Annotated in this window: 33 protein-coding genes; 18 read left to right on the top strand and 15 right to left on the bottom strand. The window is 46.6% G+C overall.

Features of this window, described 5'->3' with window-relative positions; translation table 11 throughout:
* The first annotated feature begins 150 nt into the window (after nt 1-150).
* A complete protein-coding gene (locus IXB50_RS16830; RefSeq protein ID WP_215610143.1) occupies nt 151-735 on the top strand; it encodes a methylated-DNA--[protein]-cysteine S-methyltransferase in 585 nt (194 codons plus the stop codon).
* 318 nt (nt 736-1053) lie between these two features.
* Here IXB50_RS16830 and IXB50_RS16825 read toward each other — a convergent pair whose 3' ends face one another.
* Together IXB50_RS16825 and IXB50_RS16820 are read right to left on the bottom strand one after the other, a co-directional pair.
* The gene (locus IXB50_RS16825; protein ID WP_215610142.1) at nt 1054-1353 is read right to left on the bottom strand and encodes a DM13 domain-containing protein; all 300 of its coding nucleotides are present in this window, start codon (nt 1351-1353) and stop codon (nt 1054-1056) included.
* A 100-nt stretch (nt 1354-1453) separates the two neighbouring features.
* Complete coding sequence (locus IXB50_RS16820) at nt 1454-3946, bottom strand: GH116 family glycosyl hydrolase (protein WP_215610141.1); 2493 nt, start codon at nt 3944-3946, stop codon at nt 1454-1456.
* Between the two features lie 166 nt (nt 3947-4112).
* Between IXB50_RS16820 and IXB50_RS16815 the strand changes: the two genes are divergently transcribed.
* Nucleotides 4113-4973, top strand: coding sequence for a hypothetical protein (locus IXB50_RS16815; RefSeq protein ID WP_215610140.1), 861 nt, complete (start codon nt 4113-4115; stop codon nt 4971-4973).
* Nucleotides 4974-5256: 283 nt separating this feature from the next.
* Nucleotides 5257-5787 carry a GIY-YIG nuclease family protein gene (locus IXB50_RS16810; protein ID WP_215610139.1) on the top strand — a complete coding sequence of 177 codons (531 nt, stop codon included), beginning with the start codon at nt 5257-5259 and terminating at the stop codon, nt 5785-5787.
* A 154-nt stretch (nt 5788-5941) separates the two neighbouring features.
* Here the strand turns inward: IXB50_RS16810 and IXB50_RS16805 are convergent, their stop codons facing one another.
* Nucleotides 5942-6427, bottom strand: a complete 486-nt coding sequence (locus IXB50_RS16805; protein WP_215610138.1) for a DUF4079 domain-containing protein — start codon at nt 6425-6427, stop codon at nt 5942-5944.
* 221 nt (nt 6428-6648) lie between these two features.
* On the opposite strand from IXB50_RS16805, the gene IXB50_RS16800 reads away from it, so the two are divergent.
* Nucleotides 6649-8454, top strand: a complete 1806-nt coding sequence (locus IXB50_RS16800; RefSeq protein ID WP_215610137.1) for a M48 family metallopeptidase — start codon at nt 6649-6651, stop codon at nt 8452-8454.
* Between the two features lie 299 nt (nt 8455-8753).
* Nucleotides 8754-9842, top strand: coding sequence for a magnesium-protoporphyrin IX monomethyl ester (oxidative) cyclase (gene acsF / locus IXB50_RS16795; RefSeq protein WP_215610136.1), 1089 nt, complete (start codon nt 8754-8756; stop codon nt 9840-9842).
* 64 nt (nt 9843-9906) lie between these two features.
* Here acsF and IXB50_RS16790 read toward each other — a convergent pair whose 3' ends face one another.
* Both IXB50_RS16790 and IXB50_RS16785 read right to left on the bottom strand, forming a co-directional pair.
* Nucleotides 9907-10482 (bottom strand): hypothetical protein, encoded by a 576-nt coding sequence (locus tag IXB50_RS16790; RefSeq protein WP_215610135.1) that lies wholly within the window; start codon nt 10480-10482, stop codon nt 9907-9909.
* A 69-nt stretch (nt 10483-10551) separates the two neighbouring features.
* Nucleotides 10552-10770 carry a hypothetical protein gene (locus IXB50_RS16785; protein ID WP_215610134.1) on the bottom strand — a complete coding sequence of 73 codons (219 nt, stop codon included), beginning with the start codon at nt 10768-10770 and terminating at the stop codon, nt 10552-10554.
* 216 nt (nt 10771-10986) lie between these two features.
* Here IXB50_RS16785 and IXB50_RS16780 point away from each other — a divergent pair, with 216 nt between their 5' ends.
* From IXB50_RS16780 to IXB50_RS16760, 5 genes are all read left to right on the top strand, one after another.
* The gene (locus tag IXB50_RS16780; RefSeq protein ID WP_215610133.1) at nt 10987-12072 is read left to right on the top strand and encodes a radical SAM/SPASM domain-containing protein; all 1086 of its coding nucleotides are present in this window, start codon (nt 10987-10989) and stop codon (nt 12070-12072) included.
* Nucleotides 12073-12217: 145 nt separating this feature from the next.
* Complete coding sequence (locus IXB50_RS16775) at nt 12218-13132, top strand: cold shock domain-containing protein (RefSeq protein WP_215610132.1); 915 nt, start codon at nt 12218-12220, stop codon at nt 13130-13132.
* A gap of 185 nt (nt 13133-13317) precedes the next feature.
* Nucleotides 13318-13893: a flavodoxin family protein gene (locus IXB50_RS16770; RefSeq protein ID WP_215610151.1), complete on the top strand. Its 576-nt coding sequence runs from the start codon at nt 13318-13320 to the stop codon at nt 13891-13893.
* A 202-nt stretch (nt 13894-14095) separates the two neighbouring features.
* The gene (bioB, locus tag IXB50_RS16765) at nt 14096-15121 is read left to right on the top strand and encodes a biotin synthase BioB (RefSeq protein WP_215610131.1); all 1026 of its coding nucleotides are present in this window, start codon (nt 14096-14098) and stop codon (nt 15119-15121) included.
* Between the two features lie 438 nt (nt 15122-15559).
* Entirely contained in the window at nt 15560-16309 is a 750-nt protein-coding gene (locus IXB50_RS16760; protein WP_215610130.1) for a metallophosphoesterase, read from the top strand.
* 92 nt (nt 16310-16401) lie between these two features.
* On the opposite strand, the gene IXB50_RS16755 is transcribed toward IXB50_RS16760, so the two are convergent.
* The 5 genes from IXB50_RS16755 to IXB50_RS16735 form a co-directional block, all read right to left on the bottom strand.
* Nucleotides 16402-19080: a CHASE2 domain-containing protein gene (locus tag IXB50_RS16755; RefSeq protein ID WP_215610129.1), complete on the bottom strand. Its 2679-nt coding sequence runs from the start codon at nt 19078-19080 to the stop codon at nt 16402-16404.
* Entirely contained in the window at nt 19061-19924 is an 864-nt protein-coding gene (locus IXB50_RS16750) for a FecR family protein (RefSeq protein WP_215610128.1), read from the bottom strand. The genes IXB50_RS16755 and IXB50_RS16750 overlap by 20 nt, the downstream gene beginning before the upstream one ends.
* A gap of 217 nt (nt 19925-20141) precedes the next feature.
* Complete coding sequence (locus IXB50_RS16745) at nt 20142-20561, bottom strand: hypothetical protein (protein WP_215610127.1); 420 nt, start codon at nt 20559-20561, stop codon at nt 20142-20144.
* Between the two features lie 316 nt (nt 20562-20877).
* Complete coding sequence (locus tag IXB50_RS16740) at nt 20878-21906, bottom strand: ABC transporter permease (RefSeq protein ID WP_215610126.1); 1029 nt, start codon at nt 21904-21906, stop codon at nt 20878-20880.
* A gap of 81 nt (nt 21907-21987) precedes the next feature.
* On the bottom strand, nt 21988-23637 hold the full coding sequence (locus tag IXB50_RS16735) for an ABC transporter substrate-binding protein (protein ID WP_215610125.1): 1650 nt from the start codon (nt 23635-23637) through the stop codon (nt 21988-21990).
* A gap of 449 nt (nt 23638-24086) precedes the next feature.
* On the opposite strand from IXB50_RS16735, the gene IXB50_RS16730 reads away from it, so the two are divergent.
* The 7 genes from IXB50_RS16730 (at nt 24087) to dnaB (ending at nt 34264) form a co-directional block, all read left to right on the top strand.
* The gene (locus IXB50_RS16730) at nt 24087-24929 is read left to right on the top strand and encodes a zf-TFIIB domain-containing protein (protein ID WP_215610124.1); all 843 of its coding nucleotides are present in this window, start codon (nt 24087-24089) and stop codon (nt 24927-24929) included.
* Between the two features lie 86 nt (nt 24930-25015).
* Nucleotides 25016-25483: a nucleoside 2-deoxyribosyltransferase domain-containing protein gene (locus tag IXB50_RS16725; RefSeq protein WP_215610123.1), complete on the top strand. Its 468-nt coding sequence runs from the start codon at nt 25016-25018 to the stop codon at nt 25481-25483.
* A gap of 530 nt (nt 25484-26013) precedes the next feature.
* Nucleotides 26014-26358 (top strand): hypothetical protein, encoded by a 345-nt coding sequence (locus IXB50_RS16720; protein ID WP_215610122.1) that lies wholly within the window; start codon nt 26014-26016, stop codon nt 26356-26358.
* A 293-nt stretch (nt 26359-26651) separates the two neighbouring features.
* Complete coding sequence (locus IXB50_RS16715; RefSeq protein WP_215610121.1) at nt 26652-27830, top strand: pyridoxal phosphate-dependent aminotransferase; 1179 nt, start codon at nt 26652-26654, stop codon at nt 27828-27830.
* Nucleotides 27831-28021: 191 nt separating this feature from the next.
* Nucleotides 28022-28786 carry a hydroxyacylglutathione hydrolase gene (gene gloB, locus IXB50_RS16710; protein ID WP_215610120.1) on the top strand — a complete coding sequence of 255 codons (765 nt, stop codon included), beginning with the start codon at nt 28022-28024 and terminating at the stop codon, nt 28784-28786.
* A 379-nt stretch (nt 28787-29165) separates the two neighbouring features.
* Complete coding sequence (rplI, locus tag IXB50_RS16705; protein ID WP_215610119.1) at nt 29166-29618, top strand: 50S ribosomal protein L9; 453 nt, start codon at nt 29166-29168, stop codon at nt 29616-29618.
* 539 nt (nt 29619-30157) lie between these two features.
* A complete protein-coding gene (gene dnaB / locus IXB50_RS16700; protein ID WP_215610118.1) occupies nt 30158-34264 on the top strand; it encodes a replicative DNA helicase in 4107 nt (1368 codons plus the stop codon).
* Between the two features lie 31 nt (nt 34265-34295).
* Here dnaB and IXB50_RS16695 read toward each other — a convergent pair whose 3' ends face one another.
* From IXB50_RS16695 to IXB50_RS16675, 5 genes are all read right to left on the bottom strand, one after another.
* Nucleotides 34296-34895, bottom strand: a complete 600-nt coding sequence (locus IXB50_RS16695) for a hypothetical protein (protein WP_215610117.1) — start codon at nt 34893-34895, stop codon at nt 34296-34298.
* Between the two features lie 9 nt (nt 34896-34904).
* The gene (locus tag IXB50_RS16690; protein WP_215610116.1) at nt 34905-35201 is read right to left on the bottom strand and encodes a hypothetical protein; all 297 of its coding nucleotides are present in this window, start codon (nt 35199-35201) and stop codon (nt 34905-34907) included.
* A 2-nt stretch (nt 35202-35203) separates the two neighbouring features.
* On the bottom strand, nt 35204-35479 hold the full coding sequence (locus IXB50_RS16685; protein ID WP_215610115.1) for a WXG100 family type VII secretion target: 276 nt from the start codon (nt 35477-35479) through the stop codon (nt 35204-35206).
* Nucleotides 35480-35490: 11 nt separating this feature from the next.
* The gene (locus IXB50_RS16680) at nt 35491-38649 is read right to left on the bottom strand and encodes an FtsK/SpoIIIE domain-containing protein (RefSeq protein WP_215610114.1); all 3159 of its coding nucleotides are present in this window, start codon (nt 38647-38649) and stop codon (nt 35491-35493) included.
* A gap of 416 nt (nt 38650-39065) precedes the next feature.
* The gene (locus IXB50_RS16675; RefSeq protein WP_215610113.1) at nt 39066-39803 is read right to left on the bottom strand and encodes a hypothetical protein; all 738 of its coding nucleotides are present in this window, start codon (nt 39801-39803) and stop codon (nt 39066-39068) included.
* A 188-nt stretch (nt 39804-39991) separates the two neighbouring features.
* Between IXB50_RS16675 and IXB50_RS16670 the strand changes: the two genes are divergently transcribed.
* Nucleotides 39992-40631, top strand: a 640-nt coding sequence (locus IXB50_RS16670; RefSeq protein WP_215610112.1) for a hypothetical protein, incomplete at its 3' end; no start/stop codon positions are given.

Here is a 40631-nt window from a genome sequence, read left to right as displayed (position 1 = left end):
TTTCTCAGAAATTGGGCTATTTTGGTTAATCTATATGTACTACTGTCTCATTTGAGACGGGTGCAAGATCTGAGATTATACGATTTCTCATCATAGCGATCGCATCGCGCTGACGTGTCAGCACACTGACCTATCAGTGCATTCAATACCATGGCAAAAACACCGCAGTCATTAAGCCTGACCAACGTGACATCGCCCATCGGCAACATTTTGCTCGTCACCGATGGCGAGGTTCTAGTCTCACTAGACTATGAAGGCTATGAGCATCGCATGATGCGCCTGCTGGCCAAACGCTATGGTCCCTTTGATTTGGTTGAAGCCCATGGAGAAAGTCAAACCAGTACACTGCAGCCACTGATCCATCAAATCCAGGCATACCTCGCAGGCGATCTCACAGCCATTGACCATATCCCTGTCAATCCTGGTGGTACAGCCTTTCAAGCAAACGTCTGGCAGGCCTTACGCTCGATTCCGCCTGGCACCGTCATGTCCTATGGTGAACTCGCGCGCCGGTTAGGAAACCCAGCCGCTGTTAGGGCGGTGGGCACCACCAATAGCCTGAACCCAATTTCCATCGTCTTACCCTGCCACCGAGTGATCGGGGCCAATGGCAGTTTGACTGGCTACGCCGGCGGGCTAGACCGTAAGCGCTGGCTCCTAGAACATGAAGGAGTAGAACTGGGGCAGCTACAACAACCACGCCATGAACAACAACTATCCTTTTTCGACAAGTAAACCATGACCAAGGGGCAACCTATCATTTTCTCTACTAAAAGACTCTAGTTCTGATCATAAACAAACGCGAGTAACAACTTTCCTCCTGCACTAGGCCAAAAATGTATGACGCACTCTATCACTGGAGGAATATACTACACTTTATACGAAATCCTGGCTGGTAGCCTCCGATATCGAGGACACCCACCAGGGGATGCCCCTATGGAATTGTCCATTTTGAATCGGGGTTAAGGAATTCGGATTTGGTATGAGATTAGAGGGCTCAATCATGGAGAAAACTCATCCCTCTAACCTCTATACTCCATTGCCAGGCAATCCTTAAGGCACCCTAGCACTCCCTATGCTAGTTTCTCCCATTGCTACCACAACTGTGTCAAACAAGCTGATGTCAGTATCACCAGGAAATGAAATATTGAATGCACCTTTGGCTGCCGGTAGCCCTCCCAAATCAATGGTCTGCTTGGACAAATCGCCACCAATGGTCAAATAGACCTGCAAATCGCCATTGGCATCAGTTGAAAAATTTTGAAAGGCAAGATCGCCACCAACACCAGCAATAATTGCAACGCCAACATTACCCTTAGTCGTGTGATTATTAGCTCCTGCAAACGCGCCCATAAAGGTGCTCCTCCGAGTAGGTCAACATAGCCCATTGTAAGAATCCAACAGACCTAAATGTGACGAGTTCTGAGATTCTCAATATTCCTATGGCTGACGATTAGAGCTGAGCATACAGCCCCCAGATAGCCATAGGTCGCAGGTAATGACAGGCACGAAATGTACCCATGGCCGTAATCGCCTCAGGTGTCCGAAACTGTAAACCATAGTCGTAAATTTGCTGCACGACAGCTTCGGTAATGGCCATAGCCTGATCGCGCTTACCCATCTGAGCCAAGAACGCAGCTAGGCCAAAGTTAATGCCTGTCCACACTTCCAGCTGGTGTGTATCATCTGGATTTTCGGGCGTACCATCGGGCTTCACCCCATTGGCCGCACCAATGGCCATGCCCAGCTGAGCCGCACTAAAGAAGCCGGTTTGGGCACCTTCAAATTTTTGGTTCTGCGGTGCCGCATGCTGGGCGGCATACTGATTGAATTTCACGAAACAGGCATCGTAAATTGTGTCGAGGGCGATATCGATATATTCCTCATCCACAATGTCCGGCAGTCCCATTAGGCGAGCACAAAACTGACCGCACAGCTGATCCGCCATCACCACATCAGAGTTGCTTTCAGCGTCTAAGCGATAGAAACTGCCCGTCCACAGCTTGTTTTGATAAACGATTTTGCCCTGCTTGATCCAGCGCTGATACTGGGATTTCACAATGGCAAAACTACTAGAGATTTGCTGGTGCTGCTGCAAAATGTCGCCCATCTTGATGGCAGCCTCCAACGCAGCTAGCCATAGACCACCACAGTAGGCACTCAATCCCTTCAGCTGCCAATCATCAAAGGTTTGGTCCGGGGCACCACCATTTTCGGGCACACCATCGCCATCCAAATCAAATAGCTTCAGATACTGAATCGTTTCGGTCACCGCAGGCCAGCACTCTGCCAGAAACTCAATGTCATCACCGCCAGTCAACACAAAGGCTCGATACACTTGCAGCACAAAGTCACTGGGCAAATCTTTCCACTGATTGCAGTCCTGATAGCTGGTGTAGTTCGTGGCCATCCATGGATTCTCATTGGGTGCGCCCAGATCGTGGGGGGTGGCACCTTTGATCTTTCTCGGAGCCAGATGTTCACCCTCACCGACGGTGTAGTAGTAGCCAATGATGCGTTTTTTCGGATCTTCGGTGGGAATCGCGCGGGCAAAGGCACGGATAATCGATTTCTCTAACTCAGGCCAGAGCATCAGGGTGGAAAAACCGCCATATAGCCGCACATCGAGACTTTCATACCAGCGGTAGTCCAGGCATTCCAACACGCCGAACTGCCCTACCGGATCGCCATCGCTGGCGGCAGACCACAGCGTACCGCCACTGGCCATGTCGTAGAGTTCGTTGAACAGGGCCATTTTGAACCAGTCAGGCAGATCGGGGCGATCTAAAATCGGCTGCTGCCAGTCGATGATTTTTTGCTGCCAGGTTTGATAGTGGGCTAGGGCGTCTTGAGCGATTTGCCAGGCATTCCGACCGGAACGTGAGTAAACATCCGTATACCGGCGATAGGCTAGTTTTCTGGTGGCAAACTCAGTGACGGGTAAATCCCAGCTCAGGACGAAGGGGAGTTCTTTGGCTTCACCTGGAGCTAGGGTGATTTGGATTGCGATCGCACCCGCCACTTGTTCGTCTGCTAGCGCGGACGTTGTATCAGCAACATTACTTAAGAGACCGCTGATGGCGAAGTCTTCCCACAGCTCAGCCCCAGCCCCATCAGGATTCCAGCGGGTGTGATAGGTCACCCCATCGGTCTGCGGCACAGCAATACAAAACTGGCCATCGCCTTCACCAGGACTACCCGTCCAGGTCCCATCCATCAAAATGCCAGTGGCAGTCTCAGAACTTACCAGCTGGTTCAAATTACCCTCACTCTGCCGTAAGGGTGGCACATAGTCATAAAACGGGCTGCCATCCTCCCGCTGCTGAATCTCCGGTGATGCTGCCGCATTGGTAAACCACCCCACCATGTTCTGCCAGCTCAGCAAAATACTTAGAGTAATCGGCTGATCGGTAGGGTTATGGGCTGTCCACACAAATACAGCTACCGGATAGCTGCTTTCCTGGTAGTTGTCTGGCCATATGGGCGAAAATTGCTCACAGGTCAGATCGGCTTGGAAGATGTCTTGGTAGACATACCAGCTGCGGGGATATAGGGCTTGGTAGGTGCCGCCTTGGTTGTGTTCCGTCTGTTCGGGATGGTGGGCAGTGCCCACCTTACGGGGCACGGCGGGGTACCAGTGCCAGGAATCTAAACCCTTGCCTGCCGTTGCCATGGCATAGGTCTGCGACTTTCCCATTGATTCCTCATAAACCGCAAACTGACAGGCTGGAAAATGGGCAAACGTATGTTCTCCACCGTCCAAATGCCACAGGTTAAACGTCCCGTTGGGAGCACGACCAATACAACCAGCCCCTAAACCGCCCAGGGGAATACCATGCTCCGGCCCATCATCTAAATTGCTGGCATAGCGAACAATGTAGGGCGTTTCCCATTTCGCACCAATGGGCCAAGTCCAAGCAACGGTCGGAATATTGGGAGTGGGCATAGATTACCGACTAAAACAGCAATCAGCATTCTATCGAGGCAATGGGGAATGAACAATACAAAGAATCTCTATGGCGTAGCTACAATTCAGGTCGGTTACGTTAGCCTTGTTTTTAAAGCCCCATATAGGACGCAGCAAAAAATAGAGGCCAAGGAGACCTTCAGCCATGAAAAAGGCCAAACATGTCATCCGGCCTCTTACAAAACCCATTAGACACGTTAGTAATTGGTGCATCCACCTTTGGGATGGAGTCAGCGGAAAAGACCACCGCCGCGTCCACCAGCTACGACATGAGCTGGCTATTGCCCAAGAAAATGCGGCTAACCTGACTCAGCAATTAGCTCAGGCCCACACCCAGTACACCGATTTACAAAAAGCATTCAACGATCAACAACAAGAGTTAGATGCTCGACAACAAGCATTAGCCGATCACCAGCAAGAACTGGAAAACTCTCGTCAGCAATACAGTGAATTGTGGCAAGAGTTAGATGCATGGGTCACTGACAGCGATGCTCAAATTCAATTCCTCAAAAGAGAGCTGAGAAACCGGACATCAGCCCTGACGAACTGTGAGGCCAATTTAAATACAGTTCAGCAGTCTAATTTAGCTGCTATTCAAGCCAGGTCAACCGCTCCAATCACGAACGAACCAACAACACCAGTCATAACGTTGGCGGACTGGAAGATCGGCTTCGTCGGAGGGCATGAGGCCACCAGGCGTGTTGTGATTCAGACGTTGCGATCAGACTATGGCCTGGTCTATACAGCAGTTGAAATTCCGTCCCATAGAGAGGTCAGTACCTCACAAAAGCAGCTCAAACAAAAACTTGCTGACTGTGATTTGATTGTTTCTATCGTTCGCTATTCAAACCACTCCCTCACAAAATCGCTCATGCAGCTGAAAGAAAAAGGAGGACTCAAAGGCAAAATTTTGACCCCTAACAGCCGAGGTGTCAGTGGTGTTGTGCGCGATATTCTATCCTTTATTGAAACTTCCACAAGCTTAGATACAGAGGAAGCTGGATAGGTGTCTCATCTTCAAATTAAAGCCAGCCATTAGCGACCCCGACCAGCATTCCTACTCGAAATAATTGCCAACCAATAACGACAATCAGCAGCACAAATACGATCCGATTAGTCACATCTTTTGGCGTACTCATAGCAGGACCAGAAAAAGTATGTTTCTTCAATATAGTGTTTCTTTTTGAAACAGGTGGGAGGGCAATCGTTGAATTTCTTGGAAAGAATCTATCTTCGCTCAAGCGCAGTATTAGGATAGGTGACGTTCACTCAAGTTACTCACGACCACCATGGCAGATACGCTTCCCACCTTGGCCAGCTTAGACATGCAACCCTACCTCGTAGAGGGTGAACTGCCATCTGGATTAGAGGGAAAAGTCGGAATTTACGCCATTTTTGATGCCGCTGAAGCCCTGCAATATGTGGGCTATTCGCGGGATATTAGCATCGGCCTGATCCAGCATCTGGTGCGTTGCCCAGAGCAGTGCCATTGGTTCAAGTTTTATACAGTGACACGCCCTAGCCGCACCCTGCTAGATGAAATTCGTAACGCCTGGCTAGCAGAATATGGCACAGTTCCCCCTGGCAATGGTGACCAGCAACTGGCCTGGGAAAAACCCATTGATGCCAAAGTCTTTATGACCGACGAGGAGCGGGATGAGATCGCCAACGCCGAACCAGCCCAAACCAACAAGCTCCTCAAAAAGCTGGCCCGCCGTGTCGAAGCTGAGGTCAAGGCCAAAGTCGAGGCCCGAGGGGCGCAAATGCCCATTAAGTTCAATCCCAAACTCAAGGAACAGGGCGTACTAGCACTGAAATAGCTCCTAGTCCCCCACCGCCCAAAGACTCCAGTCTTCCTGCTGCTCGACTAAGGTGCCGCCGGGAATATCAGGGTGCCAGTCTTGACGGGTATGGCCTGCCCCTTGTTCACATATCCAAATCACAGGTTTAAGGGATCCGGCGCAAAATGACACCCTAAAAAACAATGCCAAACGATTTTTCTAAAATGCGCTGCATGATCTGCATACCGGTAATTGCTTGCCAGCCAAAGAGACCCACCAGCACAACATTGAGACTGATGTGCGCTAAACGAGCGGTTTCACTCCCCCGCTGCATAAAGGGAACCAAAGCAGCTGCGATCGCAATCAGCCCAGTCATCCCCAGACCGGCTAATAAGTGCGGCCCCATAAACAGCTTGGCATTATTGATATAAGTTACAGCCATCGCACCGATGGTACCCAGCACCATCAGCGCCAAAATAATCGAACCCAGCTGATGATGTTTAAGGGTGAACTTGCCCTTGATCAACGCCTTTTTTTCTTGACCGCTAGCGTAGCGAACCTTACGGCTTTGAATGCCAAGATGCATGGCATAGATCATCAGACCAAACAAGACCCACATCATGACAGGATGAATAAAGTTTAAATAAGGCTTAATTACCTCAATCGTCTCAGGGCTCATGTTGGGTGAATTAACAACGCGTCATAAAACTTAGTATATTGCGATCACTCCAATTTCGCCGTCGTAGTTGAGCGATTTTCATAGGCCAGCAAATCGCTCAATCACATCAATAAAGGTTACACAAGCGCTTTTGCTCAGGTCATATCAGGGGAGATTTGTCAGAATAATCCCATAAGGGCACCCTGATGCGGTGTCGTTCCCCCTGTTATTCCGGATCCACCATGAAGGCACACAAACGTTTTGCCCTGCTCCTAGCAGTGGGTTTCAGTATTACGCTACTCCTCAGTCCAGTCATGCCAGGTCGTACCGCAACACCTGAGCGTCCTGAGCATATTGTGCAGACTGGTAATGCCGAGGCAACGGATACCCCAGAGGCAACGGTGGAACCTTCTGCAGAAGAGGTCAACGATGATGTCACAGAAACAGATGCCACAGAAACAATAGAGGGGTCTGACACAACTGATGAGCAAGCCACAGAAGAGGTGTCTGAAGAGGCAGCAGCAGAATACGATCCAGAAGCTGCCGCTCTGGAACAGGAAACCTGGTTCCAACGGGAGCTAATCATCGAAGCAGATCGGCTTTATCTAGACGGTGATATCGCCGCTGCCGAAGAACTCTACCGCGAGGCGAAAACCTTTGGTTGGCGAGATGAGGAGGACCTGGAAGACATCCCGGCCCAGCCCTTCACTGACCCGGAGCAGCTATCGCCCGGAGGGGCAGTTTACTGGCGTGAGTCTACCCGTGGAATTGAAGCTGGGCGAGAGTCCCAAACATTAGTACCCCTTGGGTTACTGACTAAAGAGATCCCAGCCTTTATTCCTGGGCATTTACGTTATGCCGAGCGGCTACAGGCTTACGAGCGTGTCGATGATGCTGAGATGGTCTTGGAAAAGGCCCTCACCCTCTACCCCTATGACCCGGATTTGCTCAGTGCCCAGATTGAGCTGATGATGACCCAGGAAGAATGGATCGAGGCCTCTATTGCATCGCGGCAGTTTTCCTTACTCAATGCCGACCATCCTGAGGCTGAGCGATATGCTGGCCTCGCTGATGAAAATCTGGATCGGTTTAAGTCTGCGACTAATGCCCGCATTCGGAATAATGCGATCGCAAACATTTTTACTGGAGCCGCAGGCTATATCCTGACCGGTGGGCTATACGGTCCATTTACGGCCCTTAACTCCAGCATCATCCTACTTCAAGGCGAAAAATCTCTCGGAGAATCCGTCGCTAACTCAGCCCGCAAACAACTGCCCCTTTCCGAGGACGAAGAAACCCTCGCCTATGTACGCGACATCGGCAATCGACTCGCCGCCTCCGCCGGTCGAGATGATTTTGACTACACCTTTGACGTCGTCCTCGACCCAGAACTCAATGCCTTTGCCTTACCCGGTGGCAAAATCTTCGTCAATGCTGGAGCCATTCTTGACACAGACTCCGAAGCAGAATTAGCCGGTCTGCTAGGCCATGAAATATCCCATGCGGTTTTATCCCATGGGTTTCAGCTAGTGACCCGAGGCAACCTCACCGCCAGTCTGACCCAGTACTTGCCTTTACCGGGCCTAGTCACCAATGCCATTGTGTCCGGTTATTCTCGCCAGATGGAGCGGCAGGCCGATATCGTCGGCACCCAGATTTTGGCGTCTAGTGGCTATGCCGCCGATGGCATGCACGGTCTCATGCTGGCCTTAGACAATCGCTATGGCGACCGCCAAGTTATCCCCTGGCTAGCCTCCCACCCAGCCCCCCAAGACCGGGTGGATTATCTCCAAGCCATTGTCGAAAATGGTGGCTACAACCGCTATGCCTATGAAGGTGTACTGGGTCACGAAGCTATACAGAAAAGGGCAGAGGCAGAACTTGCCGCCCATGAAGCTGCCAACGGAAAACCTGATGAAGACGAGCCCGTCGCTAATGACGAAGACATCGAAGCAGCAGTCGAAGAAGTTAAAGAAGAGCAGGAAGCAGCCACCGAAAATCCAGATGAATTAATGGAAGAACCCGCTTCGACCGATGTAGATCGCTAGGCCAACAGAATGTGTGTCGCAATGGTGGCCAGTGCCCACCCTACATTTATCGCTCTCTTAAACATTGCGAAATGTAACCTATTCGTTACCTACAGGCTGCTCGAAGTGAGCAGCCTTGGTAGACTAATATCCACGTACGATGCCAGTTTTCTATCGATTGACTGGCCCGACATAAACCACGTCCAAGTTGAAACCTGTAGCTTCTTCTACGGAAAAACTCCAGTTCTGGACGTGGGCAAGGTTTAATTAATAATGCGGTTTCATAGCGCGTTGACCATAAATATCTTGATAGAGGACTCATGGTAGATTCCCTAAGGAAACCTCAGGAAAATACTCAACTTGATGAGCTGCGGCCTGGGGTTAAGGCACCTTCAAAGGACACGCTCCTCACCCCCCGCTTCTATACCACTGACTTTGACGAAATGGCCAAAATGGACATGTCCGTCAATGAGGATGAGGTACGAGCTATCATCGAAGAGTTTCGTGCAGACTATAACCGCCACCACTTCGTGCGGACTGATGTGTTTGACCAGTCTTGGGAGCACATTGATGGTAAAACCCGAGAACTGTTTATTGAGTTTTTAGAGCGTTCCTGTACTGCTGAGTTTTCTGGATTCCTGCTTTACAAAGAACTAGGTCGTCGTCTCAAGGACAAAAATCCTCTTCTAGCTGAAGGCTTTAACTTGATGTCCCGCGACGAAGCTCGCCACGCAGGCTTTTTGAACAAGGCAATGTCCGACTTCAACCTGCAGTTAGACCTGGGCTTCTTGACCAAGAGCAAGAGCTATACCTTCTTCAAGCCCAAGTTCATCTTCTACGCCACTTACCTGTCTGAGAAGATTGGCTACTGGCGCTACATCACTATTTTCCGTCACCTGGATTCCCATCCCGAGAACCGGATCTATCCCATTTTCCAGTTCTTTGAGAACTGGTGTCAGGATGAGAACCGCCACGGTGATTTCTTCTCCGCCATCATGAAGGCCCAGCCCCAGTTCCTAAACGACTGGAAAGCTAAGCTCTGGTGTCGGTTCTTCCTGCTATCCGTATTCGCCACCATGTTCCTGAATGATATTCAGCGCAGTGGCTTCTATGCCTCTCTAGGTCTAGATGCCCGTGAATATGACATTCACGTGATTAAGAAGACCAATGAGTCTGCCGCGAAGGTCTTCCCCATCATGCTCAATGTGGAGCATCCTGACTTCTTCAAGCATTTGGATACCGCATCCGATGCTAGCTTGGAAGTCTCTAAGATTGGCAAAGCTGAACAGCCTAAGCCTTTGAAGCTGCTCCGTCAGCTTCCTCACATCGCCACTATTGGTGTGAAAATGATTCAGCTGTACTTCATGAAGCCCATTGATATGGCCCCTGCTCGCGGCGTTGTTCGCTAGAAACCGGGCTGTTTGAACCAACGTTAGAAACCAGGCTTTTTTGAAAAGCCTGGTTTCTTTGCGTTTAGCCTTCTTCGCGATACCAAAGAGCTAACCCACCGCCTCGTCCACGGGCGGCAATCCCTTGTTCTGTCACCCAAAAGTATTTGAAAAACGCTTGCTCCTTAAGCGGTTGCTGATAAAACTCTTGGTTAGCTTCCTCCGGCTTAATGCGTCCCTGGTAAACGGTGAAACCACCCATGGAAACCTGCATTTGTGTAAAGTCAAACGCTAGGCACCGAGCTTTTGACCAAAATTTAACCGGTCCTGTTAACGCTAATTTCAGCGGCCCTAACCCCACGGAGTTGTGAACTACCCCCCGATCGTCACTGCTAGCCTGATACTCCAGCTGAATCTTGATCAGTTTAGGCAAGTAACGACCTGCCCCCAGGGCTACACCTGCTTTTTGACGAGTCTTTTTGGTACCCGTGATAAAGCATAGACGCCAGGTGCCCGCCAGATCGTTCAGGACATAGTTCGTTTTGGTGCTCTTTTCTGTAGCCTGTAGGGTGGTGACTAAATCTGAGGCCTTGGGAGGCATAGAAGAGCCTGTCTGCTGAGCCGTGACGGCTTGATCTAAAACAGCTGCATTCTCGTTCATTATGTTTAGCCAGGAGCGGTGATGCTAATTTTACGCCCGCTTGCCCCTGGCTAACTGGCCTGTTAAGGGTTAAAAAATGGTCAAATCCCAATCGGCATCGGTCAGACCATCGGTACCCACCATTTGAACGCGGATATTGAGGTAGCGATCGCAATAGACCTTGCACTGCTTATAACGAGGATTAGGACTCCCAAAAATAGCGTCTTGCTCAGCATAACCCTTGAGCAAATCAATCCGATCTGATTCAGAAAGAGCCTTCAAATCATCTGTCGCTGTCGATACAGTCATAACTTGCCTAAAAAAGATTCTTCCTCAGGCTAGAGCCAACTTTTGCCCCCTATCAGGACTCTCCCAAAAAGCTTAATCTCCTTACCCCAAAGCCCCTTGATCCCCGTAGCCATAGTCCAGATTCGTTTACATCCCTACAAACTTCTCAGCTAACTTTCACACACCACTGCTAAGCTGAGGCGACTTTATAATGATCCTCTAAAAATCGCCTTTGCAATGGTCAGCTATCGCCTGGAACGCATCCACCTAGAAGTAACCAACGTATGTAACTTCAAATGTGACTTTTGCCCGGATGCCATCATGGAACGTAAGCGTGGCCATATGGATCTGCAACTCTTAGAAAAAGCCCTGCATGAAATCTCTGAGCAAAATTTAGCGAAGATCGTGGCCTTTCATTTGATGGGAGAACCGCTGATCTATCCCCATATTTTCAAAGCCATTGATATGGCCTTAGAGCGGGGACTCAACCTACACCTCACCACTAATGGCAGCACGTTTCATATCCGCCCAAGCCATCGACAACAGCTCATCAGCTCAGGCATCCCGAAGGTTACTATCTCTCTACAAACCCCCGATCCCAACACATTTATTATTCGTGGGGCCCCACCCAATCTAAAACCTGAACAGTATTTTGATGGCATCACTGCATACGTCCAAGCTAACCTGGCCGATTCTCAGTCCAGTACTCGCGTGCATCTCAAGTTTTTGGACACCACGCCCCATCCATTTTTAGTCCCCCACAAGCAAATGCATGTGGTCGAAGGCAAGGCTCAAATGCAGCAAGAACTCACTGCCTGGGCAGACCGACTCCTAGAAGGGTGCAAGGAACGTCCCAGTGATGATGATCTACGTCAACGCATCGCTCGACACAAACCTGGTAGATGGCAAGTGATTGAATTAACCCCCAAGCTTGCTCTAGAAACATTTCCCCTAGACAGTTGGGGAAATGTAGAAAGCACTCAAGTGATCCCTGCTAAGTTTGGCTACTGCAACGGCACATCCGATCAAGCCGGAATTCTATACGATGGTACAGTCGTTCCCTGCTGCAAAGACTACGATGGACAGATACCCCTCGGAAACCTGAAACACCACTCCCTCTCTGAGATTTTAGATAGTCAGCAACCAGCCTGTGGTCTCCGGCAAGGATTTAATCAACTCAAAGTCACTAATCCCATTTGTCAACGCTGTATGGGAGCCGACACATCCTCCAAAGCTCTCATGCGACAGTTGGGCTCAGTTGCATATTTCAAAGTCTATAGTCCGATCATGAAACGCCTGCAACCAGGCTGGGGCGAAGTCTAAAAAACAGTAGGCAATCGCAGGCTAGCATAATACAAGTTTTCTTCTCTCTAGAGGAAAACTTAATTGCTATGCACTATATCGCAAAACATTTAGGAAACTCCATAGCAAAGGTAGAATAAGTAAATGACTTTATGGCTTAGATAGCATGGCAAAAAGACTCATACAGCGTTTTTTGCACTGGTTGAGACAGTTACTAGGTCACAGCAATGGCAGCCAACAACATCCCCATCCTCCCACACTGAGTCGGCAGTTACCGCCGTCTGAAGTCAACAATCAACGGATTCCCACCTATTCACCTCAAGAGTCTCCAACAGCTGACCAGTTAGGCAACCAAGCAGGCAACCAGCACCTACCCCAGCCTATCCCCCAGCCCAATAACAATAGTCCATCTGCTCAAACACGTCCCAGGGCTCCTCTAAATCCAGCATCTAACCGGGCAAACAATCCTTCAAGTTTTAGGGTGTTATTAAGCGACTATAAATATTCTCCTAGCCCGGCTGTTCAGAGTCTCAGCCATCAACTCTCTCATCCACACGATCAAACAGCTGCAAGCCCAACACTCTACAAAACAGAGGCCACTCTGTCACTCAAGAACAAGATCAGCCAGGAAGATAAACCTGTATCACATTCACCAAAAACCTCCCCTGATCAAGCTTTAAATCTCCTCCGTACAGACAATAGTCAGCTTCCTACAATCGATGTCAACAACATAAATCAGGGACCAATATCACCCACCAGTCCACCTGCTAGCTATCTCATAGAGAAGCAAACAACTCAAGCGTCTATCCCATCAACACCACCATCTGTCACCTCTCCCATCCCTCCTATTCAGATACCTGACTCCATCAAAAAGAACGGTGTGGTGAAATTGTTGTTTAAGCTCAAAAAAAATAACCATCACGGCTACATTGCTCCCCATGATGGTTCAAAGGATATTATTTTTCATAAAAAATATATTGGTGACGATGTATTTGTCCAACTAGAGCGAGGGATGGAAGTAGAAGTAACTGCCCATATCACCGAGGGCAAGGCTTATGCAGACCATATTCGTATCCTGTGACGCCCAAATACAGAGGATTTCGCCCATAGCCCTTGCGATTGGTTGTTACCTTTAATGAAACAAATTTGCATGCACATCTCTGAGTATCGCTTGCAAGCAAATTTATCAAGAAACCATGACATCACCATCTGTTAGTTCGAGTTTTTTGAACTTAAAATTTGGATCAGTTGTTTCTCAATCTGATTATGGTTGCGATCGCAATAGTCTATTTTTCCGGCCAAGGACACACCCATCAGATGGCCGAAGCACTGGCCAAGGGAGTGGAAACGGCTGGAGGTACGCCTCACTTACTGCGAATCACCGGCGAACAAATCGTCAATGGTCGTTGGCAAGATGACGCCATCCTTGCCACATTGAGTACAGCCGATGGCATTGCATTTGGCTCTCCCACCTATATGGGAGGCATTGCCGGTCAGTTTAAATGCTTCATTGATGCAGCTAGTGCCACCTGGTTTCAACAAGGTTGGAAAGACAAGATTGCAGGGGGCTTTACCCACTCCGGCTCTCCCAGTGGAGATAAACAGGGGACATTACTGTATATGGCTATCAATGCAGCACAGCACAGCATGATTTGGGTCGGTTCTTCAGAGATGCCCAATCCTGAAACTGGTGTCAATCGACTCGGCTCATTTATGGGAGTGATGGGCCAGAGCGATCTAGACATGAGCGGTGCTCCCGCCAAAGTGGAACCGGGTGATTTAGAGTCAGCAAATCTTTACGGTCAAAGATTAGTTGCCGTTGCTCAGCAGGTGACTGGCTAAGGGTTAGGAGCTAAGGGTTGTGAGGTCAATGGCATTTACCCACAACCACCCATCTAGCAACCTTTCTAGTCACAACCCATCACCTAATCTTCATACATCTCTAGCCCTGCAGCTCCTTTTCTCTGCTTTTCCTCGAAACGGCCATCTCGTATTACCGTAGAGGATGGCAAACGCTGTGCCCATTGTGAGAAGGAGCCTTAGAATGATTCAAGCTGTACCCACCTCAGTTGATTGGAATCTGCTTGCTGAGCAGGCCCTTGCTGGTCAAGAGCTGGACCACAAAGATGCGCTTAGGGTGCTGCAGGCTGACGATACAGAACTGTTGGCCCAGCTAGCAGCGGCCTATCGCGTCCGTCATCACTATTGGGGGAATCGGGTACGGTTACACTTCTTGCTCAATGCTCAGAGTGGCCTGTGCCCTGAAGACTGCCACTATTGCTCACAATCTAAAATTTCATCAGCCGATATTGAAAAGTATCCGTTAATGGCCCAAGACCGCATTTTGGCCGCTGCTGACCGTGCCCATCAGCTCAAGGCCGGTACTTTTTGTATGGCGATTTCAGGCCGCACACCTACACCCAATACATTTGAGAAAATTTTAGATGCGGTACGCGCAGTTAAAGCAGAGTATCCAATGCGGGTGTGCACCACCTTGGGACTATTAAATGAAGAACAGGCCCATCAGCTCAAGACGGCAGGGGTCGATCGGATTAACCACAATCTCAATACAGCTGAAACCCACCACGATGATATCTGCACCACCCATGGGTATCAGGACCGCTTAGCCACAGTCAAGGCCGTCCAAGCCGCTGGTTTAACCACCTGCTCAGGCGGCATTTTAGGTATGGGCGAATCCGATACGGACATTATTAACTTAGCTCAGTCATTACGGGAGCTCAATGTTACTAGTGTGCCGGTGAATTTTTTAATTCCCATCGATGGTACTCCGTTTAGTGGTCGTAGCGAACTAACGCCCCAGCGGTGTCTACGAATTTTGTGTCTATTTCGTTTTTTACTTCCTTCCCAAGAAATTCGGATTGCAGGTGGACGAGAAGTACATTTGCGATCGCAACAGCCCCTTGCTCTTTACCCAGCGAACTCAATTTTTGTCGGTGATTATCTGACCACAGCCGGTCAAAGTGCGGCCCAGGACTATGCCATGGTGCAGGATGCAGGTTTCATACTAGAAGCCCCGGACGGTAGACCACTAGCTGATAGCAATCAGTAATCAAGCATCTGAGTCTAAAACAGGGATACCTAAAAGAAACGTACTTATTGACAGATGACAACCCTTGAGTTCATCGCCCCCAATGAAACGCTAGTTGATGAAAATCAGTCAACGTGACTAGAATGGTTTATCCGGGATAATACTGAATACCCCTAGTAGCTTAAATGAAAGCTATCTATGAGTTAGTAATTGCCCAAGTTCCTCAAGGTACTAAATACAATTACTAAACTTATTTATTAGGTAAGTTCTATTGCTGTTGTAAACCTTACTTAAAGCATTGGAAAACCCGACCGATAAAAGTGTTGCCTCTAGGTATGGAAAAGGCATACTAAAGCAGCATGTATTAAGGTAAACGTGCAATCGCACTATTTTATTCCGTGATACCCCATCCGAGAAACTAACCCAGTCAACACTCTTCACTTCACATTCACAACTGCTATGACCCGTCGTATTTTTATTGGTGATATTCATGGCCATTATGACGGGCTCATGCGGCTAATTGAAGCAGTCAACCCCGATCTCCAAGATAAAATATACTTCGTTGGGGATTTAATAGACCGGGGCCCCCAGAGTCGACAAGTCGTTGATTATGTGCGGCAAAACCATCACCAGTGTGTCATGGGCAACCATGAGCAGCTGTTGCTTGAAGCCTTTCCCAACGGTGAAGCCCACATGCCAGCTTTTCAAGGATGGCTCTATAGCGGCGGTCAATCTACTCTCTCCAGCTATACTAGCGTCGACGATTTATTTGACCATCTCCATTGGATAAAAGATTTACCCTTCTATCTCGATTTGGGTGATATTTGGCTAGTCCATGCCGGGTTAAATCCCCAGCGCACTCTAGCTGAACAAACTAGTCATGAATACTGTTGGATTCGTGACAGTTTCCATAGCCATAAGCAGCCTTACTTTACTGACAAAATCATTATCACGGGTCATACCATAACCTTTACCCTACCCGGCATTGAACCTGGAGACATCGCCAAAGGTCCTGGGTGGCTTGATATCGACACAGGAGCTTACCACCCTAAAAGCGGCTGGTTAACAGCATTGGATATAGATAATGCGATGACATACCAATTTAATGTTTTCCATAACATGTTACGAGTCAGGTCCATGGAAGATGCAGAATCAGTCGTGGTCCAACACAAAATTAAGCAGCGCTCCAGTCAGTTGGTTAATTCCTAAAGCGCATCCTAATAAAGACATCCACAAGGAGAGTGCACCGACACGATTGTCCATTTTTAATCGGGTTGAATGAATTCGGCTGGGGTGTTGGATCAGGTTAGGGACTCAGACGGATTCTCAATATTCTGAAACATGCGAGACAAACTATCACGACGGATAGGCTTGCTGACATAGTCATTCATACCTACTTTGAGACAGCGATCGCGATCTTCTGAGCTAGCATTGGCCGTCATCGCAATAATCCACGGTTGAGGAATATTGGGACCCAGCTGACGAATACGGCGAGTGGCTTCTACCCCACTCATTTGAGGCATCCGCATATCCATCAAAACCACATCATATCCACCTTGCTCGACAGCTGCGATCGCATCACCTCCTGTGGCAACAGTATCAGCTTGGTGTCCCAGCAACTGCAACATATGCTGAGCGACCCGCTGGTTGACAGGATTATCATCAGCAATCAACACCTTCAAACTGGGAGCTGACCTTTCATCGTCGCTAATTGTATCTGGTGACAGTGTCGCCGGGCTAGGAACCGCCTGAGGATGAATATGCATCAACGCCCGATATAAAGCAGCCTGCTTGATAGGTTTCCAAACAATCGCCATATCAGATCGTTCATCTTGACTAAAATTTTCCTGGATGTCCGCCAGAACGATTAACGGCATTGTTGGTTTACCCATTGCTTGTCGCAATGATTCGATAGCGCTCATACTATCGATTTTTGTAATCGCAGCATCCAAAATCACCCCATCAAACTGCTGACCTTGCTGTACTAGTAATAATGCTTCTGCAACGCTACGGGTGAAGATAGGCTCCATATCTAAAGCCTCCAACTGCCAACCTAATCCTGTACGTCGCGTACTATTTTTATCAATTACCAACATCCGTTGATTAGCCCAGGTTTTCAGGGCTTCAGGGCGTTCTGGCTGAGCAGTAACAGGATCGACTTGGACACGAATAGTAAAGAAAAAGCTGCTACCTTGATTCAGTGTGCTTTCAACCCATAAACGCCCCCCCATAGTTTCAGCCAGGCGTTTGCTAATCGTTAATCCTAGACCTGTACCACCATATTTACGAGTCGTAGACGTACTCGCTTGACGAAACGGTTCAAAAATTTGGGCAATCCGATCTTCTGGAATACCAATCCCAGTATCTCGTACCGCAAAAAGTAACAAAATTGACTGCTCAGAAGGATGAGTCCAGCGAGTGACTGGAGTCCCAAAGTCATCGCTGGGAGCAGGTTGCACGATCACAGCAACTTCACCTTTCTCGGTGAACTTAACCGCATTACTCAATAAATTGAGCAAAATTTGTCTCAATCGGATCGGATCGCTAATAATCACTGGAGGAGTTTTTGGATCGACCATATAGACAAGATCCAACGGTTTGTTAGCTGCCCTTGTGGAAACAATATCTAAACTCTCCTCAACAGAGTTACGGAGATTAACAGGATGCTCCTCTAATACAAGTCTACCAGCTTCAATTTTAGAAAAATCAAGCACATCATTAATCAATGCCAACAAAGCCTGACTGCTATTCTGAATAGTCTCACTAAACTCTCGCTGCCTAGGATCAAGGTGAGTCTCCTGCATCATCTCAGAGACACCAATAATGGCATTGAGCGGTGTGCGTAGCTCATGGCTCATAGTACCCAAAAACTCATTACGAGCTTGAAGAATAGCGCTACTACGCAAGCGATCAGTAAAGATAATTAGCCCCTCTGTAAGACTAAGTAAGACAATCGGTGTCGCCACAGGTAATGCATAATTAAGAAAACGAGCCCCAAAGCACACCCCTAACCAAAGGCTCACGCCCACAATCCAAAGACTCATTTGACGTAAAAATGAACGCCCTTGAAGAGATAACGTAATCAAAGGTCCCATCAACAGCAGAAAAATATGAATTAGAGGCTGATTAGGAAGACGTAGCCAATTTTCTTGCAAAAGATTATGTAATACAGCAGCATAGACATACATGCCATCTACTGGGTCACTATCAAAAGGAGTACGGATGTCTCGATCGACACCTCTAGCACTAACACCCACCAGAATAATCTTATTTTGAATTCTCTCAGCAGGAATCTTATCATCTAGAATATCCACAAGACTAGCATGAGCCAGCGATTTAGAGACATCTTCAACAGGACCTGGCCAGTTTATCAACAACTCATTATTGGGTAACTTCGGAAGGGCAATAGGAGCTGCTGTTGCACTGTAGATAGCCGCAGTAGAAGCAGCTAACGAAAGACTGTTAGCAATGGAAAGTCGGTGACGACGTGTAATACCATCAAAGTCGTGACTATCGTCAATTTGTCCAATCTCCCGTGCATTTTTGCGTAAGGATAAAACCGGATCTAGCGCCTGTTCGTTCTTATCAAGAGTAGTCGCTAAAATGGTCCCACCATGTTCAGCCATCGCACCAGCTAAAAGTTCATCGCCTTGATTAGGTTCTGACATCAGAATATCAAAGGCAACGACGCGATTATCAGCCTCAATAAGTTTCTGTAATAGATCAGCGTAGTATTTTCGTGATAGTGGGTACTGCCTTAACTGTGTGACGGTAGCATCATCGATATCAATCACCAACAACTCTTCACTCCAGGGTTGAGGCCCTCTCCAGCGAGTGATGACATCAGACGCTGGATAATCGAGATATTTGAATGTACCTAGCGATGACAGAGCCACCACTACACCACTGACCAGTAAACCTGGAAACAGAGGTTCATATCGTCTTAGAACCTTACGACAACTAGCGAAAGACCACATCATAGATCTGCGTTTTGCCAAGAGGAGTAATCACTTTTACCTCAATGCTGCTTCTATCTGCAGGTAGTGGAACCTCTAATGAAAAGGTACCTATCTGCTCATCATCTTCATCAGCAATAATTTCTTGAGTGACACCTTCAATAACAAGTGAATTAACAAAAAAGGTTGCACCGTCTAGGAATACAATTTCCTCACCATCACGACGCTGACTCTCAATTCTCAGAATATTTAAGTTCGGATCTTCAGTAATCGGCATCGGCTCAGAAGGAGGCTGTCCCGGAATCGTATAATTTTGGTACCCTTCTGGTACTGTTACTGACTCACCCTGAGCAGACGATGCCACACTGCCCTCTTCCACAGCGAGTGATGAACGACCACTAGGTTGAATAGCGATACCGAAATCTGTTCCACGTACACCATTGACACCAGCTGGCGTACGAATCTCTAAACTCGAATCTGGATTAGTAAAACGTCTGACAAATAATCTGACTTGACCACGAGGTACATCGAGCTCAGTCACCTTGCCGCCTCGGGGAGTAGTATATAACTGAGTAATACTAAATGTAGTGTTTTCAGAAACGGTAACAAATCCGACTTGGGTATCTAAAGCCAGTCTAGCTAACGATCCTGCCCCCGTACGTAAGCCATCACCAACAGAGCCTAAACGTTGACCCACCTGAGCTTGACGCCATTGCCCACTTTGAAGAAAGTCAACAGTACCACTAGCATTGCGTAATTCTAGCCATCGATTTACACGAACAGAGAGAGGACGAGCACTTGTCTCAGAAGCAAGTCCCACAGTCATCACCGCACAACCAAGTAGCCAGGCAAAATGCTGCGGACGCAAAGAACGAGATAGTATGTTGCAATTTAGCCCAATCATCTTTTAAAGGCCCTTAAACACATACTGTGAACAGATTACTGACATCATCATGACATGCATTTTTCTCAACAATCTTCTTGGTCATTACAATGGCCTGGGGATTCAGGCCATTTGGCCGAAACGCTCTGATTACAAGCACATAGAGTTACTACACCTGGCTGAAGTCTCTTAGTAAGAATGGCTATCGACCTAAACGGCTATAGTGTATTAATCGAACATCAACATCGAGATAATCCTCAATCCGGTTCACTAATTCATTGGCATCGCGATAATTCCGAAAAGATGCAATATTAATGTAACGACCTAATCTTGAGGAGGTTAAAAATGCATCTGGAATGCAAGCCCGGATAGCGGGTAAATTATCTTGAATATCATGGGTTAAGAGAACAACGTAGGGACGCTCTTTAACCTGTCCAATGACAATTCTGTCATCACTGCCTTCAAAGGTGTTGAAATCTTGAGGAGATATGAAAAAGCTACAATCTGACGATTGTGCTGAAGCAACATCAATCGACAATAGCCAGAACATACTAGTAGTTGCCAAGCAACAGATCAGCTGTCGCCAGCCCTGTAAGTTTATAGCACCAAGATTAGGAAGCATCTTATATCATAACCAAGACCTCACTAATCATAGCTTTAGCAGCAAAATTTAAGCGAACTCACTGATATATTTCAGCATCATAGGAAATCGCTATCCTTGCTGACACGGTTCGCGGGTTGCTTTGGAGCCATCGGCTAATGCAGGGATGCCATGCAAACGTAACAATTCACAATCAATTTTGATAGCAGCCTACTTTAAAGATCATTGCAAAACTCAATGTTTTGAATCATACAGAGATACAAAAGCAGCATTGACAGACATCCAGCCCTGACTGAAGAGATCATGCTGGACATTGTAGTCATTGGTTGCAGGTTCCTTAGTATCGAATTCTGGGATCGACGTAGGCATTGAGAATATCAATGGCAATGCTAACTAGCGCAACAATCGTGCCAAAAAACGTCATCAATCCCTGCACTACTTCGTAATCCCGCTGTGAGATAGCTTCAAAAAAGCGGTTGGCTAAGCCAGGCCAAGAAAAAGTGACCTCTGTGAGCACCGTGCCTCCCAATAAGGAGGCAAAGGTTAGCCCCAGAATGGTGATCACTGGAATCAAAGCATTTTTGAGGGCATGGACAGTGATGATGCGAAACTCGGGAATACCTCGGGCCCTTGCAGCCTCGACATAGTCAGCCCGGAGCGTTTGCTTGAGATTAACCCGCACCATCCGCTCAAACACACCACTGATCAAAATTCCTAGGGTCAGACTAGGTAATGCTAGATGATAGAGGGATGTCCCAAACTGAGATAGGTTGCCATGGAGTAGGCTATCGAGCAGGTACAGACCCGTTGGACCATCAGGGGGTGTTTGGATGAGAGGGAACCGGGTACCGATGGGAAACCACCGCAGTTTCACAGCAAAGACCAGCTGCAAAATCATGCCAAACCAATACATGGGTGTGGCATAGGTGAGAATGCCAAACAGCCGTCCACCAGCATCAATAGGTGTATTGGGCCGGGATGCCGCAATAGAGCCAACAGTAATGCCGACAATCGCCGCTACAGTCAGGCCACAAATCGTGAGTTCAACCGTAGCAGGAAAGTGATCGCCAATAATTTGCCACACGGTTTGCCCCTGACTCGCAATAGAGCTACCCAGGTCAAATCGCAGCAAGTGCCCTAGATAATCCAGGTATTGAAAGAAGAGGGGTTGGTCAAGACCCAGTTGCGATCGCAATGCCTCCTTGGCTTCAATGGGTGCCCGTGGCCCCAGCAAAGCATCAACCGGATCCCCAGGGGTTGCCCGCATAAGCAAAAAGACCACCGTCGTGATCGTCCAGATCATTAACGGTGCAAGCATGAGTCGCGACAGCACATAGTAGCGCAGCGCATTAGCGCGAGATGACATTTATTTCCCCCATATCTAACAATCTAATCCCATGTAGGAGCGTTCCATGGCACACCCCTACATGGGATTGGCCCAAACCATTTATTTACTGATTTGCCATAGCAAAAATTGCTGGTTTGGTTCAATGGCAACGCCACCGACACCTGAGGCAGCAAAGACATAGTCCTTGTTTTGCCAGAGGGGAATGTAGGGCACATCATCCACCATCGCCTGCTGCAAATCTTGAAACAAGTCATTTCGAACAGATTCGTCCAATTCAGCACTTTGCTTAGTCAGCAAATCATTGGTCTTAGCGCTGTAATAGAACGAACCATTCCCCTGGGTTGCCCCCTTCTCACACAGGGTTTCTACAGAACCTTCGCTACAGCTCAAGAACGGCTGTACAAAGTTATCTGGATCAAAATAGTCTGGATACCAATTAGCTAACACGCTGGGATAAATGCCATTTTCTACGTTCTCCCACAGCGTGGCAGATTCAGCGGTGCTGACCTGAACATTAACCAGACCTGCTAGCTTGGACTCAATCGCCTCCTTGAGGGTGTTCGCCACTACACTACGGGTGGTCGAAGACGTCGGGTACCAAATCTCAAACTCAAGGGGATTCGCCTCAGTAATCCCTGCTTCTTTAAGAAATCCCTTCGCCTTTTCGTAATCGCCGTCACCATAAGCGGTTTCAAAAACCGGCTCATACACATCAAAGCTTTTAGGAATCAGACTATAAAGTGGTTCTGCCTGACCTTGGAAAGCCCGATCATTGATCAAATTACGATCGATCATAGCCGCCACAGCTTTACGCACATTCAAGTTATCAAACGGTTCAATCTTTTGATTGAGTGACATGTAGTTCACAACGGTAGAACCGGCTTCAATCACATTCCAGCCACCCTGATCAGCTTCACGTTCGAGCGCTGCAATCTGATCGGGATCTAGCGTTTGATAGGCCACATCTAAACCGCCAGATCGAAATGTGTTGTACAGGATGGCGGGACTGGTAAAAATCTGAATATCGATCCCCTGATTAGCTGGGATTTCCCCCCAGTAGTCTGGATTAGCATCCAACTTGATCACATCGCTGCTAAAGGATGCCAACTTATAGGGACCAGACCCGATAAATTCTTCAGGCTTAAATTGGGCATCACCAATGGTGTAGGTCTCATTAGGAACAGGAGTGACACCCCAAAATGTCAGAAGAGAAGTAAAGGCGGCAAACGGCTGCTTTAGGGTAATGGTCAGTTCATAATCATCGGTAGCCTCTACCGTCTCAATTTTTTCAGCGAGCAAGAATGCTGGACGTCCACCATTATCCATAAATCGCTGAATGGAAAAGGCCATGACCTCAGCATTAAAATCCGAGCCATCATGGAGCTTTACCCCTTCACGCAGAGGGATAGTATAGGTCAAACCATCATCACTAATCGTTGGCATGGCCGTTGCCAACTGCGGTTCTAGCGTCGTTGTGCCCGGTGCATAGGTATAGAGACGATCGCCCAGGTTATAGAGCAAGATGCCGGGAAAAATTTCATAGGCATCAGCAGGATCTAATGTACGAGCACTGAGGGTAGTCCCCATGGAGACACGGCCATTTGATGGGGTTGCTGTCCCTTGGTCTCCATCACCACCACCGCCACAGGCAATAGCTAAAACAAGACACAGACTAAAAAGACCAAGGTAATAACCCAGTGAACGCAATGGCCTGAGCCCAAAACGCCTACCCAAGACTTGAACCGACATAGGGAATCTCCAATACGCTAGCAGAACCGCAGCAGCTGACTTGAACTGTGACTCGCGATGAAGCAGAGCTCAAGCAGCAGGTCCATGGGTGCTATTTTTACCATTCTCAGCGGTTCCAAGCAATTGCATCACTGCTCAATGGCACGCCAATCCAGTTATCAGCTCAGTCACGGAAAACCCGCAATAGCCATTTAGTTAGGATAGGCATGGGCGTTTCCTAGCAATTTTTGCCGAAATTATCAAACTAGCCAAAGCCAATCAAGGCAAACTCACTGAAATCGAAGTCATATCCGAATTAGGCATCGACTCTGCTGTAGCCCATGAAGTCTTCATTGCTTTATGCCAACAAGAATTGGCTGAAATCGAAATGACCGACTCGGGACTGTTAGTCTATGCTTTCCCCGACATCAAGCAGCTCCCCAATAAACACACCTCACGAGATCTGCTCGATGCCTAGCACGCCCGAACCTCGGTATAACTGTCCCGTTTGTACGGGACTACCGATGCAAAAGCTCAAAATCACCCGCCAACATCAAGAGGTATTTCTCACCCTCGATTGCTGTAACCGTTGCGGTGGTGTTTGGTTCGATGAAGGTGAAGTCCAAAAATCCCAGAAAATTCAATCGCCCAAAGTTCGTCAGCACATTAGCCAGAAACCTCGAAGATGGATGATGCATTGCCATGATTGCAATACCTTAATGGATCGCAACCTGGAACATTGTGACACCTGTGGATGGCACAACCAAATTCATTGTCCAGTGTGCACAAAGGCATTACAACGCAAACATCACAAGGATCTGACCTTAGATATTTGTCACAGTTGCCAAGGCGTCTGGTTTGATCAAACAGAGTTAACCTCACTCTGGAAGCAATCACTCCCAGAAATCAAAAACTCTTCTAAGAAACAGCCTGCCTCCACCTTGCCTAAGGCTGAGATAGCCCAAATTTCGCAAGGCACTCATTACACTGGCGTTAATCTAGTCAGTGACACTGTGGGCCAGATTATTGTTGACGGTAGTCTGGATATTCTCACTCAGGGGGGTGAATCGGATTTAGTCCAGGCCATGGCACAGACCGCTAGTCACGTCATCAAAGGAAGTGCCCAAGCTGTAGCTGATACACCTGAAATGGCTGGGGGTATAGTGGAATCTCTTGGGGAAGTGACTAGTACAGCATTGACATCCATGGGGGATTTACCAGAACTTGCAACCGTTATCCTTGAGGTCACAGGAGAGATTGCCGCTGGCATGACAGAAGTACTCGCTGATGTGATCGCTGGTCTCTTTTCGTAACTGGATAGGGTAAACAATGAGCTATCAACTGGCGATTATGCAATTGAACTTCGTCGTCTTTACTAGCATGTCCGATCAGCCATCATATGGTTCATGTAATTAAACCACCCCAACCACTCAGTCTGGTGAGCGATTATCAACGTACAGTCTTTCTCGCAGGCTCCATTGAAATGGGAACAGCAGAAAACTGGCAAGATTATGTAGCACAATCCCTCCAACCAAAAGATCTAACCCTGCTCAATCCCCGTCGCGATGCGTGGGATCCTTGCTGGCAACAAACCATTACAAATCTACAGTTTCGCGGTCAAGTGGAATGGGAACTAGAAGCGCAAGAAAACGCGGCTATGATTGCAATGTATTTTTCACCGTCCACCCAATCGCCAATTACATTACTGGAGCTGGGACTATTTGCGAGCAGCGGTAGGCTCGTCGTTTGCTGCCCTGATGGCTTTTGGCGTAAAGGCAATGTGGAGGTAGTTTGCGATCGCTACACTATTCCCATCGTCAGCAGCTTAAATGACCTGATCGCATCGATTCAACAGCGCTTTCCATAGAAGCCATCACTCCCAGGCGGCTAACGTCTTCATCCTTATTATCCCAAGCCCCCCTAAATTCCACAATTCAGCCTTATTAGGTGATATTGTCGCAAATCTCTACAAAAACTTTAAATCACGCATATTGCAGACATCAAGAGGGAATCGGTCACACCCTCCGTTATCAAGACTACCTACTTAGATAGTGAGGCGTACGCCTAAGACCACTAAATTACTGTTAAGCACCGTCAGTAAACCTATGCATTAGGACCGATATTTTAACTTTAGAGCAGAGTTTCGAGGATTTTTAGAAAAATTCGACTCTTGCTAACAAACACCCCTAAGATGGATCTCTACTCTATGTATTCACTTAGAGATTAAGTGATATTTTTTACTAAAAATAGATACGTATTTTCAACTAGTGGCATCCGCCACTTAGCTGTTTTTTTTGTAAAAGAAAGAGTATTTTTCCTGACTATGGCTTAAACTACGTACGTCAGGCATCGCTATTTCAAAATTCCTTAAGTACTTACAGTTCGATTCAGATGCAAGTGAATGTAGCAGACACACCTAGCCTTTCAGAATTAGCCAGCTGGTTACAACACAAGGGCTGGCAAGAACTACCGCCGAGTGCGGCAGTATTGAATTATTGCGATCGCATCTGGCAAAAGAAAACCGACCGCTTATTTTTCAGCTTATATAACTACAACTCCTTACAGTTAGGTCACAGCAATTCTCAAGAAGAACCAAATTCGTTCGCAATCGAGTTAGCTGCCCAATCTAATGACGGATATTGGGCTCGATACGAAAAATATGGAATCCGAGGCAGTGAGCTACAAGATGTTTTAGACGATCAGATGGTGAAACTATTAAAAGCGTGGCAAGCCATCAATTAAACTTGAACAGACTGTTTATGACAGCAAGCTTTGACCTACTGGAGTGAGAAAGTTGCCATTACCCATCATTCCTCCTGGCTCTCTGGACTCCACCATCACTGCCAGGTAATCACCCAGGGTCTCGGTGCCTAGAGATAAACCATTATGTTGCTTCAATTGCCTGAAACATTAGGTGAACAACAATCCATGCGTTGCACAGGATCTGTCATGCATATTTATTAACAACTCCAGCATTTTGTCAACCAATAATATATAAGTAGCACAGTTATCTTAAGCGTACTCATATTCTTAGAATGGTTGCCAATACTAGTACCGTATACTCTCGCATGCAAAGTATACAGACTCCTATCATTCCATTAATTAAAGAACTGATCAAAAACAATCCTGGCACTATCCCGTTAGATCAAGGTGTTGTGTCCTATAGTCCACCCAATACTGCAATCGCAGCCATTCAAGATTTTTTAGCTCATCCCCAGGAACACAAATATCAAGCAACCATTGGCATTCCTAAGCTCTTAAGCGGCATCCAAAAAAAATTACGTCAAGATAACCAAATTAATATTGGAGATGATAATTGTATAGTCGTTGCTGCTGGCAGCAATATGGGATTCTTAAATGCCATATTAGCCATTACTCACGCTGGCGATGAAATTATATTAAATACGCCTTATTACTTTAACCATGAGATGGCAATTGGGATGATTAACTGTCATCCTGTCCCCGTCCAGACTGATGATAACTATCATCCGCAAATAGATGAATTACGAAAAGCAATTACACCTAAAACGAAGGCTATAGTGACAATTTCTCCCAATAACCCTACTGGAGTCGTTTATGATGCTTCTACCCTGAGAGAAATCAATAAAATCTGTCAGGAGACAGGCATTTATCATATTAGTGATGAAGCCTATGAATATTTTACCTACAACCAAGTAAAACATACCTCACCCGCCTCTTTTCCCCACAGTACGCCACACACCATTTCTCTCTTCAGCCTTTCTAAAACCTATGGATTTGCCAGTTGGCGAATTGGGTATATGGTTATCCCCAAAAAGTTATTACCACCAATTTTAAAAATACAAGATACGAATCTAATCTGTCCTCCAGTCATTTCTCAATATGCAGCTCTAGGCGCATTAAGCGCTGATGACAATTATCTTTCTGAGCATGTATCCGCCATTGCCAAGGTCAGAGAGAGTATTCTGCAAAAACTGCAAGATTTACCGGCGACATGTACGGTAGTGGTTCCTGACGGAGCATTTTATTGTTTTCTCAAAGTGACTTCGGACTTATCAGACTTAGATTTGGTTAAACGGCTAATAGACACGTATAAAGTCGCTGTTATTCCAGGCCAAGCGTTCGGGATGAATGATGGTTGTTATCTGAGAATCTCCTATGGTAGCCTCACTCTAGAAAATGCATCGTTAGGTATTGATAGGCTGGTACAAGGTATTAAAGAATTAACGGTCTGACTTGAATTTTACATCCTGCATCTTCTGCGGAAATCGATCAGAGAACAAAGCTCAAATCCATGTAGATGGTGCGTTACGCTTCGCTAACAACACCCTACAACGTCCCGTCAATAACCTCATACGAAATACAGACCCAGCCAAGGGGCAAGCTTTCCTTCATACTAGTATTAGCCAACGTTCCACCCCCAACTATGCAGATACATCGCCTCAATGCCTGGTCAGATAACTATATTTTCTTGCTGCAAGATGGACCTAGAGCGGCGGTCGTTGATCCCACAGAGGCTCAGCCCGTCCTCAAAAAGTTAGAAGAACTGGGTGCTAAACTCACCGTTATTTTTAACACCCATCACCATGGGGACCATGTCGGTGGCAACCAACAGTTACTCAAAATATTTCCTAACGCAACTGTGTATGCCAGTGAGGCAGATCGCGATCGCATCCCTGGCCAAAAAGTCTTTCTGAATGATGGTGATGTTATTCTCTTTGGTGGACGCACCGCCCAAATCTTCTTTGTACCTGGCCACACCCGAGGGCACATCGCCTACTACTTTGCCCCCATCGACCAGGAACCAGGAGAACTATTCTGCGGCGATACCCTCTTTGCAGGCGGCTGCGGACGACTCTTTGAAGGCACACCGGCACAAATGGTTGAGTCCCTCAGCAAACTGCGGCAGCTACCCGACAATACCAGGGTATGGTGCGCCCACGAATACACCTTGAATAATTTGAAATTCGCAGTGACCGTAGATGGGCAAAACCCTGAGCTGCAGAATCGATATCAGCAGGTGCAACTAGCACGACAACGTCAGCAGGCAACCGTCCCCTCACTACTGGGCGTCGAGAAAAAAACTAACCCCTTTCTGCGATGGGATCAACCAGCCTTACAATCAGCGGCAAAAATGCAAGAGCCTGCCCGTGTGTTTGGACGTATTCGTGGCATGAAAGATATGTTTTAGCCATCCTGGCATCCCCAAAACGCACTACGTAATGAGCATCAAACAAATTAACAATAGGATTCATCAGATTTATGATCAATACACCTTACTAAGTACTGACTAAGGCCTTGATTATCGGGTCGCTAGTAAACACATGTGTACCGACATCAGACCACCGACTGATTCATCCAGGCAATCATTAACCTCCGCCATCGATTTAAATTTGCCTCAGACGGACTTGAGTCTATAGAATGTTAGACTGCACTAGTTTTATTACGGGTCAAAGAAGGAGACTGGGTCAAATAAACCGTTTACACGTTTGACAACCTAATCCACTCAAGAGGTGGATGCCGCTTCCAAATGTGTACGCGAAGTTTATCTGGGCCCGAGCAGAATCATTATGGCAAAACGGGTTCAGTTAGTTCTAAGTCAAGACATTAGCAAGCTAGGTAAAGAAGGCGACCTCGTCGAAGTAGCACCTGGCTATGCACGCAATTATTTGATGCCTCGGGGTTTGGGCTATCGTGCCACTCCTGGCGTACTCAAGCAGGTAGAGCGCCGTCGTGAAGAAGAGCGCCAGCGTCTAGAGCAGATCAAGCAGGATGCTCTCGCTATGCAAACTGCGATCGCAACCATCGGTCTCTTTACTATCAAGAAAGAAGTCGGTGAAAACGACGCTATCTTCGGTACCGTCACCGCTGATGAGGTCGCCGAACTCATCAAGACCAATACCAGCAAAGACATTGATAAGCGCGACATCGAAGTTCCACCGATCAACAAGCTGGGTGAATACACAGTACTCATTAAGCTTCATAGTGAAGTCACTGCCGAATTAAAGCTTCGGGTTGCGTAGTTAGGCCAAAAACACCGAACTCTCTACGGTCGAGGACTAACGATCAACGTAATAGACCATCAAGACCCTTGATCAATGATGATCAAGGGTCTTCTCATCAGCTGGTCACTGGTACAGCCAATCATTCTGTCAGAGTGCTTAGGAATAAGGGCTCAATTAGGTTCTATCTTTTGATGTACAGGTTGCCATGGAAACCTCTTCAGACATAATTTTTGGATCTTATAAAATCCTTATCCCTTAAGATGCTTACGGAATCACCTTTGCATATCTGAACCACTAAGACAGCATGCCATCACAGTTGATATAATACAAATGAACTAAACTAGCATTGTCCAAACATGTGAGTTCATACCGCTAATATGCTCTACCAATAGCGTACCTAAAATTTTCTTGACGCTATATATGGGTATCTACGATACTAGCTTTAGGGACGTAACAGGGTTTGCTGATATTCCTAACCCCTGACTTCGCTACAAACACGCCCTTTCTAATGCAGTTAACTTATTTAGCTACACCCACCGTTTCCTCTGAAGGTTGTCATGGCTCAAGAACGTAAGTTTCAAGCAGATTTTGATCGCCTACCTCCTCAGAATATTGATGCCGAGGAAGCGATCTTGGGTGGCATTTTACTCGACCCAGAAGCCATTGGTCGCGTCACCGAAATTTTGGTCCCCGATGCGTTTTACATTGGTGGTCATCGTGAAATATACCGTGCTGCCATAGAGCTACAGGCCAAAGGAAAACCAACAGACCTAATGACCGTCGCCTCCTGGCTCAAAGATCATAATTTACTAGACAAAGCCGGTGGTCAATCTCGCCTCGCCCAGCTCTTTGACCGCACCATCAGCGCTGCCAACATCGACCAGTACGCCAAACTGGTCATGGACAAATACACTCGTCGTAAACTGATCCAAATCGGTGGTGAAATCGCCCAACTAGGCTATGAAACAGAAAGTCCCATCGAAACGGTGCTAGATCAGTCCGAGCAAAAAATCTTTGGCATCACCCAAGATCGACCACAGCAAGGACTCACAGCGACATCCGACATCCTCACCGAAACCTTTGACGACATCGAACAACGCTCCATGGGCATGGTTTTGCCCGGTCTATCCTGTGGGTTCTACGATTTAGACGCCATGACCCAGGGCTTTCAGCGTTCTGACCTAATAATCGCCGCTGGACGTCCGGCCATGGGGAAATGTTTGAGTGCAGATGCTGAGATCCTACTCACCGATGGCTCTCTCAAAACTATTGAAGAGATTTATCAACAGCGTCAAGCTCAGTTATTGACACTGAGTAACCAGTGGCGATTTGAAGCGACACAGCCCAGTGTTTTTGTTGATGATGGCATTAAACCTGTTTTTCAAGTAACGACACGCCTCGGCAGAACCCTTAAAACCACTTACACTCATCCTTATCTGACCATGGATGGATGGTTACCGTTAAGCAGCTTAAGCGTTGGTGCCAAAATTGCTGTCCCTAGAAAGTTAGAGGTTTTTGGCCAACAATCTTTACCTGACCACAAGATTAGGCTTTTAGCCTATCTCATTGGGGATGGCTGCTTAACCGGGACTTCACCCAGCTTTACGAACGTAAATCCGCTGATTCAAACTGACTTTAAAGAAGCTGCTATGCAGTTTCCTACGATCAAAGTTCGTGTTGATACCGCCCAAAATACTCGTGCGCCTTCCCTAGTAATTGCCGCTAATAGCCATGAGGTCAGCCAGGTTCGTCAACAGTTTGGGCAAATATTGCGGACATTAATGCAAACAGAAGACATTACAGGTCGGAAATTAGCAAAATTAGTTAATGTCAGTCCTTCACTGATCACTCAATGGCAGCTAGGTATCTGTGCTCCTGACCGAGAAGCTTTCCAGAAGCTCTGCCAAACACTTAACGTATCATCATCTAATCAGCTAGCACCTAAGGGTTACGAAGCCTTACGTTGGACAGGGAAAAATCCTGTGGCGGCTTGGCTAGACGAACTTGGTTTATGGGGACTCACTGCCCACGATAAGCACGTTCCTGATGTCGTGTTTACAATGCCGAAACGGCAAGTGGCTTTATTTCTGAATCGTCTCTTTTCTACCGATGGTTGGGCATCCGTCTTGAGTAGTGGCCAAGCACAACTTGGTTACGCCACAGTTAGTGAAAGGTTGGCACGGCAGGTACAGCATTTGCTGTTACGGTTTGGTATTGTTGCGGTATTAAAACATCGCCAGGTGAAATACAAAGACACCAGGCGGCCTGCTTGGCAGTTGGATATTACAGATGCGATCGCAATCCACACCTTTATCACTGAAATCGGTATCTTCGGTAAAGAAAGTGCTGTTAGCAAAGTAGCAGAAGCTATCTCTACTCGGAAATATCACAGTAACAGAGATCTGATTCCCAAACCTGTCTGGACAGAACTTAAAGCTGCAAAAGGAGAGGAAAGTTGGAAAAGTCTGGCTACTCGTGCAGGTTTTCCAAATGTCAGCAATATCCACGTGGGGAAACGAGCTTTGAGCCGACCCCGATTAGCTGCCCTGGCAACGGCATTAGAACATGAACCTCTCCAACAGTTAGCCACCAGCGATATTTACTGGGATGAAATTGTGGCTATTGAACCCATGGGTAATCAACAGGTGTACGATCTGACTATCCCTGAAACCCACAATTTTGTTGCCAATGATATTTGCGTTCACAATACTAGCTTTGTTCTAAATGTCGCGAGAAATATCGCTGGTGGTCACAAGCAACCGATCGCTATTTTCAGTTTAGAGATGTCCAAACAGCAGTTAGTCTATCGCCTGCTGTCGGCAGAAGCGAGGATTGAGAGTGGCCGACTCCGTACAGGGCGGATTGGCCAGCATGAGTGGGAACCCCTGGGCCATGCTATTAGTTCTCTTTCACAAATTCCCATTTTTATCGATGATACTCCCAACATTTCAGTGACTGAGATGCGCTCTAAATGTCGTCGTCTGAAAGCAGAAAATGGCGGTGCACTTGGGCTCATCCTGATCGACTACCTGCAGCTGATGGAAGGCAGCAGCGATAACCGCGTACAAGAACTTTCCAAAATCACCCGTTCTTTGAAAGGTCTCGCCAGAGAATTAAACGTGCCAATTATTTCTCTCTCTCAGCTCAGCCGAGGCGTAGAATCAAGAACTAACAAGCGTCCGATGATGAGCGACTTGAGAGAATGTGTAACTGGAGATACCCTCGTCTGGTTAGCAGACGGTAGACGTTTACCCATAGCAGATCTGGTTGGGCAAACCCCTGACGTTATTGCGATGGATGCTCAAGGTAAGTTGGTTGAGACAAAAACTGATTTAGTATGGCAAGTAGGCACAAAATCAGTTTATGAAATCACTACCGCTAGCGGACGAAAACTCAAAGCAACCAATAAGCATCGTCTTTATACCTTTGATGGATGGCAACGTTTACAAGACATCAAAGTAGGTGAACGTCTTGCAGTGGCTAACCATATGCCTCGCATGACTCCCACCATCGCAGAACCATGGCCTGAATCCAGAATCATATTGCTAGGACATCTTATAGGAGATGGCAGCTATCTCACCCATCAACCCCTACGATATACAACAGCATCAGAAGAGAATAGTGCCATCGTTAAAGCTACCGCTGAAGAATTTGGTTGCACCGTAAACCGGCATCCTGGAAAAGGTAATTGGCATCAACTAGTTATTTCGGGTAATGGTAATCGTTGGCATCCAGCAGGTGTGGGACGCTGGCTTAAAGAACTCGGCATTTTTAATCAACGATCCGCTGACAAGCATATTCCTGCCGAAATTTTTCAGTTACCGGACCATCAAATCGCCCTCTTACTAAAACATCTTTGGGCAACCGATGGTTGCATTAGCAATTACCACCATCCCAATGGCAAAAAGTATAAGGCCAGTATCTTTTTCTCGACCGTCAGTGAGCAGTTAGCCCGTGATGTTATGGCACTGTTACTGCGTTTACATATTGCATCTAAGATGCGATGGACCAAATCTAATTGTTACGAAGTCCACATCTATGGAAAAAATCATCAGCTAAAGTTCTTGGATCAAGTGGGTGCGTTTGGACCTCGGGTAAAACCGGCAATAGCAGCAAAAGCTGAACTATTGCGTCGAGGCAAAGCTAATCCAAATCGGGACACTCTCCCGATTCAGGTCTTTGATTTGGTGAAGCAAAAAATGAAAGAGCAAGGTATTTCTCAGCGGCAAATGGCTGCCCTAAGGGGTACATCCTATGGTGGTTCATCTCATTTTAAGTTTGCACCTAGCCGAGAAATGCTCCAAAGTTACGCTGAGATTCTGGACAGTGAAGAGCTGCGAAAAATTGCAAATTCTCATATTTTTTGGGATGAAATTGTCTCGATTGAACCCACTGGAGAAGAACCTGTTTATGATTTAACCGTTCCTGGACCAGCCTCTTGGCTAGCTGATGGTATTGTTTCCCATAATTCTGGATCGATCGAGCAGGATGCGGATTTAATTATGATGCTATACCGCGAAGAATATTACGATCCTGATACTCCCGATAGAGGTCTCGCAGAGGTGATTATTGCCAAGCACCGTAATGGTCCTACGGGCACTGTTAAGTTGTTGTTTGAGCCCCAATACACACTGTTTAGAAACCTGGCAAAACCAAATGCATAGAGTTTTAGAGGCTATTTCGCCTTTGGATCCGTCATTCAGATGGTGGGACTCCACCAATGGTATCATCCGTTTTTGAAGCTTCAAAAGCATCGTTATCAGCATCGTCTTCAGATTTCTTACGTTTTTGATCGGCCCAATCACCTAACTCTTTATGGTTCTCATTAGCTTTTTCGACTAGTTCATGGCTATTGTCTAACTGATCGCAGGTCTTAGGCTCTTTTTTAATTTGTTCAGTTTCTGGTTGCGATCTCATGTCTGTTAAAGATGTCGTGTACTGGTTTGCCAGGATAGCTGATCCAACCCCAGTAACAACAGGTAATATTTCCATTGCTGCTAAGGCTTGTTTCAAAAAAGTACCTAAGGCTCCTGATTTTTCTTTTGCAAAAAGCTTCGTACCGAGAACCACATAATGAGATTCACTCAAATCATTGAGACTAGTTTTATAGTCGGCAATTAAGTTTTCAATTTCTGGAGCAAACTCAGCACATTGTGGATCGCACCAGGTAGATTCTAGATCTTGCCAAGCGTTTTCCAGGTGATTGAGTTCACGCTCTAAATCCTCAGCAAGTAGGCCAATCTGTGAGCAAAAATCTTGCGCATCGGCATGATTAAATGATGTACGAAAACCCATAATTTTCTATCACTTCAGGGCACTTAATTTTTGTTGTCTTTCTTGGGCTATACGGATTTGCTCACGCAATTTTGCGATTTGCTCTTCGTGATCTACCTGACTTTTTTGATAGGCACCTGCCAATGCACTGTAGAATTCTGCAAAATCATTGTGTAGGCTATCGTGCCACTGATCGCTGAGATGCGACCAGTGATTATTCATGGTCGATAGGAGTACTTTAATATCTGAATACAGAGATTCTAATTGGTTAAGAAGATCCTGAGCATGATCGCTATTAAATGTTGTTTGACCAGAAGAGCTAACCATTCTTATCTCCCTTCCTCAAATTCAACTACCACATCTCGATATTGTTCTAAAAATTTGAGTGCATCTTCTCCATTGTCCAGGGCTGAACGGATCACACTGGTCGTTGATTCAAAGTCTGGCTGAAATTCATCCTTTGCTTTCCCTTGCCAGGACTCATCACAAATACTCCATTTTTGCTCCAACACTTTAAACTGTTCATCAACTCTAGTTTGAAACTGTCGCATGGTCTCAATAAACCGTTCTAGCTCTGATAAATCGATATTAATATCACTGCTCATTTTATTCTCCTTTATTGATTTTTTTGATGTAACAACTGACCGTATTGGCTTAGTTCTGCTTGGGTTGGAATGGCATAAGGCTTAAGCTTGTCAAGCTGGCTAGAGGCTGCAACATTTTTGAAGTAGGCCCGTAGCTTGGGTAAACCAGCCGCAGCATTGTCACCAAGCAAAGTACGAGAATCATCTGCTGGCATGGTTAAGCAGACTCTCAAGCCAAAATGATTCAGTGCAGCTCTTTCTTTGGTGGCAAAGAGCTGATTCAAGACTTTTAAGTTTTCTATGTACAAAACTAGATGTATACCCAGTTCAGCTCCCTGGGCCGCGATATCCAATAGCTTTTGGGCATCGTCTGACATTTCAGGATCTCCACGTCTGCCAGGCACGGGGCGCAAGCTACTGAGGCAATCGAGGGTACCGAAGGCGCAGACTAAAAATACGGAGGGGCCGAAATCATACACATCTGGATCATCTTGGCGCAGTTGTGTGCGGCGTTCAAACTCTGTGTATACGTTCTGGAGCAGGGTGGTAGTAGTGGAAATATGGCGTTCTTTATCTGGAAAATCCTTGGCCAACTGGATATCAAAGAACGGTTCAAAGGTATTTCGAAAATCTGTTGTTAGGCTAGACCAATAGAGACTGGCATCTTCTTCATCAGCCATATCAGCGATATAAAACTTTACCTTATGAAGCTGATGGCAACAGGCCAGACTGGTCAAGGTTCCGGCCAGAATACCGTAACTATCTTCGGCGTCCTGGCCCACTATCAAAAGATTACTACCTAGCTGACGGCGGAAGATAGCACGGCTATGGTCGCCAATACGCATGGCTTCCCCCAACCAGGCAACGCTAGGGTACTGCTTGGTGCGCCAGCTGGGTTCTTGAATTAGGGTTTTGATTTCGGCAGAGGACAACCAGTGGGGCGCTTTGGCTAATGTGGTCAGAACACTATTATTACGCAAGCGAGTAGGGTGCCGTCCATCGAAGAGAACTAATGGGTCAGATTCTGGACGGTGGTAGTTCTGCTCACTGGCAACTTGCTGAATTGCGCGCAAGGCTTGTTTACGTTCATCGGGGTTGACATCAGCCACCTGTCCTAGCTGGTTACTGCCCTTGCGGCCAAAGTCCGTGTTATAAATAATGCGTCCGGGGCGATCCAATAGGTCAATGGCATCTAGATTCCCTTCCGCTAGGGCCATTGCAGCTATATTTTGATTCATTTGCATGGCCATGCGTAAATCAATCAGGTCATAAACGCTACGGCTAATGTTTTTGATATTAGGAGATTGAGACGCTAGCAGGAGATGAACACCGTAGGCACGTCCTTGTTTGATGATGGTGTTGAAGATTTGGTTGATCTCCATGGAGATCGCGTCATTGTCTTCAAACAGCACCTGAAATTCGTCGATAACTACCAGAATGCGGGGCATGGTTTCGTGGGTGCGATCGCGAAATTCAGCCACCTTGGTAATATCATTGGCAACCGCCTTCCAACGGTCAGCTCGCCGTTTAAACTCGGCATTAATTTTTCTCAGCACACTGAGGCCAAACTCACGATCGCTTTCGATGGAAATAACTTTCGCATGGGGCAACGCTCGCTCCGTGCTTAGTTCATCGTTGGAGCTGCCAGTCTCACCCCGGTCTGGATCCACATAGATTTGGAACTCCACACCTTCTTTGTAGTCCAACAAATATAGCTCCAGCTCATCGGGCGCATAGCGCATGGCTAAACTGTTGATAATGCTATGGAGAGTAAAGCTTTTACCCGCACCTGGTTTACCAAACAACAGCGACTGACTAATTTCTTGCCCGCTGCTATTTTGTCCTAGCCAAAATTCTAGTCGGTCTCTGGCTCCAGCTAAACCAATCGGTGCCCGCAGCTCTTTACGGCTGTCTTCTAGCCAAAAGTCGGATGGATATAACTTGGTAAAGGGTACGGTGTCTACTTTTACTTTGCTGCACGCATCAGAAATCAGCGATGTAAGACAGTTGAACTTATCACTGGCTGGGGGTTTATCCAGCGTTACTTCGTACCGTAGGCCGTTATACGCTTCATAGCGGAATAGGGGTTGACCTTCGTAAAATTCGCCTGTGGGTCTCAGGACATTGCAATGATCTTTAAACAGATCGTAGTTAAAGTTGCGCGGTTTTTCCAGGGTTTCGTCAATGTGGATAATGGCATAGACACCAGCCCTGGCACCATTGGTTAACAAACTATTGAGGTATTCTAGCGACCTGGAATCAAACTTGCTGGGAAAGTCGGCAACAAAGAGATAGCGATAGGCTTCCTGAATAGCTTCAGCGGCAGCATTATAATCTTCAATGGATGCATAATCACGGCTGAGGTAGTTTTGGATCATCTGCTCAGTGTGGGTGATGAGCTTGAGCAGTTCTTCTTGGATGTCGCTGCTGGTGGTAAAGGTGCGCTTGCCTCGCAGTTCTTCTGGCAGGCTCTTAAAGGGAAAGGTGTTTCCCATACTGATGGGATCGATAAAGATGCCTTGTAGTTTACGCACTGGGAAAGTAGCAAAGGCTCTGAGGGCCAATGATTCTAGGGCTTCTGTTGCTGCTCTGCGGGTGGAATCGTTGTTGGAAAAGATAACCGTATGACCGCGATATTGCGCAAAGCTTTCAGATTGAAGGGTCAAACAATTCAGCAATAACGGTAATCGTCCTAGTACGGATAAGTCTAACTGTGCTAGATCAATTCCACTTACAGATGTCAAATCACCTTGAATCTTTTTCAGATCATCGTATTTTCTGAGGTTGACCGCAGGGCATTTGGAATATGAATATCGAAAAGTTGCCAATGTGGTGACTATCCCCACTTGCAACAGCGGTGGGGCTATTCCTTCTAACCTGGGCATATAACCACCATCACTAGAATGCCACCAGAGTGGATTATTCCAATGTGCCATAACTTGCCGTGAGGATTCTAAAGAGTCTCCTGGATTCCGATTTAAAAAACACTGACAATTAGGTAATTGTTCTAGCGTATTTTCTAACGAAGCAAGAAATTCTACATACGTCTGACTTAATCTTTCTTCCGCTTTTTGAACAAAAAGACTCAATAAAACTTTAGCTTTTACTGACTCATCTCTGACATGTTGAATTTTTTGAAGCCACTGCTGATTATTTTTAGATTTTTCGTCTGATATATCAAGAGGAGACACAAAACTCTGTTGTTCATCTACTATCCTCGACAATTCACGTTCAGCTTCCAATAGCCTATGTTCTGCTACATCTAGATTATGTTCCGCTCCAGAAATTTCACTCTTGCTGCCGTTGAGCGCTTTAAAGTTCCATCTAATGTCAGTATAATGCTGTATTCCACGTAGGAAATCCTGAGAAATAAAAATAATGAACAAAATAATGAAATAAGTAATCGAGGCTAATAATATTCCCCATAAAGGACCTACTCCGAATCCGAAAATCCACAACAAACAGTAAACAATAAAAATAGGCTCTATATGGGTTTCTGGGAGGTCTGAATCAAAAAACGCTTGAAACCCTTGAGTGACAAGGGTTTTGGCCTAGGAGGCGCAGAACCTCTGAAACATGCTTTGGGTAAGGCTTACAGGCCATTGCATTAGTCCACCTCCCTGAAACAGCTATTGAGCCTAAAAATAAACCAACCTTTATGCGCGGGAAGAGATAAATCTCCTGATGAATCCGAATCAAATTCCGAGGTAACCCAGACAACTGAAACATTAGTAATATAAGCTAATAATATCCCCCATAAAGAACCAACTCCAAACCCAAAAGCCCATAAAAACCAATAAAAAATTAAGATAAACGCCGTGATATTTAATTTCTTAATCGAGGACCTTTTTGTTTCTATTGCGATTTCTACCTCAATCTTTTTATTTTCAACATCATGTTCTAACTCAGCTACTGTTTCTTTAGATGCAATTATATTGTTTTTCTTGTCTTGATATAACCCAACAGTTTCACTAATTTTCTGAGAATATGATTTTATTAAAGCTGATAACTTTTCCTCAGTGAAATCAGATTCTTCAAAGATTATCTGTTCGGGCTGGATCACAGTCTCTTGAGAGTTAAAAGAGTCTTTAAGATCTGCTTTCAAATAAGGCCGTTTTTTTGTTAAATCAGACTCTGTCGAATCCCTTTTGTTGTGACAGAGATCCACAAACTGACGAGCTTGATGAAAACGATGAAAGCTAGCAGTGATTTCTCTAAGTAGATTCGTATGAGTCTCGTACGGGGCCAGATCCTTATAGGATGAGGGCAAGTCATGTGACAACTCTGACTTTGAAGAGAAACTACTGCTAGCAGTTTCAGTTTTATGAATAGGCATCTTAACCACTATTCATCATCCGGTAAACAACACATAAAACAATAGGATCTGGTTGAAAGACCAACAATAACTCTAAAGAAATTAGTCTTCTCTATCCTTTTTTCGTAGGTGTCTAAATTTTAAGAAAACTAGCCCTTAGAGCAATACATGATAGGGTTTTCACAAATTGCCTGTAACTACTGCTGAGGATTGGTTAGATGACATCCGACAACATCACTGTGCTTTTAACACAGCTGGGGATGCGTCTGGATGAGCAAGAACGTCAGATCAAAAAACAGCAGCAACGAATTGAAGAACAACAGCACCAAATTGAAGAACTGACCTGCGAGAACGAACGGTTAAAGGCCATTTTAGAGCAGCAAGGTAGTGCGAAAGGGTCGAAGCCCCCAATATTTAAGGACGATTACAGTGTGGACACGCACACGGGGTCTGGCAAAAGTAAACGAGGGCACCAATCGACGGGACGACGCCCGCATCAAAGCAAGCAAACGCAAGTAGATAAGCAGACAGATGTCTATGAAACCGGAGTTGACCCCTCGTTATGTGTCGAACGTCGTCGCCAATATGTCTGGCGGATTATCGATGGGAAAGCAAGGTACATCTGCTATCGTCTGTTGGCTAGAGCGCAGAGTCAGGAACTCCCGAACATTGCGGGTGTGCGCAACAGTTGGAGTGAATATGGCATCGAGATCATCGTGATAGTGGCCTATTTGCACTATTGGGTGGGTCTATCGTTAGACCGTGTATGTGAGGTGATGCAATTTTTTACAGGATTAGAGTTGAGCAAATCCCAAGTCGATGCGTTGTTAACGCAGCTGAGTCAGGACTGGCAAGAGC

Origin of the sequence: Leptothoe spongobia TAU-MAC 1115 (assembly GCF_018739885.1) — a bacterium.
GTDB classification, from domain to species: domain Bacteria; phylum Cyanobacteriota; class Cyanobacteriia; order Phormidesmidales; family Phormidesmidaceae; genus Leptothoe; species Leptothoe spongobia.
The sequence above is the reverse complement of the archived record's forward strand: the minus strand, read 5'-3'. Positions and strand labels throughout refer to the sequence as shown.

Excerpts from the sequence above, each read along its gene's own strand:
- IXB50_RS16805 (WP_215610138.1), bottom strand. The coding sequence starts at position 6,427 with ATGAGCCCTGAGACGATTGAGGTAATTAAGCCTTATTTAAACTTTATT.
- IXB50_RS16825 (WP_215610142.1), bottom strand. The coding sequence starts at position 1,353 with ATGGGCGCGTTTGCAGGAGCTAATAATCACACGACTAAGGGTAATGTT.
- gloB (WP_215610120.1), top strand. The coding sequence starts at position 28,022 with ATGCAGATACATCGCCTCAATGCCTGGTCAGATAACTATATTTTCTTG.
- IXB50_RS16815 (WP_215610140.1), top strand. The coding sequence starts at position 4,113 with ATGAAAAAGGCCAAACATGTCATCCGGCCTCTTACAAAACCCATTAGA.
- IXB50_RS16685 (WP_215610115.1), bottom strand. The coding sequence starts at position 35,479 with ATGAGCAGTGATATTAATATCGATTTATCAGAGCTAGAACGGTTTATT.
- IXB50_RS16745 (WP_215610127.1), bottom strand. The coding sequence starts at position 20,561 with ATGCTTCCTAATCTTGGTGCTATAAACTTACAGGGCTGGCGACAGCTG.
- IXB50_RS16780 (WP_215610133.1), top strand. The coding sequence starts at position 10,987 with ATGGTCAGCTATCGCCTGGAACGCATCCACCTAGAAGTAACCAACGTA.
- IXB50_RS16785 (WP_215610134.1), bottom strand. The coding sequence starts at position 10,770 with ATGACTGTATCGACAGCGACAGATGATTTGAAGGCTCTTTCTGAATCA.
- IXB50_RS16690 (WP_215610116.1), bottom strand. The coding sequence starts at position 35,201 with ATGGTTAGCTCTTCTGGTCAAACAACATTTAATAGCGATCATGCTCAG.
- IXB50_RS16820 (WP_215610141.1), bottom strand. The coding sequence starts at position 3,946 with ATGCCCACTCCCAATATTCCGACCGTTGCTTGGACTTGGCCCATTGGT.
- IXB50_RS16830 (WP_215610143.1), top strand. The coding sequence starts at position 151 with ATGGCAAAAACACCGCAGTCATTAAGCCTGACCAACGTGACATCGCCC.
- bioB (WP_215610131.1), top strand. The coding sequence starts at position 14,096 with ATGATTCAAGCTGTACCCACCTCAGTTGATTGGAATCTGCTTGCTGAG.
- IXB50_RS16790 (WP_215610135.1), bottom strand. The coding sequence starts at position 10,482 with ATGAACGAGAATGCAGCTGTTTTAGATCAAGCCGTCACGGCTCAGCAG.
- IXB50_RS16725 (WP_215610123.1), top strand. The coding sequence starts at position 25,016 with ATGGTTCATGTAATTAAACCACCCCAACCACTCAGTCTGGTGAGCGAT.
- IXB50_RS16695 (WP_215610117.1), bottom strand. The coding sequence starts at position 34,895 with ATGGGTTTTCGTACATCATTTAATCATGCCGATGCGCAAGATTTTTGC.
- dnaB (WP_215610118.1), top strand. The coding sequence starts at position 30,158 with ATGGCTCAAGAACGTAAGTTTCAAGCAGATTTTGATCGCCTACCTCCT.
- IXB50_RS16755 (WP_215610129.1), bottom strand. The coding sequence starts at position 19,080 with ATGATGTGGTCTTTCGCTAGTTGTCGTAAGGTTCTAAGACGATATGAA.
- IXB50_RS16730 (WP_215610124.1), top strand. The coding sequence starts at position 24,087 with ATGCCTAGCACGCCCGAACCTCGGTATAACTGTCCCGTTTGTACGGGA.
- IXB50_RS16715 (WP_215610121.1), top strand. The coding sequence starts at position 26,652 with ATGGTTGCCAATACTAGTACCGTATACTCTCGCATGCAAAGTATACAG.
- IXB50_RS16770 (WP_215610151.1), top strand. The coding sequence starts at position 13,318 with ATGGTTGCGATCGCAATAGTCTATTTTTCCGGCCAAGGACACACCCAT.
- IXB50_RS16800 (WP_215610137.1), top strand. The coding sequence starts at position 6,649 with ATGAAGGCACACAAACGTTTTGCCCTGCTCCTAGCAGTGGGTTTCAGT.
- IXB50_RS16775 (WP_215610132.1), top strand. The coding sequence starts at position 12,218 with ATGGCAAAAAGACTCATACAGCGTTTTTTGCACTGGTTGAGACAGTTA.
- acsF (WP_215610136.1), top strand. The coding sequence starts at position 8,754 with ATGGTAGATTCCCTAAGGAAACCTCAGGAAAATACTCAACTTGATGAG.
- rplI (WP_215610119.1), top strand. The coding sequence starts at position 29,166 with ATGGCAAAACGGGTTCAGTTAGTTCTAAGTCAAGACATTAGCAAGCTA.
- IXB50_RS16810 (WP_215610139.1), top strand. The coding sequence starts at position 5,257 with ATGGCAGATACGCTTCCCACCTTGGCCAGCTTAGACATGCAACCCTAC.
- IXB50_RS16735 (WP_215610125.1), bottom strand. The coding sequence starts at position 23,637 with ATGTCGGTTCAAGTCTTGGGTAGGCGTTTTGGGCTCAGGCCATTGCGT.
- IXB50_RS16740 (WP_215610126.1), bottom strand. The coding sequence starts at position 21,906 with ATGTCATCTCGCGCTAATGCGCTGCGCTACTATGTGCTGTCGCGACTC.
- IXB50_RS16760 (WP_215610130.1), top strand. The coding sequence starts at position 15,560 with ATGACCCGTCGTATTTTTATTGGTGATATTCATGGCCATTATGACGGG.